Raw genomic sequence first — 55300 nt, forward strand, 5'->3', positions numbered from 1 at the left:
ACTACAACCGCGAGCGTTGCAGTTTGAAATTGAAAAAGCTGAGTCCTGTCGCATACAGAACCCAGCTTACACAGAGCGCCTGAATAATAGGCTTTTATGAGTGTCCAAGATTTGGGGGCCAGTTCAGTTTTCAGACGACCTTTTTGTAGGGGAAGCGAAAGCTTCAGGAGTTATAGTGGATTAACTTTAAACCAGTACGGCGTTGCCTCGCCTTGTCCTGATTTAAATTTAATCCACTATATTTGCCGGCTTACTGTCGGTTGCGTTGTTTTTCGTTGGCATGCCGCTTAAGGGTGGCGCACATGCCGGCGGTGTTGCCGCCTTTCATCAGCATGGCAGGTTCTCCGTTGATGGTGTAGCCTTCGCTGCCGTTGTCGGTAATGACTGTTTTGTTGTCATCCAGTTGCAGACTGTCCGGCGTTTTCTGCCAGCTGCCGTTTTTGACTTCGTTGTTTAAAGCCATGCAATATTTGCCATTGTTCAGTATGCCGATCATCTGCGAATCCATGGTCATGTAAACGCCGGGAGGCGGGGTTTTCGCAAAGACCGGTGCGGACAGCATCAGCGCGGCGGCGGTCAGAAGTCGGAGTGCGATTTTCATTAAAAAACCTTTTATGATTACTCAATGGATTATACGTTGCCGCGTTTCGGGTCGTTCGGGCGCAGTTGGGCGGCGAGTTTGTCGAGGATGCCGTTGACGAATTTGTGTCCGTCAGTACCGCCGAAGGTTTTGGTCACTTCAATGGCTTCGTTAATGATGACGGGGTAGGGGGTTTCGGGCATCGCGCTCAATTCGTGGCATGCCATCAGCAGGACGGCGCGTTCGATGGGGCTGAGGTCTTTTTCGTCGCGGTCGAGCAGGGGGCGGATTTGTTGGATGTATTCGGCGGCGTGGGTGTGCGTGCCGAAGAAGAGTTTGTTGAACAGCTCTTCGTCTGCTTTGGCAAAGTCGGGCTGGTCTTGGATGTTTTTGGCGATTTCGGGGGCAGCGGTGTTGTTGATGCCGGCTTGGTAGAGGGCTTGTACGGCTAACTCGCGGGCGCGGCGGCGTGGGGTTTTCATGGGGATTCCTTCGTTGGCGGCACGGTGGGTGCGGTAATGAATGTTTCAGACGACCTCTGTCGGATGACGGGTCGTCTGAAAACGGTTTGTCCGGCGGATGGAGCGAAACCAAGATGCTGCAAAGCAGAGGATTTCGCGTTCGGGCTTATTCTTCTTCGTCGTCAAACTGCTCTTCAATCAGATGGTTGACGAGGTTGGCGCACTCAACGGCGACTTTGGCGGCGTCGGCGGCTTTTTCTTCAATGCGCGCGACGGCTTGTTCGTCGTTTTCGGTGGTCAGGATGGCGTTGGCGATGGGGATGTTGTAGTCGAGTCCGACACGGGTTACGCCTGAACCGGATTCGTTGGAAACGAGTTCGAAGTGGTAGGTTTCGCCGCGGATGACGACGCCGATGGCAATCAGTGCGTCGTATTGCTCGGAGGCTGCCATGTTTTGCAGGACGAGCGGTACTTCGAGCGCGCCGGGTACGGTGGCGATGGTGATGTTGTTGTCGGCTACGCCCAATTCTTGCAGGGTGCGGCAGCAGACTTTGAGCATTTCGCTGCCGATTTCGTTGGTAAAGCGGGCTTGTACGATGCCGATGCGCAGGTGTGCGCCGTCGAGGTTCGGGGCGATGATGTTCATGGTGTTTCCTTGTGTTTTGAGCGGTAAACGGGTTTTCAGACGACGTTTGGCTTTTCTGAAAATGATATTGGGGGATTTATTCCTGCGGCTGCCAGTCGGCAACGGCTTGAAACTCGCCGTCATCGCCTATTTCCCATGCGTTGCCTTCGGGTTGGGTTATCAGCGCGGCGACGGCGGGGTTGGACTGTGTAATTTCGGAAAGGCTGACGATGCTGAAATTGTCGGGATCGTCGGTGTATTCGTCGGTCTCGTCGCCGCTGAAGAAACGCCAGCCGCTGTCGTTTTCGAAAACGGGGGCTTCGCGGTAGAGGAAGCCGACGGGTTCGCCTTGTTTGGCTACCGTGTTGGTCACGATGCAGCGGTCGAGTGCGGCTGAGAGGGCTTGGGCAAATTTGTTCATTGTGGTGTGTTGCGTGCCGTAAAAATTGTGCGGATTTTATCATGATTAGGGCTGGCTCTGCACCGTGTATCTTTATATTTGCCGCTTAAGGTTTGATGGTACAATGCTGGTCGTCTGAAACGGGCTGAACTGTATTTCAGACGACTATTGCAGCCTTAAAGTGTTTCCGTATTTGCATGAAGTGCCGAAACGCATTCGGGTTGGTTTGGGAGGTTGAATTTTCGCCGCCTCCCGTCCGATACGCCGAAGCAAGAAGAAAGACAAACGTCCTCATGAAAACAGATGTGTTAAAACAGCAGGCGCATGCCGCCATTCAGAATAAACTGGGTTACCATTTCAAAGATACCGCGCTTTTGCAGCAGGCGCTGACCCACCGCAGCTACCATGCGAAAAACAACGAACGTTTCGAGTTTGTCGGCGATTCGATTTTGAACTACACCGTCGCCAAAATGTTGTTTGACGCGTTCCCCAAGCTGACCGAAGGCGAATTGTCGCGTTTGCGCGCGAGCTTGGTCAATGAAGGCGTATTGGCGGAAATCGCTTTGGAAATGAATGTCGGCGACGGGCTTTATTTGGGCGCGGGCGAGTTGAAAAGCGGCGGTTTCAGACGACCCTCCATCCTTGCCGATGCCATGGAAGCGATGTTTGCCGCCGTCAGCTTTGACGCGGATTTCGCCGAAGCGGAGAAAGTGGTGCGACACTTGTTTGCCGAACGCGTCAAACGCGCCGATTTCAAAACGCAGGGCAAAGACAACAAAACCGCCCTGCAAGAAGCCCTCCAAGCCCGCCGCCTTGCCCTGCCCAAATACCGCATCGAAGAACAAATCGGTCATGCCAACGACAGTATGTTCCTGATTTCATGCGACTTGGGCGAACTCGGCTTCATCTGCAAAGCACAAGGCAGCAGCCGCAAAGTTGCCGAGCAGCAAGCCGCCAAAGAAGCGCTGCAATGGCTTGAGCAACACCATCCTTTGAAAAAAGCAAAAAAATAGCCGATTTATTTTTCAGACGACCTAGGGATACGAAAAGGTCGTCTGAAACTTCAAACAGAAAGCCATCATGGACATCGAAACCTTCCTGCAAAACGAATCTAGCCATCCTGCCGACTACCGCTGCGGCTTCGTCGCCATTGTCGGCCGCCCCAACGTCGGCAAATCCACACTGATGAACCACCTTATCGGACAAAAAATCAGCATTACCAGTAAAAAAGCCCAAACCACGCGCAACCGCGTTACCGGCATTTACACCGACGACACCGCCCAATTCGTTTTCGTCGATACGCCTGGCTTCCAAACCAAACACCGCAACGCCCTAAACGACCGCCTCAATCAAAACGTTACCGAAGCGTTGAGCGGCGTCGATGCCGTCGTTTTCGTCGTCGAAGCCATGCGCTTTACCAATGCCGACCGTATCGTGATGAAGCAACTGCCGACAAACACGCCCGTTATCCTTGTTATCAATAAAATCGACAAAAATAAAGCGGGCAATGACGGTTTGCAGGAATTTATCGACCAAATCAGCGCAGAATTCAAATTTGCAGGACATGAAACCGTCAGCGCCAAACACGGATTGGGCATCGCCAATCTGCTCGCGCGCCTCAGACCTTATCTGCCCGAAAGCGTGCCGATGTATCCGGAAGAAATGGTGACCGACCGTTCCAGCCGTTTCCTCGCCACCGAAATCGTGCGCGAAAAACTGTTCCGCTACCTCGGCGAAGAGCTGCCTTACGCCATGAACGTGGAAATCGAACAATTCGAAGAAGAGGAAAACGGCCTTTACCGAATCTACATCGCCGTATTGGTCGATAAAGACAGCCAAAAAGCCATCCTAATCGGCAAAGGCGGGGAAAAACTGAAAAAAATCTCCACCGAAGCCCGCCTCGATATGGAAAAACTGTTTGATACCAAAGTGTTTTTAAAGGTTTGGGTCAAGGTCAAATCAGGCTGGGCGGACGATGTGCGCTTCCTGAGGGAATTGGGTTTGTAGGTCCTTGGATTCGGATTTCAAGTGCAACACTAGGGTACCAGTGGTTGGAACAGATTCAAGAATAAAACACTTGGTGTTTCGTAGCCAAGTGTTTTTCTTGGCCGGTGGTTCAACTCATCTTGAACCCTGCGTATCTCCCGATTGCTGATATTTCGGAAATCGGTTTGCTTGGGGAAATATTGTCGGATGAGTCCGTTGGTGTTCTCATTCAGCCCTTTCTCCCAAGAATGGTAGGGGCGGCAAAAATAGGTTTCCGCCTTTAATGCTTTGGCTATTTTGATGTGCTGGTAGAACTCTTTGCCGTTATCCATGGTGATGGTGTGGACTCTGGCTTTATGTGCCTTTAATACTAATACCCTAATGGCTGCCTGGGCAGTGTCTTCGGCTTTGAGGCTATCCAATTTGCAGATGATGGTGTAGCGGGTAACGCGTTCGACCAAGGTCAGTAATGCGCTTTTCTGTCCTTTGCCGACAATGGTGTCGGCTTCCCAATCACCGATGCGGGTTTTCTGGTCGACGATGGCGGGTCGGTTTTCTATGCCGACGCGGTTGGGCACTTTGCCTCCGGTCCATGTGCTGCCGTAGCGTTTGCGGTAGGGTTTGCTGCATATTTTGAGGTGTTGCCACAAAGTGCCGCTGTTGCTTTTGTCTTGGCGGAGGTAGCGGTAAACGGTGCTGTGATGGAGCGTGATCCCGTGGTGTTTGCGCAGGTAGGCGCATACCTGTTCGGGACTGAGTTAGCGGCGGATAAGGGTGTCGATGTGTTGAATCAGCTGCGAATCGAGCTTATAGGGTTTTCGTTTGCGCTGTTTGGTCAGCCGGCTTTGCCGTTGGGCTTTATCGGCACTGTATTGCTGTCCTTGGTTGCAGTGCCGCTTGATTTCGCGGCTGATGGTGCTTTTGTGGCGGTTAAGCTGTTTGGCGATTTCGGCGATGGTGCAGTAGCGGGACAGGTATTGGATATGGTATCGTTCGTCTTGGGTCAGTTGTGTGTAGCTCATGGCAATCTTTCTTGCAGGAAAGGCCGTATGCTACCGCATACTGACCTTTTTCTGTTATGGAAAGTTGCACTTCAAATCCGAATCCGCCGTCGTCTGAAAATATAGTGGATTAACTTTAAACCAGTACGGCGTTGCCTCGCCTTAGCTCAAAGAGAACGATTCTCTAAGGTGCTGAAGCACCAAGTGAATCGGTTCCGTACTATCTGTACTGTCTGCGGCTTCGTCGTCTTGTCCTGATTTTTGTTAATCCACTATAGTCAGATAAACAAAAGGTCGTCTGAAAACGAGCATGGCAAGTTTTCAGACGACCTTTTTCATGGTCAAGCCATCAGTTTTTCATCGACTGCACCGGCGCGGGAATCCTGCCGCCGCGGTTGACGAACACTTCGCACGAACCTTTTTTGACCGGCATTACAGGCGCGTAGCCCAACAGGCCGCCGAACTCGACGCTGTCGCCGACGGTTTTGCCCGTTACCGGAATGATGCGCACGGCGGTGGTTTTGCTGTTGATCATGCCGATGGCGGCTTCGTCGGCGATGATGCCGGAAATCGTGTGCGCGGGCGTGTCGCCGGGAACGGCAATCATATCCAAACCGACAGAACAAACGGCGGTCATCGCTTCGAGTTTGTCCAGCGTCAGCACGCCTGCTTCGGCGGCGGCAATCATGCCTTCGTCTTCGGAAACGGGGATAAACGCGCCGCTCAAACCGCCGACCGCGCTGGAAGCCATCATGCCGCCTTTTTTCACTGCATCATTCAGCAATGCCAAGGCAGCCGTCGTGCCGTGCGTACCGCAGACGCTCAAGCCCATTTCTTCAAGGATGCGTGCCACCGAGTCGCCGACGGCGGGGGTCGGTGCCAGCGACAAATCGAGAATGCCGAATGGGATGCCCAGTATTTTCGAGGCTTCGCGGCCGATGAGTTCACCCACGCGGGTGATTTTGAAAGCGGTTTTCTTCACGACTTCGGCGACTTCGGTCAGGCTGACCGCGTCCGAATTTTCCAGCGCGGCTTTGACCACGCCCGGCCCCGATACGCCGACATTGATAACGGCGTCCGCTTCACCCGCACCGTGAAACGCGCCCGCCATAAACGGATTGTCTTCCACCGCGTTGCAGAACACGACGATTTTGGCGCAGCCGAAACCTTCGGGTGTGATTTCAGCCGTGCGTTTGATGGTTTCGCCCGCCAGTCTGACCGCATCCATGTTGATACCGGCGCGTGTGCTGCCGATATTGATGGAGCTGCACACGATGTCGGTAGTCTTCATCGCTTCAGGAATGGAGCGGATTAACACCTCGTCTGAAGGCGACATGCCTTTTTGCACCAGCGCGGAAAAGCCGCCGATAAAAGACACGCCGATGGCTTTGGCTGCCTTGTCCAAAGTCTGTGCCACGCTGACGTAAGAATCGGCTTTGGTTGCCGCCGCGATTTGGGCAATCGGCGTGACGGAAATACGCTGATTCACAATCGGCACGCCGTATTTGGCGGAAAGATGTTTCGCCGTAGCGACCAAATCTTTGCCGACGGTGGTGATTTTATTGTAAATGTTTTGGTTCAATACATCGATGTCGGTGCTGATACAGTCGTGCAAATCAATGCCTATGGTAATGGTGCGGACGTCGAAATGCTGGTCGGCAACCATTTTGACGGTTTCAAGTATTTCATTACTGTGGAAATTGTTCATGGGGTTCGGCCTTTCTTGCAGGTCGTCTGAAAAATATTTTCAGACGACCTTCGATTAGACTTTAAGCTTGACATACATATGCTCTTGCGTGCCTTCAGCAGTTTTTCGCATCTCGTAATCAAACACATCAGAATATTTTTTCACTAAATCGGTAAATTTCTTACAACCGTAATTACGTGGGTCAAAATCTACCTGCAAGCGTTTCCAAGTGGCACCGAATGCAGTCATAGCCATCCATTCACTATCCGCATGTTCGAAAATTTTATGTATAGTCTCCAACGGTAGTTTGTTCTCAAGTTGTTCGGCAATTTTCGGTTGAGCTTGAGCATTTTCGGGAGAGACTGTTTGAATCTGTTTTTCTGTTGGTTTCTGTGGTTTATCGGTTACTGTTTCTTTTTGTGCGGGTTCAGGCATCAAGTTTTCTACATAGATAAATTGGCTGCACGCATTACGGAAAGCTTCAGGCGTTTGCTTTTTGCCGAAACCGTAAACTGTTACACCTTGTTCCTTCAACCGGATAGCCAGTGCAGTAAAGTCACTATCACTAGATACCAAACAAAAACCATCAAAACGGCCGGTATAGAGTAAATCCATCGCATCAATAATCATAAAACCGTCAGTGGCATTTTTACCTGTGGTGTAGGCGAATTGCTGCATAGGTTTGATAGCATGCTCATTAATGACAGCTTTCCATTTACCGTTGTCACCAACAAAGTTGCCATAGATGCGTTTTACCATTGCTTCACCGAATTTAGTTGTTTCTTCTAAAATCGCATCAATGGTTTGCGCTGACGCATTATCAGCATCAATTAAAACAGCCAGCCGTGCAGATTTCTCTTCAGCTACATTAAAACTAATTTTATTTTTTGACATAATTTTAGAGTTCCTAAAATCAAATGCGATGCATGGCTTGGAAGATTTCTTCGTTTTGCATACGGATGTCGAGCGCGAGTTTTTTGCTCTCTTCCGCAAACAAATCCAGCATTTCCTGCCGCGATTTGGGGCATTTTGAGGTATCCACCAAGATAATCATGGTGAAGAAATCGTCCATCAGCTGCTGGCTGATATTAAGGATGTTGATTTGGTTTTCTGCGAGAATGCCGGAAACGTCGTACACGATACCGACGCGGTCTTTGCCGATGACGGTGATGACTGAATTATTCATAAGTCAGGGTCCTTGTAGAGGTCGTCTGAAAAATTGATTTGGGAAATTATAGCACCGCTTTAAAATAAGTTCGCTTGGATTGTTGACAATTTTTAGGCTTTGTCGGTTTGGTTGGCTGCTTAATTAAATAGGATGGGCAAAGGATAATCGGCAGGTTTGTAATCTCGAGATTTTTGATGAGCCGATATTAGGTTGTTCAAATGCGTATGCAAACAGACGCACCTAAATGCGGCAATTTGCGTATAATGGCGCAAATTCCGATTAACCGATTCATGTAAATAAGGATTAAACCATGACCTCTATCCACGACCAAATCAAAGAAGTTGTTACCACCCACCGCGTTGTTTTGTTTATGAAGGGTACGAAGCAGTTTCCGCAATGCGGTTTCTCTTCACGCGCCGTACAAATCCTCAGCGCCGCAGGCTGCACTGATTACGTTACCGTGAATGTTTTGGAAAACGATGCCGTCCGCCAAGGTATCAAAGAATACAGCGATTGGCCGACCATTCCGCAACTCTACGTGAACGGCGAGTTTGTCGGCGGTTCCGATATTTTGATGGAAATGTACGAAGCAGGTGAGCTGCAAGAATTGCTGAAAGCTTGATTTGCCCGATGCGGAATCATGAAGAGGTCGTCTGAAATATTTCAGACGACCTCTTTTTCATTTTAACCAAGATTCAAGAGGGGTTTATTCCTCAGGACGTTCGCCATCGGTGTCGTCCAGTTTGCCTTCGGTAATATCAACGTTGATGCCTACGGCAGCGCGGATTTTGGCGTCGATTTCGTTGGCGACTTCCGGATTTTCTTTCAGCCAGACGCGGACGTTGTCTTTACCTTGTCCGATTTTGGCGCCGTTGTAGCTGTACCATGCGCCTGATTTTTCAACGATGTCGTATTTGACGCCGAGGTCGATCAGTTCGCCTTCCCAGCTTACGCCTTCGCCGTACAGGATATCGAATTCGGCTTGGCGGAACGGAGGCGCCACTTTGTTTTTGATGACTTTGACTTTGGTTTCGTTGCCGATCACGTCGTCGCCTTTTTTGATTTGTCCGGTGCGGCGGATGTCGAGGCGGACGGAGGCGTAGAATTTGAGGGCGTTACCGCCGGTGGTGGTTTCGGGGCTGCCGAACATCACGCCGATTTTCATACGGATTTGGTTGATGAAGACGACCAGTGTGTTGGTGCGTTTGATGTGGCCGGTCAGTTTGCGCAGGGCTTGGCTCATCAGGCGGGCTTGCAGGCCGACGTGACTGTCGCCCATTTCGCCTTCGATTTCGGCTTTGGGAACGAGGGCGGCTACGGAGTCGACAACGACCATGTCCACGCCGCCGGAACGTACCAGCGTGTCGCAGATTTCCAAAGCCTGTTCTCCGGTGTCGGGTTGGGAGAGGTAGAGTTCTTCTACTTTAACGCCGAGTTTGCGGGCGTAAACGGGGTCGAAGGCGTGTTCGGCGTCGATAAAGGCGCAGATACCGCCGTTTTTTTGGCATTGGGCGATGGCTTCGAGACAGAGCGTGGTTTTACCGGAGGATTCGGGGCCGAAGATTTCGACGACGCGGCCGCGCGGCAGACCGCCGACGCCGAGCGCCAAGTCCACACCGAGCGATCCGGTGGAGATGACGTCAAGGTTTTCTTCTTGCTGGCTGCCGTCCATTTTCATGATGGAACCTTTGCCGAAGTTTTTTTCAATTTGGGCAAGGGCGGCAGCTAGGGCTTTGCTTTTTTCGTCTGACATAGTGTTGTTCTCGGTTGATGTTAAGGAAGTTAGCTAAGAATTTGTTTAGCTATTATCTCATAAATTAAGAAAAAGTATGGTTTATTTCGCTTTTATTTTGGAATATAGGCGGGTTTGCTGGATATTTTTCAGATAACTATCTGTTTCTAATAAAATTAAATATTTCTAGTTTTTGATAGTATCAGTATTGCGGATTCTTTGGTTACAGAGGTCGTCTGAAAAATCGACTGCGGTTTTCAGACGACCCCTTGCTCAATCCAATCACTTGCACACGGCGGATACTTTGATTTCGACCGCCCATTCCGGTTTGGCGAGTTTGGCTTCGATACAGGCGCGGGCTGGGGCACGGCCGGGGGCTGTCCAAGCATCCCATGCTTCGTTCATGGCGGCGTAGTCGTTCATATCGGTCAGGAAGATGGTGGCTTCGAGGATGTGTGCTTTGTTGGAGTCGCATTCTTCAAGCCAGCGGTCGATTTGTGCCAAAACGTTTTCGGTTTGGGCTTTGGCATCGGCTTCGGGATTTTCGGGAACCATGCCGGAGAGGAAGACGAATCCTCCCGCGCAGACGGCTTCGGAGTAGCGTTCGGTCGTACCGAGGTATCGGATATTCATTTGATATTCCTTGAAGTTGGGGCGCATGGGGTATTTTGTTCCGTCGTCGGATTTCGGTTTTCCGATTGGGTCGGAATAAGATGACGGGTATTGTGCAGGGGCTTATGGTAACATTCAGCTTGATTGTCTGCCACAGCAGGCGGGCTGTTTTTGAAAAGATGCGGAAACTATTTTTACGCGTCATTGTCATATTGAGTTTAGGTCGTCTGAATAATATTGGAACTGCATCATGAGCAAAAATACCGATTATCCGGTTACTTCTGCCGTCCGTTTCCTGCGTACACATAAAATTGATTTTGAGCCTTATATTTATGTTTATGAGGAACACGGCGGGACAGGGCAGTTTGCACAGTTGTTCGGCGTGGACGAGCATCAGGTGATCAAAACCATCGTGCTGCAAAACGAAGCGAAGAAAGGGCTGGTTGTCGTGATGCACGGCGACAAGCAGATTTCCACCCGCAATCTGGCGCGCGATTTGGGCATGAAACACATCGAGCCTGCCGATCCGAAACAGGCAAACAAATGGACAGGCTATCTGGTGGGCGGGACGACGCCTTTCGGTATGAAAACCCAGTTGCCTGTGTATGTTGAAAAAAGTATTTGGGATTTGGAGAAAGTTTATATCAACGGCGGCAAACGCGGATTTATCATCGGTATCAGTCCGCAGGCTTTGCGGGCTTTGAATCCGCAGGATGTACAGGTCGCCGTCTAAAGGGATGCAAAACGGTTTTAAGTCGGGAAACGCAGATTCGGGCAGATTTGAAGGTTTTATAAAAAGAACACAATGCCTGATTTTATATCTGTTTTCATTCTGTCAAACAGCCTGTTGGCGTGATTTCACGGTATCGGGCTTTGGCAAACACAAACCAAAGAGGCACACCCTAATATGGAAAACCGTAATTTTTATGAAATTCTCGGCATTTCGGCGGATGCGGACATTGCAGAAATCAGAAAAGCCTATCGCGATTCGGCAATGAAATACCATCCCGATCGTAATCCCGGAAATCCGGACGCGGAAGAGCGTTTTAAGGAAATCCGTCAGGCTTACGATACGCTGGTCGATCCCGAACGTCGGGCATGGTACGACGAGTCGCTCCGTGAATTCAGCGGTAGAAGCGGGCAGACCGCCAGCCAGCAGACCGGTAGCGAGCATACGGCGGAAGCGCCGCGCCAAGACGGCGACCGGACTTATGTGATGGCGATGTATGCCTTGTTTGCCTTGGCATTTGCGACCTTGGTGATGCCTGTTGCCGGCATCGTTTTGGCGTATGTAAAACGTGGCGATATGGGAGACTCGGTTTATAATAACCACGCAGACTATCTGATTAAAACCTTCTGGGGCGGTCTGGCGGGGTTTGTTTTGAGTAAAATCACCGCGTTTATCGGCATCGACTCTGTGTTGCTGTTTTTGGTATCGGTTTGGTTTGCTTACCGTCTGGCGGCAGGTTTCGTCAGACTGACGGACAACAAGCGTATGTCTTTGGATACTTGGTTCTAAGCGCAACCGCCCGCCTTGTTTTCAGACGACCTTCGCATCCCGGGGTCGTCTGAAATTTTTGTATGGGTCGTTTGCGGGAAACTAAATATCAAAACAGGACACCAAGAAAGTCGTCTGAAAATTTGTCCACGCATCCGACACATTCAATCAAAGGAAAAACATGATTTATTTATTGGCAAGCATACTGTGCAGCGTGTCTGTGTCGGTATTGCTCAAATTGGCGCGTAAGAACAAAATCGACGTCGCGCAGGCGGTGGCGGTGAACTACATCGTCGCAGTGGCGTTGACGGCTTGGGTGTTGAAACCCGATTTGAGCAACCCGAAAGCCTTTTTGCCGACTTGGTGGCTGTTCGGCGCGCTGGGCGTGTTACTGCCTTCGGTGTTTGTGATTATGGGCAAGGCGGTTGATGCGGCAGGTATCGTCAAGTCTGATGCAGCGCAACGTTTGTCTTTGATTTTGCCGATTATTTCCGCGTTCGTCATTTTTGGCGAAGCGTTGACCGAAGGGCGGCTGATAGGTATCGCTTTGGCGTTTGTGGCTTTGTTCTGCCTGTTGTGGAAAGCAGACGGCGGCAAGAAATCAGGCGGATTGGGCATGCAAATCATGTTGCTCGCAGGCGTTTGGGCGGGCTACGGCATCATCGACATCCTCTTCAAACAGCTCGCCAAAAGCGGCACGGCGTTTTCCGGCAATCTTTTGGTCGCCTTCAGTCTCGCCGGTATTTTGATGTTCGGCTACCTTTTCTCCCAATCGACCAAATGGACGAAAGAAGGCGTAATCGGAGGCATTATCTTGGGCGGCTTGAACTTCGCCAACATCGTTACCTACATTACCGCCCACCAAATGATGAAAGACAACCCGACGCTGGTCTTCGCAGGCATGAACATCGGCGTCATCGTCTTGGGAACGCTGGTTGGCGCAATGGCGTTTAAAGAGAAAATCAGCAGCATCAACGCCGCAGGCATCAGTGTCGCCGTCTGCGCCATCGCCTGTTTGTTTTACTGGCCGCAGATACGGGGACTGGTCGGGATGTAAGTATGTAAAAGGTCGTCTGAAAAAGGTTTCAGACGACCTTTTGTCTTGCAGAATGTTTTTTCTATAGTGGATTAACAAAAATCAGGACAAGGCGACGAAGCCACAGACAGTACAGATAGTACGGAACCGATTCACTTGGTGCTTCAGCACCTTAGAGAATCGTCCTCTTTGAGCTAAGGCGAGGCAACGCCGTACTGGTTTAAAGTTAATCCACTATACTTTGATAACAACGGCGCGTTTGCAGCTAGACAACCCATGCAAAACGGTCTAATGTTCCGCCTGCATATGCACATTACTTTATAAACAAACGAATGAGAAGGTAAGAGAAATGACTGTCCGTATCGAACACGATTTGCTGGGCGACCGTGAAATCCCCGCCGAAGCGTATTGGGGCATCCATACTTTGCGCGCGGTGGAAAACTTTAAAATTTCCAATCAAAAAATTTCCGACGTGCCGCAGTTTGTCCGCAGCATGGTGATGGTGAAAAAAGCGACCGCGCAGGCAAACGGCGAACTGGGTGCAGTGAAGCCCGAAATCGCCGCCGCCATCGAAAAGGCTTGCGACGAAGTGTTGCTCAACGGCCGCTGCCTCGACCAATTCCCGTCTGACGTGTATCAGGGCGGCGCGGGAACTTCGGTCAACATGAACACCAACGAAGTGATTGCCAACCTTGCTTTGGAAATATTGGGCTACGAAAAAGGCCGCTACGACATCGTTAACCCGATGGACCATGTGAACGCCAGCCAGTCCACCAACGATGCGTATCCGACCGGCTTCAGGCTGGCGGTGTATTACAGCGTCGGCGAACTGCTGGAAAAACTGGCGTTGTTGAAAGATGCGTTTGCCGCCAAAGCCGATGAATTTAAAGATGTTTTGAAAATGGGGCGCACCCAGCTTCAAGATGCCGTGCCGATGACGGCGGGGCAGGAGTTTCAGTCTTTCCAAGTGTTGCTGGAAGAAGAGATTTTGAATCTGAACCGCACGCGCGCCCTGTTGTTGGAAGTCAACTTGGGCGCAACCGCCATCGGCACGGGCGTGAACACGCCGAAAGGCTACGCGGCTTTGGCGGTGAGAAAATTGTCCGAAGTCAGCGGCTTGGATTGCAAATTGACCGAAAACCTGATTGAAGCGACTTCCGACTGCGGCGCGTATGTGATGGTACACGGCGCATTGAAGCGCACGGCGGTGAAATTATCGAAAATCTGTAACGACTTGCGTCTCTTGTCGTCCGGCCCGCGCGCCGGTTTGAAAGAGATTAACCTGCCGGAAATGCAGGCAGGCTCGTCGATTATGCCCGCCAAAGTCAATCCCGTGATTCCCGAAGTGGTCAACCAAGTCTGCTTCAAAGTCATCGGCAACGACACCACCATTACCTTCGCCGCCGAAGCGGGGCAGTTGCAATTAAACGTGATGGAGCCGGTCATCGCGCAATGTATGTTTGAAACCATCTCCCTCTTGGGCAACGCTGCGGTAAACCTCGCCGAAAAATGCGTCAAAGGCATTACCGTCAACCGCGAAATCTGCGAACGCTATGTGTTCAACTCCATCGGCCTGGTCACTTACCTGAACCCGTATATCGGCCATGAAAACGGCGATTTGGTCGGCAAAATCTGCGCCCAAACCGGCAAAGGCGTGCGCGAAGTCGTACTCGAACGCGGCCTCTTGAGCGAAGCGGAACTCGACCGCATCCTGTCACCCGAAAACCTGATGAACCCGCATTTGTAAGATAGGGCATAAAGAAAAGGTCGTCTGAAAACGGAATTGCCGTTTCAGACGACCTTTTTCTATTTGTTCAAATTCTTATTTCGACATCAAAATCGCAGCCACCGCCGCAGCCGTGAATACTAAGGCGGCAATCAGTTTGGCGGCGGAAGCAAATTTCAAGGCAACGGTTTGCCCCTCGATATACTTGTAGCCGCTGATCATCGGGCGGATCAAATCTTTTTTCTTCAAAAACTTATACGCCAAGACCGTAACGATGTGTAAGCCTGCCAATGCCGCCAGCAGGTTGAAGAAATTGACGTGGATTTTGCGCATCAGGCTGCCCGTGTCCGAGCTGACCAGATGGTTCAGATAGCCGCTGTCGGTAAACGTGTTTTCATCGGCGGCAAACAAGCCCGTCGTCGCTTGCAGCAAAACCGCCGCAATCAGCGCAATGACCATCAGCGCGCCCAAAGGGTTGTGTCCGGGCTGTTCGTTTTCCGTCAGGCTGCCTTGCAGGTAGCGGCGGATGGACGACGGGCCGCGCACGAATTGCGAAAACCGCGCCGTATCGCTGCCCCACAAGCCCCAACACAGGCGGAAGACAATCAGCCCCGCCACCAGCAGCCCGCAGCGCAAGTGCCAAACCAGCATCCCGCCGCCTGCCTGCGCGCTGTACCACATAAATCCGACTGACAAGACCAAGAGCCAGTGAAACAGGCGCGTTGGCAAATCCCAGACTTTGACTTTTTGTTTCATTAAATATTCCTTGTTGTGCGGTTGTAGTGTTCCTATACGGGGCGGTAGAATCGTGAAAACAACAGTCGATAAAAGACATCCTCTTTTCGCCACGCATCCGCTATTTTATCCCAAACTCAGGCAGATTGATGATGAACCCGTCCTATAAGCTCCCCGACACGCCCGATTTTTTTCAGACGACCTCGCAATTTCCCGACGTATTCACCCCGCGCCAAGCGGAGTCGCACAAAGGAACATACGGCACGCTCGCCGTCGTCGGCGGCGCATCGGGCATGAGCGGAGCCGTTGTTCTCGCTTCCACCGCCGCGATTTATCAAGGCAGCGGCAAAGTGTGGGCGGGCTTCAATCAAACCGCCTTGCCCTTCGCCGTCATCCCCGAACGCCCCGAAATCATGCTGGCGACTGCCGAAGACCTGCTGAAACGCAAGGACATCAGCGCATGGGCGGTCGGCTGCGGCATGGGTTTGGACGAAACTGCCGACTCAATCTTAAATACCGTGTTGACGCAAAATCAGGACGCGCCGCTGCTGCTCGATGCCGACGCACTGACTTTGCTGGCAAGGTCGCATCCCGAAACCCGCGAAGCCGCACAAAAACGCAGCAATCTGGTTCTGACCCCACATCCCGCCGAAGCCGCCCGCCTGCTCGGTACATCCACCCAAGCCGTTCAGCAAAATAGAATGTCCGCCATCCAAACCATCAGCGCAACATTCCAAGCCGTAACCGTCTTAAAAGGACACCGCACACTGGTCGCTACGCCCGACGGCACGGTCTATACCAACCCAAGCGGCAACGCCGGACTTGCCACCGCAGGCAGCGGCGACGTTTTAAGTGGCATCATCGGCAGCCTGCTCGCGCAAGGCATCCCGCCGTTCCAAGCCGCATGCGCCGGCGTATGGCTGCACGGCGCGGCGGCGGATGTTATCAAACACTCGACAGGCGTGGAAGCCGGTATGCTGGCAGGCGAAATCGCACCTACCGCCAGATGGTTGAGGAATCGGCTGATGATCGAGAACACAAAAGTTTAAAGAAAGAGGTCGTCTGAAAACGGAGATACAGCTCCTAAGCCGTTTTCAGACGACCCTTTGCAAATGTTCAATATCTGTGTTGGAATCCAAAAGCTTTTTGATGTTTCCTATGCAGATACTCCGGATAGATTGAAAAGGTAAACCATGCAGTCCAAATTTTTTAACCATCAAGGTGCAAGCCTGCACTACCAAATCGGCGGTAAGGAAGCCGCCTCCGTCATGGTCTTGCTTCACGGCGGTTTCGGCTCGATTGCCGACTTTGAACCGTTGCTGCCGTGCCTGTTGCAACACTACCGCGTGATTGCCGTCGATACGCGCGGACACGGACGCTCCACGCTTGGCACTACCGCATTGACCTATGCTCAAGCAGCCGATGATGTGCGCCAAATCCTGCGCAACGAAAGCGTGGAAAATTACAGTCTGTTCGGTTTCAGCGACGGAGGAATAACTGCTTACCGTCTTGGTGCGGAAGATGAAAATGTTGAGAAAATCATCACGGTAGGTGCAGAGTGGCATCAAAAACACTTGAATCGCGTACGGTCGATGTTTGAAGCGCTGAACCTTAATATTGTAAAAGAAAAACTGTCGGAACAGCTTGCCGCTTATCAGGCAGCCAATCCCGAACCCGATGCCGAAAAATGGATTGCGGCATTGAAAGCCATGTGGCTGGATGAAAGCGCAAGCGGTTATCCCAACGAAAGCGTCCGTGAAATCGCAGCTAATGTCTTGGCAATACGCGGAGAAGCCGATTTTCTGCTTGCCTTCGATGATTGGGCAGAACTGAAAACCGAATTGCCCGATGTGCATCTGATGAATGTGCCGTTTGCAGCCCATGAAGCGATTAAAGAGCAGCCCGAAATCATTTGGGCGGCAGTACAGGCGTTTCAGGCATTGTAAAAGTCCGTATTGGATAAAGAGGTCGTCTGAAAACGGCTTTGGCAGGTTCGCCGAAATTGGTTTTCAGACGACCTCCCCATCCGTTTGAAATCCTCCTTCGTCCCGATTAAACTGCCGACTTGCTCTTTTACCATCATCCTTATTTTGTCCATCACACACCATGTCCAAACCGCTTATCATCCGCTGGCTTGCCGTCTGCCTGATACCCTTGGCGACGCTTGCCGTTTTCGCCGTCAATCCGCCCGAAGACGCGGCGCAACACTTAATCAACGGCATCATCCTTGCTTGCGAAGCGACGTTTCTGTTCAAATTCGTCCTTTTCGACACCATCAAGCATCATCTTAAACAAGAGTTTGATTTGAAACGTCAAACCATGCTGCTGTTTATTCCAATCGTTTTGCTGATTGTGTATTTGTTCCACTATTTCGGCGCGTTTTAGTTTTGAAAAGGTCGTTTGAAACCGATTTCAGACGACCTCGAGTCTTTTATGAATACACACGCTTTCCCTGTTTGTTGGATTTTTTGCAACGTTATCGACAATTTCGGCGACATCGGCGTTTCCTTGCGGCTTGCCCGTGTTTTGCACCGTGAACTCGGTTGGCAGGTGCATTTGTGGACGGACGATGTGTCCGCCTTGCGTGCGCTTTGTCCCGATTTGCCCGACGTTCCCTGCGTTCATCAGGATATTCATGTCCGCACTTGGCATTCTGAAGCGGCAGACATTGATACTGCGCCCGTTCCCGATGTCGTCATCGAAACTTTCGCCTGCGATCTGCCCGAAAATGTGTTGCACATCATCCGCCGACACAAGCCGCTTTGGCTGAATTGGGAGTATTTGAGCGCGGAAGACAGCAATGAGAGGCTGCACCTGATGCCTTCGCCGCAGGAGGGCGTTCAAAAATATTTTTGGTTTATGGGTTTCAGCGAAAAAAGCGGCGGGCTGATACGCGAACGCGATTACCGCGATGCCGTCCGTTTCGATACCAAAGCTTTGCGAGAGCGGCTGATGTTGCCCGAAAAAAATGCCCCCGAATGGCTGATTTTCGGCTATTGGAGCGATGTTTGGGCAAAATGGCTGGACATGTGGCAACAGGCAGGCAGCCCGCTGACCTTGCTGCTGGCGGGTACGCAAATCATCGACAGCCTCAAACAAAGCGGCGTCATTCCGCAAAACGCCCTGCAAAACGACGGCGATGTTTTTCAGACGACCTCTGTCCGCCTCGTCAAAATCCCTTTCGTGCCGCAACAGGACTTCGACAAACTGTTGCACCTCGCCGACTGCGCCGTGATACGCGGCGAAGACAGTTTCGTCCGCGCCCAGCTTGCCGGCAAACCCTTCTTTTGGCACATCTACCCGCAAGACGAGCATGTCCATCTCGACAAACTCCACGCCTTTTGGGATAAGGCACACGGTTTCTACACGCCCGAAACCGCCTCGGCACACCGCCGCCTTTCAGACGACCTCAACGGCGGAGGGGCATTATCCGCAACGCATCGCCTAGAATGTTGGCAAATCCTGCAACAACACCAAAACGACTGGCGGCAAGGCGCGGAGGAGTGGAGCCGTCATCTTTTCGAGCAGCCTTCCGCCCCCGAAAAACTCGCCGCCTTTATTTCAAAGCTTAAAAAAATACGCTAAAATAGCGCGTTTATTTACAACCGATTTGATTGGACAATACATGAAAACAGCACAAGAACTGCGCGCCGGCAACGTATTCATGGTCGGCAACGATCCTATGGTCGTTCAAAAAACCGAATACATCAAAGGCGGCCGCTCTTCCGCCAAAGTCAGCATGAAACTGAAAAACCTGCTGACCGGTGCCGCTTCCGAAACCATTTACAAAGCCGACGACAAATTCGACGTCGTCATCCTGTCCCGCAAAAACTGTACTTACAGCTACTTTGCCGACCCTATGTACGTCTTCATGGACGAAGAATTCAACCAATACGAAATCGAAGCCGACAACATCGGCGACGCGTTGAAATTCATCGTTGACGGCATGGAAGACCAATGCGAAGTGACCTTCTACGAAGGCAACCCCATTTCTGTCGAACTGCCTACCATCATCGTACGCGAAGTTGAATACACTGAGCCTGCCGTTAAAGGCGATACTTCCGGCAAAGTGATGAAAACCGCGCGTCTGGTCGGCGGCACTGAAATCCAAGTGATGTCTTACATCGAAAACGGCGACAAAGTCGAAATCGATACCCGTACCGGCGAATTCCGCAAACGCGCTTAAGCATCAGCTGCGGTTCAAGATAAAAGGTCGTCTGAAAATTTTCAGACGACCTTTTGCCATCTCTGCGTGTTAAGTCAAGGTGCGAATCTTAAATAAGATGGGACAATGTTCCCTTTGAATCTGAACGCAGCATCATCGTTGCGAATGCCAAGCCGCCGTGTAATACGAATGATGCAGAGGGTCGTCTGAAAGCGGAAAAGGGGGTATTAAGACTTTTTTCAGACGACCTTTACTTGATGGATGGGGGTTTTACGGCTTCCTTTATCCGTTTCGGAATAAGCAATATAAAAAAGTATTCTTTGTGTTTGCCGTAATTTCACTTAGAATGCTGCCCTTGCACACTTTTTCTTCAGGAGAAGATTATGTTGAAAAAATTCGTACTCGGCGGTATGACCGCATTGGTTTTGGCGGCCTGCGGCGGAGAGGGCGGTAGCGCGTCTTCTTCTGCTCCCGCTCAATCTGCCGGCGCTTCCGGTTCTTTAATCGAGCGCATCAACAATAAAGGGACGATTACCGTCGGTACCGAAGGCACTTACGCGCCGTTTACCTACCACGACAAAGACGGCAAGCTGACCGGTTACGATGTGGAAGTTACTCGCGCAGTTGCGGACAAACTGGGCGTGAAAGTCGAATTTAAAGAAACGCAATGGGATTCGATGATGGCGGGTTTGAAGGCGGGACGTTTCGACGTGGTGGCAAACCAAGTCGGTTTGACCAGTCCCGAACGCCAAGCGACATTCGACAAATCCGAACCTTACAGCTGGAGCGGTGCGGTTTTGGTTGCGCGCAACGACAGCAACATCAAATCTATTGATGACATAAAAGGCGTCAAAACAGCGCAATCCCTGACCAGCAACTACGGCGAAAAAGCCAAAGCTGCGGGTGCGGAGCTTGTGGCAGTGGACGGTTTGGCGCAATCGCTGACCCTGATTGAACAAAAACGCGCCGATGCGACTCTGAACGATGAATTGGCGGTTTTGGACTATCTGAAGAAAAACCCGAATGCGGGCGTGAAAATCGTTTGGTCTGCGCCTGCTGATGAAAAAGTCGGTTCCGGCTTGATTGTCAATAAAGGCAATGACGAAGTCGTGGCGAAATTCAGCACGGCAATCAACGAGCTGAAAGCCGACGGCACGCTGAAAAAACTGGGCGAACAATTCTTCGGAAAAGACATCAGTGTTAAATAATTTTCTTGCTTCGCTGCCGTTTATGACGGAAACACGCGCCGATATGATTGTCAGCGCGTTTTTGCCTATGGTAAAAGCCGGTTTTATGGTCTCGCTGCCGCTGGCAGTGGCGTCGTTCCTGATCGGGATGGTGATTGCCATTGCCGTGGCTTTGGTGCGGATTATGCCTTCGGGCGGCATCGTGCGGAAAATCCTGCTGAAGCTGGTGGAAACTTATATTTCCATCATCAGGGGGACGCCGCTGTTGGTGCAGCTTGTGATTGTGTTTTACGGGCTGCCGTCCGTCGGTATTTTCATCGATCCGATTCCCGCCGCCATCATCGGCTTCTCGCTCAATGTCGGCGCATATGCTTCCGAAACCATCCGTGCGGCGATTTTGTCCGTGCCGAAAGGGCAGTGGGAGGCGGGTTTCTCCATCGGCATGACCTATATGCAGACTTTTCGCCGCATCGTCGCGCCGCAGGCATTCCGAGTTGCCGTGCCGCCTTTGAGCAACGAGTTTATCGGCTTGTTCAAAAACACCTCGCTCGCAGCAGTGGTGACGGTAACGGAATTGTTCCGCGTCGCGCAGGAAACGGCAAACCGTACCTACGACTTCCTACCCGTCTATATCGAAGCCGCTTTGGTTTATTGGTGTTTCTGCAAGGTTCTGTTCCTGATTCAGGTGCGCCTGGAAAAACGCTTCGACCGCTATGTCGCCAAATAAGGGGAAGCCATGATTAAAATCCGCAATATCCGCAAAACCTTCGGCGAAAACACCATTTTGCGCGGCATCGATTTGGATGTGGGCAAAGGGCAGGTGGTAGTCATCCTCGGACCTTCCGGCTCGGGGAAAACGACGTTTCTGCGCTGTTTAAACGCGCTGGAAATGCCTGAAGACGGACAAATCGAGTTTGACAACGAGCAACCGCTGAAAATCGATTTTTCTAAAAAAACGACAAAGCACGACATTTTGGCATTGCGCCGAAAATCCGGCATGGTGTTCCAACAATACAACCTCTTTCCGCACAAAACCGCGTTGGAAAACGTGATGGAAGGTCCGGTTGCCGTACAGGGCAAACCTGCCGCACAAGCACGCGAAGAAGCTTTGAAATTGCTGGAAAAAGTCGGCTTGGGCGATAAGGTTGACCTTTATCCCTACCAGCTTTCCGGCGGTCAGCAACAACGCGTCGGCATCGCCCGCGCATTAGCAATTCAGCCCGAGCTGATGTTATTCGACGAACCCACTTCCGCGCTGGATCCCGAATTGGTGCAAGACGTATTGAACGCCATGAAAGAATTGGCGCAGGAAGGTTGGACGATGGTCGTCGTTACCCACGAAATCAAGTTTGCGCTGGAGGTCGCTACTACCGTCGTCGTCATGGACGGCGGCGTCATTGTAGAGCAGGGCAGTCCGAAAGAATTGTTCGAACACCCCAAACATGAACGGACGCGGAAATTCCTGCGGCAAATCCGTAAAGATTCGGCAGATTATCAAAATTAAACCGTTTCATTCGATCAAAAGGTCGTCTGAAAACGAGTACAGCGGGTTTCGCTAAAGCTTCTGCCGTTTTCAGACGACCTTTTTCCATCATGGATTCACGTTGAAATGCAACGGCACCAACGAACGGCGACATAATGCTGTTTTCACTATAAAATACCGCCTTTCCCATTTTTCCGCCCATCCCTTACCATCATGATTGAAATCAAGAACCTCACCCTGCAACGCGGTTTGAAAGTCCTGCTCGACAAAGCCAACGCCACCGTCAATCCCGGTCAGCGCGTCGGTTTGATCGGCAAAAACGGGACAGGAAAATCCAGCCTGTTTGCCTTAATCAAGGGTGAAATCACTCAGGATGGCGGCAATATCTCGATTCCGAAAAATTGGCGGATGGCTTCCGTTTCCCAAGAAACGCCGGACTTGGACATCTCCGCGTTGGACTACGTTTTGCAGGGCGATGCCGAGTTGCAGGCTTTTCAGACGACCTTGGCGCAGGCGGAAGCGCAAAATGACGGCATGAAACAGGCGGAATATCATGCCAAATTAGAAGAAATCGACGCGTATACCGCGCCGGCCCGCGCGGCGAAATTGTTGAACGGGCTGGGTTTTTCGCAAGAAGAACACAGCCTTCCTGTCAAATCCTTTTCCGGCGGCTGGCGTATGCGCCTGAATCTTGCGCAAGCCTTGATTTGCCGCGCCGATTTGCTCTTACTTGACGAACCTACCAACCACTTGGATTTGGAAACCGTATTGTGGCTGGAAAACCACCTCGCCTCTTTACCCTGCACGCAAATCATCATTTCCCACGACCGTGATTTCCTCAATGCGGCCACCACCCAAACCATCGAATTGTCCCAGCAAAAGCTCACGCAATACGGCGGCAATTACGATTTTTACCAAAACGAACGCGCGCAACGTTTGGCGCAACAACAAGCCGCCTATGTCAAACAGCATGCGCAAATCAAACATCTGCAATCCTTTATCGACCGCTTCAAAGCCAAAGCCACCAAAGCCGTTCAAGCGCAAAGCCGTATGAAGGCATTGGCGAAGCTCGAGCGCATCGCTCCCGCGCATCTGGACAGCGAGTTTTCCTTTGAGTTTTACAATCCCGACCATCTGCCCAATCCTTTGCTGAATCTGGAACACGCTGATTTGGGTTACGAAGGCAAAACCGTCTTGCACGACATTACCCTGTCGCTGGAAAGCGGCGCACGTTATGGGCTATTGGGTGTCAACGGCAGCGGTAAATCTACGTTTATCAAAGCCTTGGCGGGCAAAATCGATTTACTCTCCGGCAGCATCGTTCGTTCCGAAAAACTCAATATCGGCTATTTTGCCCAGCACCAGCTCGACACCATCCGCGCCGACCAAAGCCCTGTTTGGCACATTCAGCAGCTTTCTCCCGAAGTGCGCGAACAAGAAATCCGAAATTTCCTCGGCGGCTTCAACTTTGTCGGCGACATGGCGTTGCAGAAAACCGAACCTTTTTCCGGCGGAGAAAAAGCCCGTCTCGCCCTCGCAATGATTATCTGGCAAAAACCGAATTTGCTGCTGCTTGACGAGCCGACCAACCATTTGGACTTGGATATGCGCCACGCCCTGACGCTCGCGCTGCAAAGTTTCCAAGGTGCCTTAATCGTCGTATCGCACGACCGCAGCCTGCTTGAAGCCACTACCGACAGCTTCCTCCTGATTGACAAAGGTCGTCTGAAAAACTTTGACGGCGATTTAAACGATTATCGTCAATGGCGGTTGGCTCAGGAAAACGCCACAACCGCGCCTGCTGTTTCCGCACAAAGCCAAAACCGCAAAGACACCAAGCGTATCGAAGCACAAATCCGTCAAGAAAAAGCCCGACGCGGCAAGCCGGTACAGCAGAAAATCGATAAAGCCGAAAAAGAAATGGCGCAGCTTTCCGAAATTCAAACGGCATGTGAAACATTTTTGGCACAAGAGGAAGCCTATTCGGACGAAAATAAAACAAAATTACAACAAACCCTCGCACAATTAACAGAAATTAAAGTAAAATTAACACAAATAGAAGAAAACTGGCTTTTGTGGCAGGAAGAGCTAGAGCAAATCCTGACGGAAATCGACGCAGAATTTACACAACTATAAATACTTCGCAGCGAGGGTTTCCGTACTTGCCTTCAGAAGCCGCCAAAAATACAGTTCGGCATGGTCATTTCAGACTGTCGGACTGTATATAGTGGATTAAATTTAAATCAGGACAAGGCGACGAAGCCGCAGACAGTACAGATAGTACGGAACCGATTCACTTGGTGCTTCAGCACCTTAGAGAAACGTTCTCTTTGAGCTAAGGTGAGGCAACGCCGTACTGGTTTAAAGTTAATCCACTATAAAAACAAAAATAGGTCGTCTGAAAACTCAAACTACGGAAAACACATGCGTTCACGAATCAAGCAAGGAGCACTTATCGTCGCATCCTCCCTCATTTTGGGCTTATCCCTCCACACCGCAGCAGCCGTCTTCAGTTGCCATTCCGGTAGCAGCAAAACCTACACATCCGAACCATCGGGAAACTGCACAGGTGCAGACCTGCCCAAAATCAGCAGCCACCAAGGTGGCGCATACCGTCTGAAAATCAACAAATTAAGCAGCGATAGCGAAGAAAAGGCAGCCAAGCCCAAGAAAGCGCGTTCAAAAGAAAAATCGCGGGAAAAAGCGCAAGAGCAAGAGACAAAGAGCAAAAACTCCAAATCACGCGCCAAAAAATCGGATAAATCCGCAAAAACGTCGTCTGAAAACGAGTGAAGCAGTTTTCGCTATAACGAATAAGACGGTTTGCACAGTTTGAAATTTAAAAGCCAGCCGTCCTATTTGAGAGAATATGCTAGGATTGTTATACTATTACAGTTGAATGCAATATCTATCGAACAATTACTTATTTCACATTACGACCTTACCATGAAACAATCATTTAACGCATTGGCAGCTTCATTGCTGATGTTTGCCGCCGCATCAGGCGCACAAGCTTCCTCTAAAATCTATACCTGCACAGTCAACGGCGAAGTTGTCTATACTTCTCGCCCATCCGGAAACTGCCATTCGGCAGATTTACCGACCATCGGCAAATACAGCAGCACGCGCTACGATGCTCCCGCTTTGGAAATGCCCGAGCCTGCTGCCGAAGCTCCGTCAAAACGAGCCGGCAACGCAAAACCTGCACCTAAAAATACCGCTAAGGCCAACTCCGCGCCCGCACCCATCCGTCCGGCTCCTGAAGTCGCAGCAACGCCTGCGCCCAAATCTTCCGGCAGTGCTAGCCGCCGTTCGATTTTGGAAACAGAGTTGAGCAACGAGCGTAAAGCGCTGGGCGAAGCGCAAAAATCTCTGGCGCAAGCCCGTGTAGCCAAAGGCGGTCATGTCAACCAACAGGAAATCAACAGCCTGCAAGGCGCGGTACTCGACCGCCAGCAAAATATCCAAGCCCTGCAAAGGGAGTTGAGTCGGATGTAGGCTGTTCCTGCCTTCTTTACCTGCCTTTCTTGGTTTTACATTACGTTAAATATTTCTAAAATATAAAGTTTTACAATTACCCTTTAAAACATTTAGAAATAGGTACGTATATGGCTTCCTATTTATCCGCTTTTATACTGGCTGCACCTATGGTGCTTGCCGCCCCGTATGTTGCCGCTGCGCATCCGGCGCAAGAGCAAATGCAGCAAAATATCGATACTGTTTTGAAAATTGCGCGCAATACTTCCTTGAGTGAGCCGCAGCGTGTCAAACAAATACAGCAGTATGCCGACCGTTATTTGGATTATGAACGCATTTCCGCTTTAGCAGTCGGCGCGCCTTGGCGCAATTTCTCAGCACAGCAGAAAACAGATTTTATTCAGGCATTCAAAGAGATGGTGGTTTCAATGTATTCCCATTCTGCTTTGGTGGGCGCTGCCGATGCGAAGGTTAAATTGCTGCCTAAAATGACTGAAAACGGCAATAAGTTTGATGTGTTCTCGGAGATTCAAACGAAAAGCGGTAAGAAATACGAAGTGGCGTATCAGCTTTATCGGGTAGGTTCTGCTTATAAAATCTACAATTTCCGTTTGGATGGCACAAGCTTGGTAACGGTGTACCGCAATCAATTCAATGAGTTGATTAAGCAAAAAGGTATCGACGGTACAATTGCCACCGTTAAAGCCAAGGGTTTGAAAAAGCAATAATTTGATTAATATTTTCCTGTTTTCTCAAGAAAAGGATTGGGATAGTTTTTCCATTTGAGGATAGGAGATATTGAAAAACCAACAGGTTAAAAATGAACGATCTCGCATTCATTTGAAACTTATGGGATTTGATAAACAAAAAGGTCGTCTGAAAACTTTTAAAGTTCAGACGACCTTTTGTTTATTTTGAATCATGGTTGTAGTGGAGTTGGTTTACTTCCTGCTACTTTATAGTGGATTAACTTTAAACCAGTACGGCGTTGCCTCGCCTTGCCGTACTATCTGTACTGTCTGTGGCTTCGTCGCCTTGTCCTGATTTAAATTTAATCCACTATACTTTGTTATTGTAACTTGGTCCAAAGGCAATGATTTTTGAAAATAGTAAAGCACAGAATGGATGAATTCCGTGCTATTTCTATGGCTTGTGACATTCAGATTGCGACCAGATTACAACGTCACATCCTGATCTATTTGCGCCACGCTTATCAAACCATCAAGTGTTTGCTCATTTGCGGAACGCTGTTGTCCTCAAATTTAATCAGGCTGGCTTTTGCGTGATAACCTAATACTTTGGCAACCAGTCCGCTCATGGTTTTTCTCAACATGCGGTTGTAGCGTTCTGCAGATCGATTGTAGGCGCGTCGCGCAGATACAACATCGGTTTCGGCGGCATCCAGCATTTCAAGCTGACTTTTCAGACCTTGATCGGGACGTTGTTTCAGGCTTTTTTCTAAAACTTCTTGCAGGGCGCGGAGTGAATTGTTCAAGCTTGCTTCCGCGTTGCACAAGCGAGAAAGAGATTCCGGTGAAAATGATTTGGATGCTTGGGTCAATACGGCTTCGGCATCGCCACATGAGGACAATAAATTGCTGTCGACATTGTCGTCTTCACGTCCAAGGTAAATTTTTGAAGCATCCAAAACATGTCTGACTGCTTGATGGCGGCACGCTAGGGCGATACGGAGTGCGACAAAAGATTCTTGATAATCTTTTTTGCAGCGGTCTAATTTTTGTTTGAAGTTGAGCAGTAAAACGGTCAGTATTACGGCGATGAAGATAAGACTGATGATTCCCATAGTGTGCATCCTTATTGTTTGTTGCAGTAATGTGTTGTTTGATATATGCGGATTTTGCTGTTTGTGAGTAGATACAGTTAGCCGCTGTTTTTAATTTAGTTGCGTGTAATTATACCCCAAATAAATTATTTTGCCCATTAGTCATAAAAGATTATTGGGGAAGACAATAGGAGGATAGGCTATGGCGGTTCAGTTCGATAGGAAAATGAAATATCAAGTTGGTAAAAAGGTCGTCTGAAAATTTTCAGACGACCTTTTGATTACGCTAGTTCAAACTTATTTTGCCAATTCGGCACGCAGTTTGTGGGTAACGTTCATCATCACTTGGAGTTGTTCCAGAGTTTCTTTCCAACCGCGTGTTTTCAGACCGCAGTCCGGGTTCACCCACAGGCGTTCAACCGGTACGACTTCGATGGCTTTGCGCAACAGGTGTTCCACTTCGGCTTCTGTCGGTACGCGCGGGCTGTGGATGTCGTAAACGCCCGGGCCGATGTCGTTCGGGTATTTGAATTCGCCGAACGCGGTCAAGAGTTCCATGTCGGAACGTGAAGTCTCGATAGTGATGACGTCGGCGTCCATAGCTGCGATGGCGGGCAGGATGTCGTTGAACTCGGAGTAGCACATATGGGTGTGGATTTGTGTGCTGTCTTCGCAACCGCTGGAGGACAGGCGGAAAGATTCGCCGGCCCAGTTCAGGTAGGCATCCCAATCGGCGCGTTTCAAAGGCAGGCCTTCACGGATGGCAGGTTCGTCGATTTGGATGACTTTGATGCCTGCTTTTTCCAGATCCAATACTTCGTCGTTCAGAGCCAGTGCGATTTGTTTGCACACGGTAGAGCGTGGAATGTCATTGCGGACGAAAGACCATTGCAGAATGGTTACGGGGCCGGTCAACATGCCTTTCATCGGGCGTTTGGTCAGGCTTTGTGCGTAAGTAGACCAAGCGACAGTCATGGCTTCTGGGCGGCTTACATCACCGAAGATAATCGGTGGTTTCACGCAGCGTGAACCGTAGCTTTGTACCCAGCCGTATTGGGTGAACGCGAAACCGCTCAACAATTCGCCGAAGTATTCGACCATGTCGTTACGCTCGGCTTCGCCGTGTACCAGTACGTCCAAGTCCAGTTTTTCTTGCTCTTCAACCACCAAGGCGATTTCTTTTTTCATCGCGGCTTCGTAATCGGCGGCAGACAGTTCGCCTTTTTTGAAGGCTGCGCGTGCTTGGCGGATTTCGGTGGTTTGAGGGAAAGAACCGATGTTGGTCGTCGGCAGCAGGGGCAGGTTCAACCATGCTTGTTGCGCTTTGATGCGGTCGGCAAACGGTGATTTGCGTTGGTTTGCGTTGGCAGGCAGGTCGGCAAGGCGTTTGGCGACGTCTGCGCGGTGGATTTCGCTGCTGTTGGCGCGCGAATCGGCGGCAGCTTGGCTGGCGGCGAGTTCTTCGGCAACGGAATCGCGACCTTCGTTCAATGCGGCTTTCAGAACGCGCAATTCTTGGGTTTTTTGCAGGGTAAATGCCAACCAAGAGTACAGGTCGGGTTTGTTGGCTTTCAGTTTTTCTTCAACTGACAAGTCAAATGGGGTGTGCAACAGCGAGCAAGAGCTGGAAATCCACAAACGCTCGCCCAGTTTGGCTTTCAGAGGCTCGACAGTTTCCAAAACTTTGTTCAGGTTGGCGCGCCAGATGTTGCGGCCGTCGATAACGCCGGCAGATAGGACTTTGTCGTAGTCGGCAAATGCGTCCAGTTGTTCGGGAGCGCGTACCAAGTCGATGTGCAGGCCGTCAACGGGCAGGGCTTTCAACAATGCGGCGTGTTCGGCAACAGAACCGAAGTAAGTGCTCAACAGGATTTTGGCGTTTACTTTGCTTAAAGTGGCGTAAACGTCTTTGTAGGCTTCCACCCATTCTTTAGGCAGGTCAACAGCCAAAGCAGGCTCGTCGATTTGAATCCATTCGGCACCGGCTTCAACCAAAGCGTTCAGGATTTCAACGTAAACGGGCAGCAGTTTTTGTAACAGGCTCAGGCGGTTGAATTCGACTGCGCCTTTTTCTTTACCGACCCACAGGAAGGTCAGCGGGCCGACGATGGTCGGTTTGGCTTTCAGACCGAGAGCTTGGGCTTCTTTCAGTTGTTGAACGTAGTGTTTGGCGTTTGCTTTGAATTCGGTATCGGCATGGAATTCAGGCACCAAGTAGTGATAGTTGGTGTCGAACCATTTGGTCATTTCGATGGCGAATTGGTCTTTGTTGCCGCGCGCCAGTTGGAAGAATTGTTCCAAAGACAGGTTTTGGCTGTCGAAGCCGAAACGGGCGGGAATCGCGCCGGTAGCGACTTGCAGGTCGAGGATGTGGTCGTAGAAAGTGAAATCGCCTACGGCAACGAAATCGGCGTTGGCGGCGGCTTGGTGTTTCCAGTTTTTTTCGCGCAGGTCTTCGGCGACGTCGAGCAGCTCTTGTTCGCTGATTTCTTTGCGCCAGTATTTTTCTTGGGCGAATTTCAATTCACGGAAGGCGCCGACACGCGGGAAGCCTGAGAAATGTAATGTTGTCATGTTGAACTCTCCAGTTGGATTTTGTAAGGACCGGTTCAATCCGAATCGGTCGGTATTGTAAATCAGAATAGAGCGGATGGGGCGGCGTTTTGTTTTTCAGACGACCCCTGAGGTCGTCTGAAACCGTTTTCGGCTTTAAGGACGCACGCCTAAAATATGGCAGATGGCGTAAGTCAGCTCGCTGCGGTTGAGCGTGTAGAAGTGGAAATCTTTCACGCCTTCGCGGGACAGGACTTTGACCATGTCGATGGCGATACTTGCCGCCACCAGATTGCGCGTTGCTTGGTCGTTGTCCAAACCTTCATACATTTGCGACAGCCATTTCGGGATTTTGACGTTGGTTACTTGTGCCATTTTGCCGAGTTGCTTGAAGTTGGTGACAGGCAGGATGCCGGGAACGATTTCGACGTCGATGCCCAGCATTACGCAGCGGTCGCGGAAGCGCAGGTAGCGTTCTACATCAAAGAAGAATTGGGTGATGACGTGGTTTGCGCCCGCATCGATTTTGCGCTTCAGATTGATCAGGTCGGCTTGTGCGGATTTCGCTTCGGGATGCACTTCAGGGTATGCCGCTACGGAGATGTCGAAGTCGGCGACGGAGCGCAGGAGTTTGACCAGGTCTTCGGCGTAAAACGGTTTTTTCTCATAGCCGGGCGGCTCGTCGCCGCGCAGGGCGACAATACGGCGGATGCCGCTGTCCCAATAGTCTTTGGCGATTTGGCGCAATTCGTCGGGAGAGGCGTCGATGCCGGTCAGGTGCGGCGCGGCTTCCAAGCCGGTTTCCTGTTGGATGCGTTTGACGATGCTGTGCGTACGGTCGCGTTCGCCGGAGTTTGCGCCGTAGGTTACGGAGACGAATTTGGGATGCAGGGTTTGCAGGCGATGGATGGAGTCCCACAGCATGGTTTCCATTTGTTCGTTTTTCGGCGGGAAAAATTCGAACGAAACGTTGATGTCGCCTTTCAAGTCGGAAAGGCTGTTGTTTAACGCATTGATTTCTTTTGCGTAACTCATTGGCTGTGTACCTCGGTTGTCTTTTTTAAACGTTTTCAGGCTTGTATGATAAATTTGCCTTGTGTATGAGTCAAATTCAAAATTTTCAGAAAGTTTATGAATTATTTTAATATGGTTGCCATTATGTTTGCCTCTATTCATATGAGGGCAAGCCGGGGAGAAAATACATATTCTGATGTGTGGGAATACTTTGAAATTAAATGGATTTCAATGGCTTGTATTCTTGTTGGTAAAGCAAAAGCAATAGATGTTTTGTGCTTGAGTTGGCTATCAACCCATTCAAACGTCGTCTGAAAAATTTTCAGACGACGTCTTGGTTTTTAGCTTGCAAATGATGTTGCCTCACTCAGCCTCTTCAATCCATGCCTGTTGTACGGCTTCGAGGATGCGTTCGCCGCAGCGTGCGGGATCGTCGTCGAAGTCGGGCAGCGCCATAATCAGGTCGCGCAGTTGGGTGAAGCGAACGGTTTTCGGGTCGATGCTGTCGCCGTGCAGGTCGTAGAGTTCCTCAGCGATGCGTTGGGTGTCTGTCCATTTCATGATGTCGTTCCTTTTGGAGTGTCCGAATGGGTTGATTCGGGATGGCTTGTTTAGGTTTTAATGCTTTGGGGAAAATTCGTGTCGGCAATGATTAATGCGTCTGAAATCGCATATGGTATTTTCCTATGTAATATTTTCAAGGCGTACGTTAATACATTTTTCTGACTTTCACTAAGGAAAATTTACACTTTGTCATGCAACCAAATCATTTGGAATGGTTCTTAAAGAAATCCATTATAGTATGAATAACAGGAAAATCGATGAACAACGCACTCAATGCCAAATTATCCAAACTTATTTACGCGCTCGCCTCCGATGATCCTAATTATCTTGCCAAAGCGGGGGTGTTCGACCGCCTGCTGCTGCTTATCCGCGAGCTTTATCAGATGTTGGATGATAGCGAAGGGCTGAAGCGTCTTTCCTTGCGCCTCCGTTATGGCAAGCGTTACGGCATGATTGCTTTGGATGCTGCCGCTCCGGACGAAGATGCGGGCGCTTTGCGTTTGAAACGCTGGATGGTGTATTCGCGTATTGCGGAACGCATTGTCGGCTGCGGAAACGACGTGTCTGTGGCGCTTGACGATATGGCGGTGGAGAACGAAGAAGCAAAACAGCGTTATATGGATGCCGCAAACGAAATCATCAAACGCTTCGGCTTGGCGGGATATGTCCCCGAGCCGCCAAAATCCGTCACAACCGCAACAAAAAACGAACCGGCACCGAAGCCCGAACCTAAGAGTATCATTACCCGTCATGGCAGCAGCCTCAGTATGCTGAACGCTAAAGGCAGAGTGGAAAATTACCCTGTTGCGCAAACCGTCGCTTCGATGAAAGTATCCCGCTTAAGGTTTGTCGTTCCACGTTCCAAATAAACGATTTGGCAGCGATTTGAAGGAAGGTCGTCTGAAAACGGTCGGTAAGGCAGTTTCAGACGACTTTTTGTTTGCTCAAAATTTGGCAGGGGTCGTCTGAACATTGCTGTATCCGTTTCAGACGACCTCTTTGCATCAATGATCTTCGCGCGCGTGGTTGATGGTGTATTTGGGGATTTCCACCACCAAGTCTTCGTCGGCAACCACCGCCTGACAGCTCAGGCGCGAGTCGGCTTCCAAGCCCCATGCCTGGTCGAGCAGGTCTTCTTCCAGCTCGCTCGGCTCTTCCAAGCTGTCGAAGCCTTTGCGGATGATGACGTGGCAAGTAGTGCAGGCGCAAGATTTTTCACAGGCGTGATCGACTTCGATGTCGTGGTCGAGCAGTACGTCAAGGACGGTTTTGCCTTCGGGCGCGTCTTCAATGACTGCGCCTTCGGGACATAATACGGCGTGTGGGAGTACGGTGATTTTGGGCATTTTTATTGTCTCTTGTAATGAGTGGTTTGATAATGGTGGGGTTTAACAATAGTCTGTGTTCTATGTCCATTCGAATGTAAATAATGCAATCCGGCTGACGGGTTCGTAGAGCAGAATTACGTCATCTGCTCCGTTGGAGTATCCATATCCTGAGCATGAGGCAATATGGTAGAAAGGATTACCCTGGTGTTCTATGAATACGTTCCAATCCTTGTCTTCTTTTAGAGTGAAGGCGGGAGGAATGGGACTAGTATCTACCCAATTTCCACCTTTAATCACTCCGCCTAATCTATCAAGATATAGACCAGAATAGGCATTGTCGTAAGGCTCGTCGCCGTACAGTCCCTCTCGTTTTTCAAAATCTGATTTGTTCTTTTGATAGATTTGAACAGATTCATCGAAATACTTCAGTGCTTCTTGATAAAACTCTTCTTTACGCTTTTCCAGAATGTCTTTGTTTTCAAAAGCATTGGGATCGAAATCGGCGCAAAGTATTTGTTTTAAGTTCTCTCTGTATTGAGGACTGCGGGTGAAATAGCCTTCTTCTCCCAAAAATTCATATTTGTTATCGTCTGTCAAACGGAAAGCCAACCAGTTTTCACCAATAAATTCATTGTGGTAAGCAGGTGTGAAGCCACCTATATAGTATTCATAAGGTTCGATTGGGTTGATAAGATGGACGATTGTGCCACTCCATTCTGTTTTAAATTCTCCCAAATCTATACTCATCATGGGTAGGAAATGATTTTTTAGCCATGGCTGTTTTTCACAGAATACAGTTTCCGGTTCTGCAAAAGCAATGAGATTTTCATTGAGTTCGTTGATTTTTTCCTTGAACGGGAGATTTGTAAGTTTGTTCATGGTTTGCTCGTGCTGGGTTGGTCATTATAGTGGATTAAATTTAAATCAGGACAAGGCGACGAAGCCGCAGACAGTACAAATAGTAAGGAACCGATTCACTTGGTGCTTCAGCACCTTAGAGAATCGTTCTCTTTGAGCTAAGGCGAGGCAACGCCGTACTGGTTTAAAGTTAATCTACTATATTTCAGACGACCTTTTGTGATGAAAGGGTCGTCTGAAACCGTTTATAACACGATGCCTTTGTTTTTTAAATTTTCCAGACATTCGTCCAGATAAGCATCATCGTGTTCGGGGTAAATCGGCGAATCGGCGGCTTCGATATCGTGTGCGGGATAAGGGGCAACCGCTCAACCGCTTTGCCGCGGTACAGCGGGTCTTTCCACAACGGATCGAGTTTGTAGCCGCGTTTTTCCATTTCTTCCATAATCAGCGCGTGATACAGATAGAGTTTGTCAGACGAATGGGTGAAAACGTAGTTTACCGTCGCGTGCGGCCTGCCCCAGCCTGCTCCGCGTAAGGCGGCGCATTCGCGGTGTTGCCCTAAAAGCTGGGCGCGGGGGAGCAGGGGGATGAGGGTTTGGTGCCAGAGTCTCATGTTCGGTAGCCTGAAGGTCGTCTGAAATTGTATCTTGGTTTTCAGACGACCTTTTGTTTAGTCGGGTGGTTCAAATATCTTGATGACTGTTTGTCGGTCAAGAAGGTGTGCGGCATTGAGTATGGTCAGTCTTTATGTTGTGCCACCATTCTTGCTTTCTTGGCTGCTGCCTGAATTTTTCTACGGCGTCGCCACGGGTAGTAAAGTAGCGGTACTAAAGTCAGAAGAAGGGTGAAGATGCCGGCTAGTAGTCCTGTTTCACATCTGCGTGAGGATGAGTCTAAGGTAAAAGACAAGGGTTCTACACGACCTTCAGTTATACGGTAATGACTGGTTCTTTCCTCTGTGAAGAAGGGGTCAGTATAAATGAGTTCGTATTCTTCAGTACTGATGCGTTTTACATTGCAAGTGATTTTCGAATTTACGTAGCAATCATTTTGATCAGGGAGGTACGTACACACTTTATCCCGCTCGGCATTGAACTCATTCCATGGTTTCACTGCACAACTACTGTCATCAGTTGGGTGAACGGCGATTTGAAACAAGGCGTTTATTTTGCTGCCTTGAGTGTAAGTTTCGTGTTCGGGTGGTAAAAAATGAGATACGGTCTTTCCGACCGAAATAGAGACGGTCAGCCGCCAAACAAGGGCCCAAATGAATTTCAGTATTGTCGGTATGATTAATTGAAATCGATCGGACATTTTTCTTTTCTTTTTTCAGACGACCTATGGTTTAGTGGCGTGGTTCGAGTATCTCGATGACGTTTTGCCAGTCCATAAGGCGGGCAAAGTCTAGGGCGGTTAGTCCTTCTTGCGTGGTGGCGGCCGGGTCTGCACCCAATTCGAGCATGGCTTTGACCAGGGGCGCGTTGCCTGCGATGGCTTCGTGATGGAGCGGTGTGTAGCCGTCTTCGTCTTGCTCGCGCAGGTAATCCGGGTTTTGTGCCAGCTGTTGGCGGAAGTCGTCCAGACAGTTTCGGCACATCGGATGTTCGTCCAGATTTTCGGGGTGTTCTTTTTCTTCGTAAACCAGCAAGACTTCTTCGGGATCGCCAAAGTCGATTCCCCATGCAGCATCGTGTTCTGCGCGCTCTTGCGGCGTCATTTGGATGCGGACTGCCTGTACGGTGAAGCCGCCGTAGGGGATGCCGTTACACAGGAACATCCAGTCGCTGATATCGTCAACCGGAACGCAAACGCTTTCGCCTTGTTCTACATTGGTCAGGTCGTTGGGTTCGTTGACCAGCGTGCCGAAAATGTGGAGGCCGTCGAAGTAGATGTCGTTTATCCACATATGTTCGCAAATTTCGCCGTCTTCGCTGTCTTGGAAAAAAGGTACTTTGACCATGGCAAAATCCAAGGCGGGTATGATGCGGCGGTTTTCCCAATACAGCTCGCGCCAGAAATATTTGAATGTGGAACGTGCCTGTTCGAAGGCGCGGTTCATGAGTTCATTTTCCTGATCGATACCGTAAACAATGGATTCGCTCATGGGATTCTCCTAAGGTCAAAGTGGATGCGGGTCGTCTGAACGGGGCTGCCGGTGTGTTTTCAGACGACCTGATGCTTTATTGGACTAATATGCTGCCCCAGCCGTCGTAGTCGCCGTTGTTTTCTTGGGCGATATCGATCAACTCCCATGTGTCGTTGTCGATGTCGGTGAGCGGGGCGTTTTTGGAAAGTTGCAGACGGTAGCTCGGGTGGTCTTCTTCCTGCTCGATGCGGCCGCTGTCGCTGACGGTATAGCCTAATGTGCCGACTTTGGCGGCTGCTGCATTCAGGTCTGCTTCTGTGTGGAAAAACAGCCAGTGGTCGATGGGGCGGGGCTTATCGAGGCGGTCGCCGTCTTGTCGGAAACGGCGTAAAACCTGCTCGTTGCGGATAGCTTGCAACTCGTAGCTGTCCGGATACAGGAATTCTTGATAAAACGACCATTCGGCATCTTCGCTGATTGTGATGTCGCAAACGCGGTCGTTTTGTGTCAGCAAGGTACGGCAGGCTTGGGCGAAGGTTTCGGCATCGCGGCTGTAAAAATGCCAATTTGCCGCGCCGTTTGTGGTGACTATGCCTGCGGGAATGTTGTCGTTGCCCGCCAGTCGGTCGATTTGGTCTTCGAGGTCGTAAACCGCTTCGCTTTCTTCGGGCGTCGGGAAGCCGTGTTCGTTGGTTTGTTCCAATTTCATACTGACGCGCACATGCTGCGGATACTCTGCCAGCGGCGCGACTTCGATTAAGGCAAGGTTGATGCGTAAGGCGGCGGGTGCGTCGCCAATGCGGCTGAAATAAACGTTCCAGTCTTGGGGGATGGAAGGGTTTTGCATAGGATGGGGTCGTCTGAAAAATAGTGTTTGAATTTTTTCAGACGACCTTTGTGTCTTTCGAGGTCGTCTGAAACTGTTTGCCATCAAATATCGTCCACACTTTGCCCTGTCAGCGCACGTTGGATGTTGCGGTTCATGCGTTTGGCGGCGAAGTTGTCGGTGCTGCGGCTGAGGTTGGCGACGGCGGCGCGGATGTCTTCGGCGTTGCCGTTTTTCAGACGACCTTGCAAATCGGCGATGTCTTGTTGGATTTGTGTAAGCTCTTCGGCATCCAGCAAATCGCTATCCAACTCAAGGGCGGCGTTGACGGCGTCGGTCAGGCTTTCGGCTTCGACTACGGCTTCGGCGCGGGCGCGTGCCGCCATGTCTTCGGCGGCGTTGCTCATGCTGTCTTTGAGCATTTGGGTGATGGTGTCGTCGTCCAAGCCGTAGGAAGGTTTGACTTCGATTTGCGCCTGTACGCCGGTGCTTTGTTCTTGGGCGGAAACGGACAGCAAGCCATCGGCGTCAACTTGGAAGGTAACGCGGATACGCGCCGCGCCTGCGGTCATGGGCGGAATGCCGCGCAGGGTGAATTTGGCAAGGCTGCGGCAGTCGGAAACGAGTTCGCGCTCGCCTTGTACGACGTGTATCGTCATGGCGGTTTGACCGTCTTTGAAGGTGGTGAAGTCCTGCGCGCGCGCGGTGGGGATGGTGGAGTTGCGCGGGATGATTTTTTCGGCGAGTCCGCCGTAGGTTTCCAAACCGAGCGACAAGGGGGTAACGTCCAGCAGCAGCCATTCGCCGTCGGTTTTGTTGCCGGCAAGGACGTTCGCCTGTATGGCGGCGCCGAGTGCGACGACTTCGTCGGGGTTGAGGTTGTTCAGCGGGGTTTGTCCAAAGAAGGTGGCGACCGCTTGTTGGACGTGCAGCATACGGGTGGAACCGCCGACCATAATCACGCCTTTAATGTCGGCTTTGGTCACGCCCGCGTCTTTCAGGGCTTGTTTCACCGGCTCTATGGTTTTTTGTACCAGATTTTGCGTCAGGTGGTGAAATTCTTGGCGGGTAATGACGGTATGGATTTTGCGGCCGTCTGAAAGCGTGGCTTCGACGACGGCTTCGGTTTGGCCGGTCAGTTGTTCTTTGGCGGCGCGGACAAGGGAAAGCAGAAGCTGGCTGTCGCGCTCGTTGAGTTTGGAGAGGTCGTTTTGTTCGAGCAGGTAGCAGAATAAACGATGGTCGAAGTCATCGCCGCCCAATGCGCTGTTGCCGCCGGTGGCTTTGACTTCAAACAGCCCTTTGGTCAGTTGCAATACGGATACGTCGAATGTACCGCCGCCCAAGTCGTAAACGACAAACGTGCCTTCCGAGGCGTTGTCCAGACCGTAGGCAATCGCGGCGGCGGTCGGCTCGTTGAGCAGACGCAATACGTTCAAGCCCGCCAAACGCGCGGCATCTTTGGTGGCTTGGCGTTGGGCATCGTCGAAATAGGCGGGAACGGTAATGACGGCGCCGACCAAATCGCCGCCTAAAGTTTCTTCGGCGCGCAATTTGAGGGCTTTGAGGATTTCAGACGACACTTCGATAGGCGTTTTGGCACCTTGACGGGTGTTCAACTCAACCACGCGCTCGTTGGGTGTAAACCGGTAGGGCAGGTATTGCGCCTCATGCGCGAGGTCGGTAAGTGTGCGGCCAATCAGGCGTTTGGCGGAACTGACGGTGTTCAGCGGGTCGGTTTTTTGGGCGGAAAGGGCGGTTTTGCCGACTTCGACAGCGTCGCCTTCGCAGTAGCGGACGACGGAGGGCAGGGTGGTGCGCCCGTCAATATCGGTCAGACAAACCGGGCTGCCGCTGCGGACGGTGGCAACCAGGCTGTTGGTCGTACCCAAGTCGATGCCGACGGCGAGGCGGTGTTGATGCGGAGCGGCGGACATGCCGGGTTCGGAAATCTGCAAAAGAGCCATGATTGTGTGCCTTTTGATGCTGTATTTATTAGGATAGTTCGGTATTTTAACAGATTTCGGGCGGATAGTTGAGTGGTTTGGTAGGGAATTGACTGTGGTTTGAATATTTGCATTTTTAGATAAAAACAAAGCCGACCGGATTGCTTTTTCAGGTCAGCTTTGTGTTTAAACATGGGCGCTGTCGATTTCGGCGTACCGTTTTGATTTTTCTTCCTCGCTTAAGAATGAGGCTTTGAACGAGTTTTTGCACAAGGCGCGGATGTCTGCTTCATTCAAATCCAATGCGTCGGCAAGTTCGATGAAATTTTGGTTGAGGTAGCCGCCGAAATAGGCGGGGTCGTCTGAATTGACGGTAACCAATACGCCGCGCTCAAGCATACGGCGCAGGTTGTGTCGGGACAGGTCGCCGACGACTTTGAGTTTGAGGTTGCTCAATGGGCAGACGGTCAGGGGCATTTGTTCGGCAATCAGACGCTGCATAAGGGTTTCGTCTTCTTCGGAGCGCACGCCGTGGTCGATGCGGACGACTTTCAACAAATCCAACGCTTCCCAAACGTATTCGGGCGGGCCTTCTTCGCCGGCATGGGCGACGGCGGGAAAACCTTGCGCGCGGGCTTGGGCGAAGACGCGCTCGAATTTCGAGGGCGGGTTGCCGAGTTCGCCCGAATCCAGTCCGATGCTGTCGATATGTCGTCTGAAAGGCTGCGCTTGGGCAAGCGTTTCAAACGCGGATTCTTCGCTCAAATGCCGCAGGAAACACATAATCAGCCTGCTGAAATACCCCATTTTTCCTGCGCTTCCAAGCGGGCGCGGGTAATGCCGTTGATGACGGTTTCAAACGCCACACCACGCGCGGTATGGGTTTGCGGGTCGAAGAAGATTTCGGTGTGGACGACGTTGTCCTCGCGGCAGCGGGTGAAATAGGCGGTGGTCAGGTCGTAAAAATCCTGCTCGTGAAGCAAGACCGCCGCCGCTGCGTAGTAAATATCGAGGAAGGATTGCAGGTTGTGAAAATCGTAAGCGCGGCGCACGGCTTCCACATCCGCATATGGAATGGAAACGCCGTTGCGCTCGGCGATGGCGAACATCAATTCCGGCTCGAACGTGCCTTCGATATGGACGTGTAATTCGGCTTTAGGCAGGGCGCGGATTAAGGTGTGTACGGTCATGGGCAGCACCCGCTCGGTCAATAGTGGCGGCGGCGGAAGTAGAACATTCCTTCGCTGTCGAGTTCGAGGATGTAGCGGCCGTTTTGAACGGCGGCATAGCCGCTTTTGCCTGCCTGATAGGGTTGCAGGGCAGCATGGGAGAGGAGGTAGCCGGTCAGTTTGCCGCCGTCTTCGGCGATGTTGCCGACCAGTTTGGCAAACAAGGCATGGCATTTGCCGTTTTCAGTCCAGCCCAAAGGCTCACCTTTGTCGCCGGTTTCCATACATTTTCCGCTGATGACTTCCAAATCGTTGGGGTGGTTGCCGATCAGTTGGATGACGTTTTGTTCGGACAAGCCGTTAATCGGATAGCTGATTTGTTTTTTGCCGTCGTTGGTTTTACTTTCACTGCTTTGACCTAAATCCAAGCCTGTGATGGCGTTGTTGTCGATGTATTTGACTTTAAACGAGGGTTTTGGCGCGGCTTCGACGGCATTTTGGGCGGGCTCGGCCGGGGCTTCGGATTTGCCGCAGGCGGCAAGCAGGAGGGCGGATAAGAGAATCGGAAAGGCTTTCATCGGATATTCCTTGTTTTAGACAGGAAAAGGTCGTCTGAAATATAAGCGGACTGCTTTTTCAGACGACCTTTTGAGATTTACTTCAATGGGCGGATGCCGACGGCGTCGCGTACTTTGTCCAGCAGTTCGCGCGCTTCTTTGCGCGCTTTGGCGGCGCCCGCCTGCAGGATGTCTTCGATTTGCGAAGGATTGGCGGTCAGCGCGTTGTAGCGTTCGCGCGGTTCTGCCAGCTCGGCGTTGATTTTGGCGGCCAAGAGTTTTTTGGCTTCACCCCATGCCAGGCCTTCGGTAAGCATTTGTGTGAACGCTGCGGTTTCAGACGATGTGGAGAAGGCTTTGTAGATTTCAAACAAAGGGCTTTCGTCGGGCTGTTTCGGCTCGCCCGGCTCTTTCATGTTGGTGATGATTTTGTTGACCGATTTTTGGGTTTTCTTGTCGTTTTCCCAAAGCGGAATGGTGTTGCCGTAGGATTTGGACATTTTTCGCCCGTCCAAGCCGACCAAGAGTTCGACGTTTTCGTCGATTTTCACTTCGGGCAGGGTGAAAACTTCTTTGAAGCGGTGGTTGAAGCGGCCGGCGATGTCGCGCGCCATTTCGACGTGTTGGATTTGGTCGCGACCGACGGGGACTTCGTTGGCGTTGAACATGAGAATGTCAGCGGTCATCAGGATGGGGTAGCTGTACAGACCCATTTCTACACCGTGATCGGGGTCTTCCTGATTGTTTTCGACATTTGCCTGCACGGCGGCTTTATAGGCGTGGGCGCGGTTCATCAGGCCTTTGGCGGTGATGCAGGTCAGAATCCAGTTCAATTCCATCACTTCGGGAATGTCGCTTTGGCGGTAGAAGGTGGTGCGCTCGGGGTCGAGTCCGCAGGCAAGCCAAGTGGCGGCAATGGCTTGGGTGGATTGGTGAATCATCTCCGGCTCGTGGCATTTGATGATGCCGTGGTAGTCGGCGAGGAAGAGGAAGGATTCGGTATCGGGGTTTTGCGCCGCGCGGACGGCAGGGCGGATGGCGCCGACGTAGTTGCCCAGATGCGGGATGCCGGTGGTAGTTACGCCTGTGAGGACGCGTTTCTTGCTCATGGGGATATCCTTAAATGGCTCAAGGTCGTCTGAAAATGAAATAGGGATGGATTATACCTGATTCTGATGCGTTTCAACTTTACGGAAATCGGCGGATTCAGGCAGGAGTCTCAACACAACGGACGGATAAAACCGTCAAGTCAGTTGCGTGAAATAATAAAAACGGATGATTTGTTTTTGGCGGGGGTCAAATATATCCGTTCTGCTGTACATCGCAGTTGAAACTGAATTTACAAAACCCTACCAGCTGTCGCGTTTCATGCGGTCGAGTTGGCGGCGGTCGCGTTTGGTCGGCCTGCCGTCGGGATACGCCGCGCTGATGCGGCTTGCTTGGTCGAGCTGTTTTTGCGCTTCGCGTTCGGCGGCGGTTTTCATGTCTTCTTCGTAAAGCTGACGCGCTTCGGGTGCGGGGCGGCGCTGGTGGTTGAGTGCCAATACTTTGATTTTGTAAGGCAGTGAATTGAGCGTCAGGTCGATGATGTCGCCTGCGCTGATATTTTTGCTGTTTTTGACTTTGGCACCGTTGACCTGAACCCTGCCCAATTCGATATGTTTTTGAGCCAGTGCGCGGGTTTTGAAAAAGCGCGCAGCCCAAAGCCATTTGTCGAGCCGCATCGCCGTATTGTCGTGTTCGTTTTTCATAGCCTGTTTGAAATGATTGAACTGAATGGAAGTTTATCATAAGATACGGCACTTCATTTGTTTAGTGCAGATATACTATATCATCCGCAAAAGGTCGTCTGAAAAGGCATCCGCCCGATTATCTGCCGTTTTGCACGGCATATCCTCCATGAGAAATGCTGCCAAATATGCCTGATTGGCGTATGATAGCGGCAGCGTCCCTACCGAGAGCTTCACCCTATGAAACCAGTTTTTTTGGATTTTGAACAACCCATCGCCGAATTAACCAATAAAATCGAAGAGTTGCGCTTTGTGCAGGGCGAGTCCGCCGTCGATATTTCCGATGAAATCGCCAGATTGCAGAAGAAAAGCAACGACTTGACCAAATCGATTTTCAACAAGCTGACGCCCGCTCAGATTTCGCAGGTTTCACGCCATCCCCAACGTCCTTACACCTTAGATTACATCCAAGCCATTTTCACCGATTTTGAAGAGTTGCACGGCGACCGCCATTATTCAGACGACCATGCCATCGTCGGCGGTTTGGCCCGCTTCAACGGACAAAGTGTGATGGTTATCGGCCATCAAAAAGGTCGAGATACCAAAGAAAAAATCCGCCGCAATTTCGGTATGCCGCGCCCTGAAGGCTACCGTAAAGCACTGCGTCTGATGCAGACCGCCGAGAAATTCAATATTCCCGTGATGACTTTTGTCGATACGCCGGGCGCGTATCCGGGCATCGGCGCAGAAGAGCGCGGTCAGTCTGAAGCCATCGGACGCAACCTGTACGAACTGACCCGCCTGCGTGTACCGGTTTTGTGTACCATCATCGGCGAGGGCGGCTCCGGCGGCGCGCTGGCGATTGCAGTCGGCGATTACGTCAATATGCTGCAGTATTCGACTTACTCGGTTATTTCTCCGGAAGGCTGCGCGTCTATTCTGTGGAAAACTGCTGAAAAAGCAGCAGATGCCGCTCAAGCCTTGGGTATTACCGCCAAACGCCTGCAAGAATTGGATTTAATCGATAGCGTGATCAGCGAGCCTTTGGGCGGCGCGCACCGCGATTTTGAAACGACCATGAAAAACGTCAAAACGGTGCTGGAAACCCAGTTGCACGAAGCGCAAAATATGCCGATGGCGGACTTGCTGTCCCGCCGTTTCGACCGGATCATGGCCTACGGCAAGTTTACGGATAAGTAAACAGTTAATGTGTAGAAAAGCAGGCAGAAGCCCCCCTGCCTGCTTTTTCATTTCTAAGAATTTGCCTTGCCGACACAATATAGATTACACCATATGAACCCGACGTCGTCTGAAAACCTTCCGCCTCAATGCCGCAGTTTGTTGGAAACTCTGCGTCTTTCGGCGCGTTCGCTTCCGGATGGTTGCATGGTAACGGTTGGACTAAGCGGCGGTTTGGATTCGGTAGTGTTGCTGCATATGCTCGCGTGTTTGCGGGAAGAGCTTGGATTGGACGTACACGCTTTACATGTTCATCATGGATTGAGCCGCAATGCGGATGACTGGCTGGTGTTTTCCACACGTTTATGCCAAGAATGGAATGTGCCGTTCAGAAGCGCAAAAGTTGAAGTCAAAAAAGACGGGTCGGGGATTGAGGCTGCCGCACGGAAAGCGCGTTATCAGACGTTTTCAGACGACCCCTCTAGTGTCATCGCGTTGGCGCACCATCAGGATGACCAGATTGAAACGTTTATGCTCGCGGCGGTTCGCGGCGGCGGTATCAAAGCACTTGCTGCCATGCCACAATGGCGCAAATTGAACGAGGAAACGCAAATTTGGCGGCCGCTGTTGACGTTTTCCCGAAAAGAATTGGAAAACTACGCCGCTGCCTGCAACCTGCCGAATATCGAAGACGAAAGTAACGCGGATACAGCCTTTTTAAGGAATTGGATGCGTTACGAGGCGTTGCCGGTTTGGCGGGAGCGCATTCCGAATTTTGACCGTCATGTTTGTGCGAACATCCGTTCTTTGCAAACCGATTTGGCGATTTTGGATGAAGTTGTCGATGCAGATTATCAAATGGTTTGTGAGAGCGGACGCTTCCAAGTCAGCCGTTGGCAAACATTCAGCGAAGCACGCCGCAGCCGGATGCTTTGGCGGTTTTTTAAGGAGAATGGGATTGTGGAAAGTTCTCCGAGAAAGCTGGCGGATTTCGCGCGGATACTGTTGGAAGCGGAAACTGCACAATGGCAGTTCGGCGAAACATCGGTATGTTTATACCGGGATTTTTTATTTATATTGAAACAAAGCCAGTTTGCAGACGCAGATTGGATAAAGGGAAAAGAAGTCAGAGGTCGTCTGAAAGATATTCTCCAAGAAAACGGCTTTTTTCTGGTGCCACACCGCAATGGATTGCCGGAATCGGTCTTGGAAGAAGAAGGAATCATTCGGACGGCGGGCAGCGATGATATGATGAATGTAGGGTTTTTGTTCAAAAATGTTAAGAAAGTGTTGCAAGAAAACCATATCGTACCGTTCGTTAGAAAATGCTGGCCGATTATCACAAATACTGACGGAAACTGCATTGCTATTGTTAACCTTACGGTAAGCCACGATTTTCAAGGGTTTGACGGCTTTTTACCGGTTTACGGAAAATTTTTGAGATATAAATGGAACTAAATACGGCGGCAGCTGTCTTTAACTGGCACAGCACGCTTTACTACTTTATAGCTTATAATGCAGTTATTACAAAAGGTAAGATATGAATGATCGCCAGATTGATCAGGCCTTGGTAGAGCGCGCACAGAAGGGCGAACAAAAAGCATTCGAGATGCTGATGTCCAAATATCAGCGTCGGCTCATCAGATTGATTTCCCGTTTTGTCAAAGACGAACACGAAGTCAACGATGTGGCGCAAGAGGCAATGATTAGGGCTTATCGGGCCTTGCCGAACTTCCGAGGCGAGAGCGCTTTTTATACTTGGTTGTATCGGATTGCCATCAATACCGCCAAGAACTTCTTAGTAACATCAGGAAAGCAGCCGTTCGTCAGTGCAGAGGCTGCTAATGAAGACGGGGATATTCTGGATTTATCGGATCAGATTGCGGATTACCATACGCCGGAAGCTGAAATGATCAATCGGGAAATCCTGCAAACAGTCGAATCAACGATTTCGCATTTGCCCGAAGACTTACGCAAAGCCATTACCCTGCGGGAAATGGACGGTTTGTCTTACGAGGAAATAGCCAAAATTATGGATTGTCCGATAGGAACGGTCCGCTCCCGTATTTTCAGGGCGCGGGAAGTGATAGCAAAAGATTTGAGGCCGCTGCTGGAAACCTCTGAAAATCAAAGGTGGTAAAAAATGGTAACAACTATGGATACAACAAGAGAATATGTTTCCATGCTGATGGATGGAGACCAAGTAAGCGAAGAGATGCTTGACCGTCTTTTGTCCGACGATGCCGCTGCCGAAGCGTGGTATGAGTACCATCTGTTAGGCGATTGCATGCGCTATAAAGCAGGTACGGGGCGTGATGCGGATTTCATGCAAAGCGCGGCATTTACCGCTACGCTTGCGGAAATCAGCGAAGAACACAAGCAACGTCATGAAGCCGAAGTTGCTGCCGCGATGCCTGTTAAGGAAGCGCAAGCTGCAAACAACTCTTTCTTCAAATCTTTCGCCGTTGCCGCCAGCGTGGCTGCGGTTGCCGTCGCCGTATGGCAATTCGGTCCGCAAGTGAAGGGCGACTCTTCAGGCATGGTTGCGGAAAAAGCTGTTGAAACCAAAAACCAGCAGGAAAATATCGTACCCGTAGCCGCCAATCCGACAGCAAAAAATGCTTCGGACGCTGTGGTAATGCCTGAATCTGCAAAGAATGATAAAGGTGTGAGTCAGACTACGGTTCGAACCGAAATGCAGGTTCAACAGGACTCCGCCGTTCATTAAACTGCATAGAGATACAGATTTCCATCAAGTAGAGAAATCCCTTCCCGAGCTATTCGGGCAGGGATTTTATTTTTGATGGTATAATAGTGGATTAACTTTAAACCAGTACGGCGTTGCCTCGCCTTAGCTCAAAGAGAACGATTCTCTAAGGTGCTGAAGCACCAAGTGAATCGGTTCCGTACTATCTGTACTGTCTGCGGCTTCGTCGCCTTGTCCTGATTTAAATTTAATCCACTATATGCGTCAAGAGGTCGTCTGAAAAAGCGGTTTGAACAAAGTCGGACGGTATCGTGCGGCTGCCTTTCTGTATCCTTTTTATTTGAATCCGCTATATAATGCGGCACATGAAATCAATTACCTCCGCGCAAAACGGGCAGCTCAAGCATTTGTCCAAGCTGCTGACACAATCTAAAGCACGCCGGGAATATGGGCAAACCGTGTTGGAAGGCGTGCATCTTTTGCAGGTCTATTTAGAGGCGGGGTACACGCCCAAACAAGTGTATTTGCCCGAAAGTAAAAACACGCATCCTGAAATCCTAAATTTAATCAGTAAATTAGACGAAGATTGTATTACTTGGGTCGGAAACGAAGCCTTGTCTAAAATCACCAGTCTGAATGACGCCGATGATGTGATGACTTGGATAGAGATTCCGCCACAAGGTGATTTGCCTTTAAGCGGCGACTGCGTGGTGTTGGATAGGGTGCAAGACCCCGGTAATGTCGGTACGGTTTTACGCAGCGCGGCAGCTTCGGGCGTCAGGCAGATTGTGTTGAGTAATGACTGCGTCGATATTTGGTCGCCCAAGGTATTGCGGGCGGGTATGGGGGCGCATTTTCTGCTGAATATATACAGCCGCGTTTCGCTATTGCAGTGGCTGGATGCTTATCAGGACAAAATATGGGCGACCGCTTTGGACGGGCGCAATCCTTCCGACTTGTACCAACTGGATTTAAACGCCCCTTGCGCTTGGGTTTTCGGTAATGAAGGCAGCGGCGTGAGTCGGGAAATTTTGGAAAAAGTCGACGGCAGCGTCAGAATCCCAATGCTGGGGCAGACCGAGTCGTTAAACGTTGCCATGGCGGCAACGGTATGCCTTTTCGAGCAAATGCACCAACGTATCGGCTAAACCGTTTTCAGACGACTCCTTAGAGAAGATAGTGGATTAACTTTAAATCAGGACAAGGCGACAAAGCCGCAGACAGTACAGATAGTACGGAACCGATTCACTTGGTGCATCAGCACCTTAGAGAATCGTTCTCTTTGAGCTAAGGCGAGGCAACGCCGTACTGGTTTAAAGTTAATCCACTATAAACATACCATTTAAAATTAAGGAATAACCATGCAATTGCAAGCATTTGACGAAGCGTCGCGCGTACGCCTGATGGAGCTGCTCGATGCCAAATCGGAACACCACAACACCATGCGCTGCGATGAGGTACAGGCGTTTATGATGGCTTTGTTGAGCGGTCCGGATGCGCTGAACCCGAATGACTGGCTGCCTGAAGTTTTGGGCGACGAATCGTTGTTTGATGCCAAAGAGCGCACTGAAATCGAGCGTTTGGTTATCGGTTTGGCGGCGGATTTGCGCATCAAACTCAGTAAAAAGATGCTGCCCGATTTGTGGTTATACGAAGATGCCGCCTCCAATCCTGATATTTATACTTGGTGTAACGCGTATCTCTATGCTTTGGATATCGTTCCGACCGATTGGTTTGAAGCGGTTGATCAGGAAGAATTTGAAGATTTGTTCTATCCGATTATGGCTTTGGGCGGGATTTACGATGAAGAACGAAACGGTGAAGTCATCCTGCACCTGACCGAAAAAGAACTCGCCCAGCTCGAATCCGAGCTGCCGCATGTGTTGCTGGATATTTACTGGTACTGGCAGGCAATCATCAACAAACCGCAAACCGTACGCCGTGAAGGCGATAAAACCGGACGCAACGATCCTTGTCCTTGCGGTAGCGGTAAGAAATACAAAGCCTGTTGTAACAAATAAGCGTTCAAAAACCAAAGGTCGTCTGAATTTCAGACGACCTTTGGTTTTGAAGGGATGGCTTAGAAAAACGAACCCAGCCACACAAATAGGACAGTCAGCGCAATGGTCAGCGCGCAGCCGATTTTGGCAACCGTGCCGATAATAAAGCCGATAAACGTACCGATGCCGACTTTGCCTGCCTGCCAAGTGTCTTTACCGGCAATAAATTCGCCGATGGCAGCGCCAATCAAAGGGCCTAACAGCAAGCCGGGAATGGCGAAGAATGCGCCCACGATACCGCCGATAAACGCTCCCCAGATGGCTGTTTTACTTGCCCCCGTATATTTCGCCCCCAGCGCGCCCGCGACATAATCCATTGCCGTGCCGATAATGGCGACAACGGCAAGGAAGATGAGCGTGCCGGAACCGAAAATCTGATAATCGCCGGCATGGCCCAACAGCCATGCGCCGGCAAACATCAAGCCCAATCCCGGCAGGGCAGGGTAAATCGTGCCAAAAATGCCGACCGCTATGGCAATCAGACCGAGGATAATCAGGAGAGTAGTCATCGCTTTCTTTCAAATGTGGAGTGGTGTAACGGCTGTATTATGGGGATGTTTCGGCTGATTTCGATAAGGCCGGATGCAAGAAAATGAAAATTTATAGTGGATTAACTTTAAACCAGTACGGCGTTGCCTCGCCTTAGCTCAAAGAGAACGATTCTCTAAGGTGCTGAAGCACCAAGTGAATCGGTTCCGTACTATCTGTACTGTCTGCGGCTTCGTCGCCTTGTCCTGATTTAAATTTAATCCACTATATATCGGGATGTTGTAGCTTGAGATAGGGAATTGAGCATTGCAGGATATTTCATTGAAAGGCGGTTTAAGAGAAATTAAATAGATTTTTGTATGAACATAAAGCCTTGTCTGCAAAACAAGCTAGGCATTCTCGTGTTGCACAGATTCTCTTGAAAAAGGTCGTCTGAAAAATGAGTTTCGGCGTTTTCAGGCGACCTTTGGTGTCTTAATTTCAGTAAAACATTGTTAATAACGAGTGCTTACTCTATAATCACGCCCGATTTAATCGGATAAAGTGTTGGTATTTAAAATAAAAACAAAAATATGGATATCAGATGTAATGCAACAGCAGCTTCCGCCGATATCCGCTTTAATCCGTTTCCTCTTCAAGATTTTTTTACAAACAATGGAGTGTTCATGTCCACAATGTTTTTTATCCAGTTCGCCATCGTACTGGTGTGTATCTTAATCGGCGCGCAGGTCGGCGGTATCGGCTTGGGCGTGCTCGGCGGTGTCGGGCTGGCGGTTTTGGCCTTTGGTTTCCATCTTGAGCCGACCAGTCCGCCGATTGACGTGATGCTGATGATTATGGCGGTTGTTTCCGCCGCCGCATCGATGCAGGCAAGCGGCGGTTTGGACTACATGATTAAAATCGCCACCCGCGTTTTACACCGCAATCCGAAATACATCACCTTCATCGCGCCTGCGGTTACTTATCTGTTTACCGTATTGGCAGGCACGGGACACGTCGCTTATTCGGTATTACCCGTTATTGCCGAAGTCAGTCGCCGCAACGGCATCCGTCCTTCCCGCCCGTTGACGATGGCGGTTATCGCGTCGCAATTTGCCATCGTTGCCAGCCCGATTGCGGCCGCGGTCGTTGCCTGCGTTACCTACCTTGAGCCGCAACATATCACGATGGCCGATGTGCTGAAAGTAACGGTTCCTTCAACTATTTTAGGTATCGGCCTTGCCTGCGTATTCGTCAACAAGCTCGGCAAAGAGTTGAAGGATGACCCGCATTATCAGGCGTTGCTGAAAGACCCGGAATATGTAGAAGCCAACGAAAAAGATTCGACTGAAGTCTCCAATGCGCCCGTCAGCAAAGAGGCGAAACTTTCGGTCGGGATTTTCCTCGCCGCCGCATTGTTGGTGGTCGTAATGGGTGCCGTCCCCGAGTTGCGCCCGACCTTCCAAACGGAAGAAGGCCCGAAACTGATGGGCATGGCGCACGCCATCGAAATCGTCATGCTTTCTGCCGCCGCGCTGATTATCCTGTTGTGTAAACCGGATGGTAACGCGATTACCAAAGGCTCGGTGTTCCACGCGGGGATGCGTGCCGTTATCGCCGTATTCGGCGTGGCATGGCTGGGCGATACGCTGATGCACGGTCATCTGGCAGAAGTCAAAGAAACCGTATCGCATCTGGTCGAAACCGCGCCGTGGACTTTTGCATTTGCCTTGTTCGTTTTGTCCGTCTTGGTCAACAGCCAAGGGGCGACCGTCGCAACGCTGTTTCCCATCGGTATTTCGCTGGGTATTCCCGCTCCGATTATCATCGGCACGTTTGTCGCGGTGAACGGCTATTTTTTCATTCCGAACTACGGTCCGATTATCGCGGCGATTGATTTTGACAGCACGGGTTCGACCAAAATCGGCAAATTCATTTTCAACCACAGCTTCATGATCCCCGGCCTCTTGAGCATGGCGTTCAGCTTGGCATTCGGTTTGCTGCTGGCGAATTACTTCTTTTAAGGTCGTCTGAAAAAAGGTCGTCTGAAAACTAAAATGCGTTTTCAGACGACCTTTGTTATAGTGGATTAACTTTCAACCAGTACGGCGTTGCCTCACCTTAGCTCAAAGAGAACGATTCTCTAAGGTGCTGAAGCACCAAGTGAATCGGTTCCGTACTATCTGTACTGTCTGCGGCTTCGTCGCCTTGTCCTGATTCAAATTTAATCCACTATACATCTTTCCGGCAAAAATCTTATTCGCAATGAAGCGAGCGCGTTTTTTCGGCGAACGAATCCATAGCGATTTTACACATGGTTTCGCGCTGCGATAAATCGGCGGCAGGCAGGGCTTGGAACAGGAATTTTGTATTGTTGCGCTGAAAATCGGATTTGGCTCCCGCCTTTTTGTAACAGGTTTCCGCGCGCGTGAAGTATTGTTGGCAGATTTTGGGCAGCTCTTCCAAGGTCAGCGGCTTATGTTTATGCATGCCGTGAGCAGACGCTGAGAATGCCGATGCCGTTAAAACAAGGGCGGTTAAGAATTTTAGAGGTGTTTGCATGATGCACTCCGGTTAAAAAATGGGGCAAAACAGGCTGGGGCAAGGTCAGCCCGCCTGCTTTGACAGATTGGTTTCAGCTATCGCTGTTGTTTAAAAATATGCGCTTCGTATTTCATGTTTGTTGTATTTTTGCCTATGCACTGTGCCGGTATTGAGGAAACAATGCCATCCGTTGTTTCAACTTTGGCGGTTCGCACCAGCCAATTTGATGATAAAGGTCGTCTGAAATACTTGTTTTCAGACGACCTTTAGGTTTGTTTTAACGAGGCATGCCGCGTTCCCATGCGCGGCGGGCGCGTTTGCAAGCAAGCTGTTCTTTCCAATTCATGTAGCGTGCTTTAAAGCGGGCTTTCATGAAGTCGTCGAACTTGCGCTGTACGGTCAGGTTCCACAGGCTATGCGCCTTAACCGTCCAGCTTTCATCCCATGCACGCAGGGAGATGGAGAATGAGCCGTCAAGGTATTTCATCCAATGCCACCAGCCGGTCGGCATGAACAGGGTATCGCCGTATTCGAGGAAACATTCGATGCCTTCGATGCCTTCAAGCTCGGGGAAACGTTCCGTATCGGGGTTGTCGACGTGGTAGTCTTCCAGCGCGTAAGTGGCGAAAGGAATGCGGAACAGGCGCTCTTTCCATTTGTAATCGAACAAGATGATGTGTTTCTTGCCGAAATGCGTATGGAAGATGTGCGCCATATCGATGTCGTAGTGCAGGAAAGTTTCCGAACCTGCACCGCCGAAAAACAGGGTAGGGTAACGGTCTAAGAATCCACCCATCAGCTCTTTGGGGAAAACGTAGTCGTTCAGCAAGGCGGGAGCGTGTTTGATGGGGTCAAATAAGAAAATCCGCAAATCCGTCGGCTCGCGTTTGATCAAATCGATATAGTCGCTGAAGCGCATTTCCGTACTGGCGGCGTTAATCGGCGCGGAAGGGTCGGCTTTGGCGCTGTCGTACAAGGGAACGACGATATCGCCGACGGTTTCTTTCATATAGTCCAGTGACCATTTGTCGCGGGCGGGCCAGTTGCGGGTCAGTCCTTTGATCACGACAGGACGGCGGGGCTTGAGATAGTTTTGATAAAAATCTTCGCGGCTGATGTTTTCTACAACATCAATCGGAGTAAGTTTGAAACCCATAAGCAAATCTCTTTTTGGAATGTAAGACTGATTTTAAGTGAATATTTCGGAAGGTGGCAAGCGATGTTTCAGACGACCTGATGCGAATCAAAAATCGTGGTTGTGATATTATGGCGATATAAATATTCCGTCCGAAACGCTTATGAACGATGCAGACGATTATTTGGGCAAGATGCCTTTTTTTATTGTATTCCTCGACCCGCTGCACACGGATTTCCACAGCAGCGGCAAGCCTCTGAACGAATACATCGCCCGCCATCCGCTGATGCACGACAAGCTGCACCGCCCCGCTTTTGCCGCCAAAGTGTTGGAAATGGCGGCAAACAGCTGCAATATGCGTGTTTTTGTCCGCAAAGCGGATGCGCTGATCAAGCATCCGCTGCATTATATTGTCCGTAACGGCGTTTTCCGAACCGAAGAGCAGATGTGGGCGTTCATCAATTCGCCCGAAAACATCGCCGCCGTCAAACAACCCTAAAAGGCCGTACCCCCATGCTTTTGTTCATTGATAATTATGACAGTTTCACTTACAACATCGTCCAATATTTCGCCGAACTCGGTCAGGAAGTCGTCGTCCGCCGCAACGACGATATTACGCTCGAAGAAATCGAAGCTTTGAAACCGCAATATCTCGTTATCGGGCCGGGCCCTTGTTCGCCGAAAGAGGCGGGCATTTCGGTTGCCGCCATGCGCCATTTTGCCGGCAAGCTGCCGATTATGGGCGTGTGCCTCGGGCATCAGACGATAGGCGAAGCGTTCGGCGGGGATGTGGTGCGGGCAAAAACGCTGATGCACGGCAAAGTTTCGCCCGTGTTCCATTTGAACAAAGGCATGTTTAAAGATTTGCCCGATCCCGTTACCTGCACGCGTTATCACAGCCTTGTCATCGCCCGCGATACGCTGCCCGATTGTTTGGAAGTCACCGCATGGACGGAAGATCAGGAAATCATGGGCGTGCGGCACAAGGAATACGCTGTCGAAGGCGTGCAGTTCCACCCCGAAGCCCTTTTGACCGAACACGGACACGATATGTTGAAAAATTTTTTGGAAGAATTTAAAGCTTTCCAAGCGTCCGCCGCTTAAACCAAACGTCGTCTGAAAACTTTCAGACGACGTTTGGCGTAAAAATACCCGAAAAAGGATTGAACCATGATTACACCGCAACAAGCCATCGAACGATTAATCAGCAACAACGAATTGTTTTACGACGAAATGACCGACCTGATGCGTCAGATTATGAGCGGGCAGGTGCCGCCCGAACAAATCGCCGCCATCTTGACCGGATTGCGGATTAAAGTCGAAACCGTATCGGAAATCACCGCCGCAGCCGCCGTCATGCGCGAATTTGCCGCCAAAGTGCCGCTGGAAAATTCAGACGACCTCGTCGATATTGTCGGCACGGGCGGGGACGGTGCAAAAACCTTCAATATTTCCACGACTTCGATGTTTGTCGCTGCTGCGGCAGGTGCGAAAGTCGCCAAACACGGCGGGCGTTCCGTTTCCTCGTCCAGCGGCGCGGCGGACGTGATGGAGCAGATGGGCGCGGTGTTGAACATTACGCCGGAGCAAGTTGCCGAAAGCATCCGTCAAACAGGCTTGGGCTTTATGTTTGCCCAAAACCACCACAGCGCGATGCGCCATGTCGCGCCCGTGCGCCGTTCGCTCGGGTTTAGAAGTATTTTCAATATCTTGGGCCCGCTGACCAACCCCGCCGGCGCGCCGAACCAGCTCTTGGGCGTGTTCCACATCGACTTATGCGGCATCCTGTCGCGCGTATTGAAACAGCTTGGTTCCAAACACGTTTTGGTCGTGTGCGGCGAAGGCGGTTTGGATGAAATCACGCTGACCGGCAAAACCCGCGTTGCCGAGCTGAAAGACGGAGAAATCCGCGAATACGACATCAGCCCCGCCGATTTCGGCATTGAAATCCGCCGCGATTTGGACGAAATCAAAGTCGCCAACGCGCAAGAATCGTTGGAGAAAATGGATGAAGTGTTGAGCGGCAAACATGGCGCGGCACGCGACATCGTCCTGCTCAACGCCGCCGCCGCGCTTTATGCAGGCAATGTCGTGCCTTCGTTGGCGGACGGTGTCAAAGCCGCGGAAGCAGCCATCGATTCGGGCAAGGCAAAAGCGAAAAAAGAAGAATTTGTCCGCTTTACACAGCAATTTGCCAAAGAGTAAGCGAAGGTCGTCTGAAAACGGAAATTCGATGCTGATTATCGGGAATGGGCTGAAACGCTGCGAAACCGTTCGATAGGCAGTTGAGGCGGATTGACCGTCTTCAAGAGAAAATATAGTGGATTAACTTTAAACCAGTACGGCGTTGCCTTGCCTTAGCTCAAAGAGAACGATTCTCTAAGGTGCTGAAGCACCAAGTGAATCGGTTCCGTACTGTCTGTACTGTCTGCGGCTTCGTCACCTTGTCCTGATTTAAATTTAATCCACTATAATCCGACATAGCAAAAGGTCGTCTGAAAATTTTCAGACGACCTTTTTGATTAATCTGCCATTTGTATCAAGCTGTCGGCGAGGCGGTCAGCGGCTTGGCGGTAGCCTTTGCCTGAGAAGTGGACGCCGTCTTTGGCGGCGAGGCCTTGGTTCATCCAGCTTTTCATACTGCATTCGCCGCCCATCGCGTTTTGCCACGACCAATACATGACTTTTTCATCGCGGGCGACGCGCTGCTGCATTTGTTGGATGCTGCTTAAGGTGGTGGGGCGTGTGCCGCAGCTTCCTGAGGTGCTTTTAAGGGATTCGGGCGCGCCGAGAATCAGGATGCCTGCGTCGGGCAGGCTTTGTTTGATTTGGCGGATGTAGCTGCGCCAGCTTTGTTCGGTGGCTGTGATGTCCAAATCGCGGGCGAAGGCTTCGTTGGTGCCGTAGGCGATGATAACGAGGTCGGCGCGGGTTTGGGCAAGGTCATCCTGCCAAGAGGGACGCCATTTGGACCAGTGGGTCAGTTGCGCGCCGTTGATGCCGAGCGCGGAAACGGTTACGCCGCGTCCGGGATTCTCGATATTGATGTAGCCGATGTCCCAAGGCATGGAGCTGCTGAGGGTCAGGGGCAGGCGGCCGTTGCTGCGGATGATTTGCCAGCCGCTGTTTCCGGCGGGAACTTCGCGTCCGTTGAATGAAAGGGTTTGTTCGGGCAGGACGGGTTTGGCGAAGACGGAAATCTGCTTCTCGCCGCTGCTTCCGTCTTTGGCA

Annotated in this window: 59 protein-coding genes and 3 pseudogenes (1 of these 62 cut by a window edge); 32 read left to right on the forward strand and 30 right to left on the reverse strand. The window is 50.7% G+C overall.

The window, feature by feature from the left end:
* On the forward strand, window positions 1-83 hold an 83-nt coding region (locus tag AAG834_RS13775; protein WP_440363771.1), incomplete at its 5' end, for an IS3 family transposase.
* 167 nt (window positions 84-250) lie between these two features.
* Here AAG834_RS13775 and AAG834_RS03825 read toward each other — a convergent pair.
* The 4 genes from AAG834_RS03825 to AAG834_RS03840 all read right to left on the reverse strand — a co-directional run bounded on the left by AAG834_RS03825 (window position 251) and on the right by AAG834_RS03840 (window position 2087).
* Window positions 251-601: a hypothetical protein gene (locus AAG834_RS03825; RefSeq protein ID WP_342031310.1), complete on the reverse strand. Its 351-nt coding sequence runs from the start codon at window positions 599-601 to the stop codon at window positions 251-253.
* A gap of 29 nt (window positions 602-630) precedes the next feature.
* Window positions 631-1062 (reverse strand): transcription antitermination factor NusB, encoded by a 432-nt coding sequence (gene nusB, locus AAG834_RS03830; protein ID WP_003744263.1) that lies wholly within the window; start codon window positions 1060-1062, stop codon window positions 631-633.
* A 145-nt stretch (window positions 1063-1207) separates the two neighbouring features.
* A complete protein-coding gene (gene ribH / locus AAG834_RS03835; protein ID WP_070515029.1) occupies window positions 1208-1687 on the reverse strand; it encodes a 6,7-dimethyl-8-ribityllumazine synthase in 480 nt (159 codons plus the stop codon).
* A 76-nt stretch (window positions 1688-1763) separates the two neighbouring features.
* Window positions 1764-2087 (reverse strand): DUF2185 domain-containing protein, encoded by a 324-nt coding sequence (locus tag AAG834_RS03840; RefSeq protein WP_107825616.1) that lies wholly within the window; start codon window positions 2085-2087, stop codon window positions 1764-1766.
* 272 nt (window positions 2088-2359) lie between these two features.
* Between AAG834_RS03840 and rnc the strand changes: the two genes are divergently transcribed.
* Window positions 2360-3079, forward strand: coding sequence for a ribonuclease III (gene rnc, locus AAG834_RS03845; RefSeq protein ID WP_003758637.1), 720 nt, complete (start codon window positions 2360-2362; stop codon window positions 3077-3079).
* Between the two features lie 67 nt (window positions 3080-3146).
* Window positions 3147-4073: a GTPase Era gene (era, locus tag AAG834_RS03850; RefSeq protein ID WP_342031311.1), complete on the forward strand. Its 927-nt coding sequence runs from the start codon at window positions 3147-3149 to the stop codon at window positions 4071-4073.
* A gap of 29 nt (window positions 4074-4102) precedes the next feature.
* On the opposite strand, the pseudogene AAG834_RS03855 reads toward era, so the two are convergent.
* The 4 genes and pseudogenes from AAG834_RS03855 to AAG834_RS03870 form a co-directional block, all read right to left on the reverse strand.
* A pseudogene (locus AAG834_RS03855) lies at window positions 4103-5074 on the reverse strand (IS30 family transposase).
* A 328-nt stretch (window positions 5075-5402) separates the two neighbouring features.
* Window positions 5403-6761 (reverse strand): PFL family protein, encoded by a 1359-nt coding sequence (locus tag AAG834_RS03860; protein WP_342031312.1) that lies wholly within the window; start codon window positions 6759-6761, stop codon window positions 5403-5405.
* A gap of 54 nt (window positions 6762-6815) precedes the next feature.
* A complete protein-coding gene (locus AAG834_RS03865) occupies window positions 6816-7634 on the reverse strand; it encodes an NYN domain-containing protein (RefSeq protein WP_049229202.1) in 819 nt (272 codons plus the stop codon).
* 19 nt (window positions 7635-7653) lie between these two features.
* Window positions 7654-7926 carry an ACT domain-containing protein gene (locus AAG834_RS03870; protein ID WP_019270481.1) on the reverse strand — a complete coding sequence of 91 codons (273 nt, stop codon included), beginning with the start codon at window positions 7924-7926 and terminating at the stop codon, window positions 7654-7656.
* Between the two features lie 292 nt (window positions 7927-8218).
* On the opposite strand from AAG834_RS03870, the gene grxD reads away from it, so the two are divergent.
* Window positions 8219-8530: a Grx4 family monothiol glutaredoxin gene (gene grxD, locus AAG834_RS03875; RefSeq protein WP_003758621.1), complete on the forward strand. Its 312-nt coding sequence runs from the start codon at window positions 8219-8221 to the stop codon at window positions 8528-8530.
* 84 nt (window positions 8531-8614) lie between these two features.
* On the opposite strand, the gene recA is transcribed toward grxD, so the two are convergent.
* Together recA and AAG834_RS03885 are read right to left on the reverse strand one after the other, a co-directional pair.
* A complete protein-coding gene (gene recA / locus AAG834_RS03880) occupies window positions 8615-9661 on the reverse strand; it encodes a recombinase RecA (protein WP_049227722.1) in 1047 nt (348 codons plus the stop codon).
* A 261-nt stretch (window positions 9662-9922) separates the two neighbouring features.
* Entirely contained in the window at window positions 9923-10273 is a 351-nt protein-coding gene (locus tag AAG834_RS03885) for a RidA family protein (RefSeq protein WP_342031313.1), read from the reverse strand.
* A gap of 229 nt (window positions 10274-10502) precedes the next feature.
* Between AAG834_RS03885 and ybaK the strand changes: the two genes are divergently transcribed.
* The 4 genes from ybaK (at window position 10503) to aspA (ending at window position 14533) form a co-directional block, all read left to right on the forward strand.
* Window positions 10503-10985, forward strand: a complete 483-nt coding sequence (gene ybaK / locus AAG834_RS03890; protein ID WP_342031314.1) for a Cys-tRNA(Pro) deacylase — start codon at window positions 10503-10505, stop codon at window positions 10983-10985.
* Between the two features lie 174 nt (window positions 10986-11159).
* On the forward strand, window positions 11160-11771 hold the full coding sequence (locus AAG834_RS03895) for a DUF4870 family protein (RefSeq protein ID WP_342031315.1): 612 nt from the start codon (window positions 11160-11162) through the stop codon (window positions 11769-11771).
* Between the two features lie 160 nt (window positions 11772-11931).
* Complete coding sequence (locus tag AAG834_RS03900; RefSeq protein ID WP_342031316.1) at window positions 11932-12807, forward strand: DMT family transporter; 876 nt, start codon at window positions 11932-11934, stop codon at window positions 12805-12807.
* A gap of 328 nt (window positions 12808-13135) precedes the next feature.
* On the forward strand, window positions 13136-14533 hold the full coding sequence (aspA, locus tag AAG834_RS03905; protein WP_342031317.1) for an aspartate ammonia-lyase: 1398 nt from the start codon (window positions 13136-13138) through the stop codon (window positions 14531-14533).
* A 75-nt stretch (window positions 14534-14608) separates the two neighbouring features.
* Here the strand turns inward: aspA and AAG834_RS03910 are convergent, their stop codons facing one another.
* A complete protein-coding gene (locus AAG834_RS03910) occupies window positions 14609-15268 on the reverse strand; it encodes a cytochrome b/b6 domain-containing protein (RefSeq protein ID WP_342031318.1) in 660 nt (219 codons plus the stop codon).
* A 128-nt stretch (window positions 15269-15396) separates the two neighbouring features.
* Here AAG834_RS03910 and AAG834_RS03915 point away from each other — a divergent pair, with 128 nt between their 5' ends.
* The 12 genes from AAG834_RS03915 (at window position 15397) to AAG834_RS03970 (ending at window position 26287) form a co-directional block, all read left to right on the forward strand.
* The gene (locus tag AAG834_RS03915; protein ID WP_342031319.1) at window positions 15397-16296 is read left to right on the forward strand and encodes an NAD(P)H-hydrate dehydratase; all 900 of its coding nucleotides are present in this window, start codon (window positions 15397-15399) and stop codon (window positions 16294-16296) included.
* Between the two features lie 144 nt (window positions 16297-16440).
* Entirely contained in the window at window positions 16441-17193 is a 753-nt protein-coding gene (locus tag AAG834_RS03920) for an alpha/beta fold hydrolase (RefSeq protein ID WP_342031320.1), read from the forward strand.
* 160 nt (window positions 17194-17353) lie between these two features.
* Window positions 17354-17632, forward strand: a complete 279-nt coding sequence (locus tag AAG834_RS03925) for a hypothetical protein (protein ID WP_003758590.1) — start codon at window positions 17354-17356, stop codon at window positions 17630-17632.
* Between the two features lie 48 nt (window positions 17633-17680).
* Window positions 17681-18832: an elongation factor P maturation arginine rhamnosyltransferase EarP gene (gene earP, locus AAG834_RS03930; RefSeq protein WP_342031321.1), complete on the forward strand. Its 1152-nt coding sequence runs from the start codon at window positions 17681-17683 to the stop codon at window positions 18830-18832.
* 40 nt (window positions 18833-18872) lie between these two features.
* Window positions 18873-19433 carry an elongation factor P gene (gene efp, locus AAG834_RS03935; RefSeq protein ID WP_002219406.1) on the forward strand — a complete coding sequence of 187 codons (561 nt, stop codon included), beginning with the start codon at window positions 18873-18875 and terminating at the stop codon, window positions 19431-19433.
* Window positions 19434-19795: 362 nt separating this feature from the next.
* Window positions 19796-20620, forward strand: a complete 825-nt coding sequence (locus tag AAG834_RS03940; protein ID WP_342031322.1) for an amino acid ABC transporter substrate-binding protein — start codon at window positions 19796-19798, stop codon at window positions 20618-20620.
* Window positions 20610-21326, forward strand: a complete 717-nt coding sequence (locus AAG834_RS03945; RefSeq protein ID WP_342031323.1) for an amino acid ABC transporter permease — start codon at window positions 20610-20612, stop codon at window positions 21324-21326. Before AAG834_RS03940 ends, AAG834_RS03945 begins: the two co-directional genes overlap by 11 nt.
* A gap of 9 nt (window positions 21327-21335) precedes the next feature.
* Window positions 21336-22103, forward strand: a complete 768-nt coding sequence (locus AAG834_RS03950; protein ID WP_342031324.1) for an amino acid ABC transporter ATP-binding protein — start codon at window positions 21336-21338, stop codon at window positions 22101-22103.
* A gap of 192 nt (window positions 22104-22295) precedes the next feature.
* Window positions 22296-24218, forward strand: coding sequence for an ATP-binding cassette domain-containing protein (locus AAG834_RS03955; RefSeq protein WP_342031325.1), 1923 nt, complete (start codon window positions 22296-22298; stop codon window positions 24216-24218).
* A 288-nt stretch (window positions 24219-24506) separates the two neighbouring features.
* On the forward strand, window positions 24507-24875 hold the full coding sequence (locus AAG834_RS03960; RefSeq protein ID WP_342031326.1) for a nucleolar protein: 369 nt from the start codon (window positions 24507-24509) through the stop codon (window positions 24873-24875).
* 153 nt (window positions 24876-25028) lie between these two features.
* The gene (locus tag AAG834_RS03965; protein ID WP_342031327.1) at window positions 25029-25580 is read left to right on the forward strand and encodes a hypothetical protein; all 552 of its coding nucleotides are present in this window, start codon (window positions 25029-25031) and stop codon (window positions 25578-25580) included.
* A 110-nt stretch (window positions 25581-25690) separates the two neighbouring features.
* Window positions 25691-26287, forward strand: coding sequence for an MlaC/ttg2D family ABC transporter substrate-binding protein (locus AAG834_RS03970; protein WP_342031328.1), 597 nt, complete (start codon window positions 25691-25693; stop codon window positions 26285-26287).
* Between the two features lie 485 nt (window positions 26288-26772).
* Here the strand turns inward: AAG834_RS03970 and AAG834_RS03980 are convergent, their stop codons facing one another.
* The 3 genes from AAG834_RS03980 to metF form a co-directional block, all read right to left on the reverse strand.
* Window positions 26773-27372, reverse strand: coding sequence for a LemA family protein (locus tag AAG834_RS03980; RefSeq protein WP_070515068.1), 600 nt, complete (start codon window positions 27370-27372; stop codon window positions 26773-26775).
* A gap of 267 nt (window positions 27373-27639) precedes the next feature.
* A complete protein-coding gene (gene metE, locus AAG834_RS03985) occupies window positions 27640-29916 on the reverse strand; it encodes a 5-methyltetrahydropteroyltriglutamate--homocysteine S-methyltransferase (RefSeq protein ID WP_342031329.1) in 2277 nt (758 codons plus the stop codon).
* A gap of 135 nt (window positions 29917-30051) precedes the next feature.
* Window positions 30052-30930 (reverse strand): methylenetetrahydrofolate reductase, encoded by an 879-nt coding sequence (gene metF, locus AAG834_RS03990; RefSeq protein WP_070515064.1) that lies wholly within the window; start codon window positions 30928-30930, stop codon window positions 30052-30054.
* 96 nt (window positions 30931-31026) lie between these two features.
* Between metF and AAG834_RS03995 the strand changes: the two genes are divergently transcribed.
* On the forward strand, window positions 31027-31224 hold the full coding sequence (locus AAG834_RS03995; RefSeq protein WP_003764482.1) for a hypothetical protein: 198 nt from the start codon (window positions 31027-31029) through the stop codon (window positions 31222-31224).
* A gap of 48 nt (window positions 31225-31272) precedes the next feature.
* Here the strand turns inward: AAG834_RS03995 and iscX are convergent, their stop codons facing one another.
* A complete protein-coding gene (gene iscX / locus AAG834_RS04000) occupies window positions 31273-31470 on the reverse strand; it encodes a Fe-S cluster assembly protein IscX (protein ID WP_003742471.1) in 198 nt (65 codons plus the stop codon).
* 260 nt (window positions 31471-31730) lie between these two features.
* On the opposite strand from iscX, the gene AAG834_RS04005 reads away from it, so the two are divergent.
* Window positions 31731-32342 (forward strand): hypothetical protein, encoded by a 612-nt coding sequence (locus AAG834_RS04005; RefSeq protein WP_342031330.1) that lies wholly within the window; start codon window positions 31731-31733, stop codon window positions 32340-32342.
* A gap of 135 nt (window positions 32343-32477) precedes the next feature.
* On the opposite strand, the gene fdx is transcribed toward AAG834_RS04005, so the two are convergent.
* From fdx to AAG834_RS04060, 11 genes and pseudogenes are all read right to left on the reverse strand, one after another.
* On the reverse strand, window positions 32478-32819 hold the full coding sequence (fdx, locus tag AAG834_RS04010) for an ISC system 2Fe-2S type ferredoxin (protein ID WP_003764447.1): 342 nt from the start codon (window positions 32817-32819) through the stop codon (window positions 32478-32480).
* Window positions 32820-32879: 60 nt separating this feature from the next.
* On the reverse strand, window positions 32880-33680 hold the full coding sequence (locus AAG834_RS04015) for a hypothetical protein (protein WP_342031331.1): 801 nt from the start codon (window positions 33678-33680) through the stop codon (window positions 32880-32882).
* Between the two features lie 224 nt (window positions 33681-33904).
* Window positions 33905-34275: pseudogene (locus AAG834_RS04020) on the reverse strand (TIGR02328 family protein).
* A gap of 125 nt (window positions 34276-34400) precedes the next feature.
* On the reverse strand, window positions 34401-34976 hold the full coding sequence (locus AAG834_RS04025; RefSeq protein ID WP_342031332.1) for a hypothetical protein: 576 nt from the start codon (window positions 34974-34976) through the stop codon (window positions 34401-34403).
* A 31-nt stretch (window positions 34977-35007) separates the two neighbouring features.
* Window positions 35008-35766: a DUF2314 domain-containing protein gene (locus tag AAG834_RS04030; RefSeq protein ID WP_107812833.1), complete on the reverse strand. Its 759-nt coding sequence runs from the start codon at window positions 35764-35766 to the stop codon at window positions 35008-35010.
* A 76-nt stretch (window positions 35767-35842) separates the two neighbouring features.
* Entirely contained in the window at window positions 35843-36679 is an 837-nt protein-coding gene (locus AAG834_RS04035) for a DUF695 domain-containing protein (protein WP_342031333.1), read from the reverse strand.
* Window positions 36679-38541, reverse strand: coding sequence for a Fe-S protein assembly chaperone HscA (hscA, locus tag AAG834_RS04040; protein ID WP_342031334.1), 1863 nt, complete (start codon window positions 38539-38541; stop codon window positions 36679-36681). Before hscA ends, AAG834_RS04035 begins: the two co-directional genes overlap by 1 nt.
* Before the next feature lie 165 nt (window positions 38542-38706).
* Window positions 38707-39710, reverse strand: a pseudogene (locus tag AAG834_RS04045) (adenosine deaminase).
* Window positions 39711-39727: 17 nt separating this feature from the next.
* Window positions 39728-40267 carry a hypothetical protein gene (locus tag AAG834_RS04050; protein WP_342031335.1) on the reverse strand — a complete coding sequence of 180 codons (540 nt, stop codon included), beginning with the start codon at window positions 40265-40267 and terminating at the stop codon, window positions 39728-39730.
* Between the two features lie 77 nt (window positions 40268-40344).
* Window positions 40345-41355: a tryptophan--tRNA ligase gene (trpS, locus tag AAG834_RS04055; RefSeq protein ID WP_342031336.1), complete on the reverse strand. Its 1011-nt coding sequence runs from the start codon at window positions 41353-41355 to the stop codon at window positions 40345-40347.
* 240 nt (window positions 41356-41595) lie between these two features.
* Window positions 41596-41997: an RNA-binding S4 domain-containing protein gene (locus tag AAG834_RS04060; protein WP_003758524.1), complete on the reverse strand. Its 402-nt coding sequence runs from the start codon at window positions 41995-41997 to the stop codon at window positions 41596-41598.
* Between the two features lie 219 nt (window positions 41998-42216).
* On the opposite strand from AAG834_RS04060, the gene AAG834_RS04065 reads away from it, so the two are divergent.
* From AAG834_RS04065 to AAG834_RS04090, 6 genes are all read left to right on the forward strand, one after another.
* On the forward strand, window positions 42217-43176 hold the full coding sequence (locus tag AAG834_RS04065) for an acetyl-CoA carboxylase carboxyltransferase subunit alpha (protein WP_003742332.1): 960 nt from the start codon (window positions 42217-42219) through the stop codon (window positions 43174-43176).
* 93 nt (window positions 43177-43269) lie between these two features.
* Window positions 43270-44613 (forward strand): tRNA lysidine(34) synthetase TilS, encoded by a 1344-nt coding sequence (gene tilS, locus AAG834_RS04070; RefSeq protein ID WP_446740446.1) that lies wholly within the window; start codon window positions 43270-43272, stop codon window positions 44611-44613.
* A gap of 82 nt (window positions 44614-44695) precedes the next feature.
* A complete protein-coding gene (gene rpoE, locus AAG834_RS04075) occupies window positions 44696-45295 on the forward strand; it encodes an RNA polymerase sigma factor RpoE (protein ID WP_049229611.1) in 600 nt (199 codons plus the stop codon).
* 15 nt (window positions 45296-45310) lie between these two features.
* Complete coding sequence (locus AAG834_RS04080) at window positions 45311-45883, forward strand: sigma-E factor negative regulatory protein (protein ID WP_342031338.1); 573 nt, start codon at window positions 45311-45313, stop codon at window positions 45881-45883.
* Between the two features lie 344 nt (window positions 45884-46227).
* Window positions 46228-47010, forward strand: coding sequence for a TrmH family RNA methyltransferase (locus AAG834_RS04085; RefSeq protein ID WP_342031339.1), 783 nt, complete (start codon window positions 46228-46230; stop codon window positions 47008-47010).
* Window positions 47011-47223: 213 nt separating this feature from the next.
* Window positions 47224-47883, forward strand: coding sequence for a UPF0149 family protein (locus AAG834_RS04090; protein WP_049231316.1), 660 nt, complete (start codon window positions 47224-47226; stop codon window positions 47881-47883).
* A gap of 59 nt (window positions 47884-47942) precedes the next feature.
* Here AAG834_RS04090 and AAG834_RS04095 read toward each other — a convergent pair whose 3' ends face one another.
* The gene (locus AAG834_RS04095; RefSeq protein WP_342031340.1) at window positions 47943-48431 is read right to left on the reverse strand and encodes a DUF456 domain-containing protein; all 489 of its coding nucleotides are present in this window, start codon (window positions 48429-48431) and stop codon (window positions 47943-47945) included.
* 654 nt (window positions 48432-49085) lie between these two features.
* Here AAG834_RS04095 and AAG834_RS04100 point away from each other — a divergent pair.
* Window positions 49086-50414, forward strand: coding sequence for an anaerobic C4-dicarboxylate transporter (locus AAG834_RS04100; RefSeq protein WP_342031373.1), 1329 nt, complete (start codon window positions 49086-49088; stop codon window positions 50412-50414).
* Window positions 50415-50646: 232 nt separating this feature from the next.
* On the opposite strand, the gene AAG834_RS04110 is transcribed toward AAG834_RS04100, so the two are convergent.
* Together AAG834_RS04110 and AAG834_RS04115 are read right to left on the reverse strand one after the other, a co-directional pair.
* The gene (locus AAG834_RS04110; RefSeq protein ID WP_342031341.1) at window positions 50647-50952 is read right to left on the reverse strand and encodes a hypothetical protein; all 306 of its coding nucleotides are present in this window, start codon (window positions 50950-50952) and stop codon (window positions 50647-50649) included.
* 259 nt (window positions 50953-51211) lie between these two features.
* On the reverse strand, window positions 51212-52090 hold the full coding sequence (locus AAG834_RS04115) for a cupin-like domain-containing protein (protein ID WP_342031342.1): 879 nt from the start codon (window positions 52088-52090) through the stop codon (window positions 51212-51214).
* Between the two features lie 142 nt (window positions 52091-52232).
* Between AAG834_RS04115 and AAG834_RS04120 the strand changes: the two genes are divergently transcribed.
* From AAG834_RS04120 to trpD, 3 genes are all read left to right on the forward strand, one after another.
* Window positions 52233-52568 (forward strand): hypothetical protein, encoded by a 336-nt coding sequence (locus AAG834_RS04120; RefSeq protein WP_016686410.1) that lies wholly within the window; start codon window positions 52233-52235, stop codon window positions 52566-52568.
* 14 nt (window positions 52569-52582) lie between these two features.
* Window positions 52583-53173 (forward strand): aminodeoxychorismate/anthranilate synthase component II, encoded by a 591-nt coding sequence (locus tag AAG834_RS04125; RefSeq protein WP_342031343.1) that lies wholly within the window; start codon window positions 52583-52585, stop codon window positions 53171-53173.
* 66 nt (window positions 53174-53239) lie between these two features.
* Window positions 53240-54274, forward strand: coding sequence for an anthranilate phosphoribosyltransferase (gene trpD, locus AAG834_RS04130; protein WP_039405010.1), 1035 nt, complete (start codon window positions 53240-53242; stop codon window positions 54272-54274).
* Window positions 54275-54591: 317 nt separating this feature from the next.
* Here trpD and AAG834_RS04135 read toward each other — a convergent pair whose 3' ends face one another.
* Window positions 54592-55300: the 3' portion of an SGNH/GDSL hydrolase family protein gene (locus AAG834_RS04135; protein ID WP_342031344.1), read on the reverse strand. It continues 401 nt past the right edge of the window; 709 of the gene's 1110 nt are visible here — the last part of the coding sequence; the start codon falls outside the window, past its right edge; its stop codon occupies window positions 54592-54594.

The organism is Neisseria sp. Marseille-Q2251 (assembly GCF_940793045.1).
Classification (GTDB): Bacteria; Pseudomonadota; Gammaproteobacteria; order Burkholderiales; family Neisseriaceae; genus Neisseria.

Bases quoted from the DNA above. Each gene is read 5' to 3' on its own strand.
- AAG834_RS03825 (WP_342031310.1), bottom strand. From the start codon at position 601: ATGAAAATCGCACTCCGACTTCTGACCGCCGCCGCGCTGATGCTGTCC.
- nusB (WP_003744263.1), bottom strand. From the start codon at position 1,062: ATGAAAACCCCACGCCGCCGCGCCCGCGAGTTAGCCGTACAAGCCCTC.
- ribH (WP_070515029.1), bottom strand. From the start codon at position 1,687: ATGAACATCATCGCCCCGAACCTCGACGGCGCACACCTGCGCATCGGC.
- AAG834_RS03840 (WP_107825616.1), bottom strand. From the start codon at position 2,087: ATGAACAAATTTGCCCAAGCCCTCTCAGCCGCACTCGACCGCTGCATC.
- rnc (WP_003758637.1), top strand. From the start codon at position 2,360: ATGAAAACAGATGTGTTAAAACAGCAGGCGCATGCCGCCATTCAGAAT.
- era (WP_342031311.1), top strand. From the start codon at position 3,147: ATGGACATCGAAACCTTCCTGCAAAACGAATCTAGCCATCCTGCCGAC.
- AAG834_RS03860 (WP_342031312.1), bottom strand. From the start codon at position 6,761: ATGAACAATTTCCACAGTAATGAAATACTTGAAACCGTCAAAATGGTT.
- AAG834_RS03865 (WP_049229202.1), bottom strand. From the start codon at position 7,634: ATGTCAAAAAATAAAATTAGTTTTAATGTAGCTGAAGAGAAATCTGCA.
- AAG834_RS03870 (WP_019270481.1), bottom strand. From the start codon at position 7,926: ATGAATAATTCAGTCATCACCGTCATCGGCAAAGACCGCGTCGGTATC.
- grxD (WP_003758621.1), top strand. From the start codon at position 8,219: ATGACCTCTATCCACGACCAAATCAAAGAAGTTGTTACCACCCACCGC.
- recA (WP_049227722.1), bottom strand. From the start codon at position 9,661: ATGTCAGACGAAAAAAGCAAAGCCCTAGCTGCCGCCCTTGCCCAAATT.
- AAG834_RS03885 (WP_342031313.1), bottom strand. From the start codon at position 10,273: ATGAATATCCGATACCTCGGTACGACCGAACGCTACTCCGAAGCCGTC.
- ybaK (WP_342031314.1), top strand. From the start codon at position 10,503: ATGAGCAAAAATACCGATTATCCGGTTACTTCTGCCGTCCGTTTCCTG.
- AAG834_RS03895 (WP_342031315.1), top strand. From the start codon at position 11,160: ATGGAAAACCGTAATTTTTATGAAATTCTCGGCATTTCGGCGGATGCG.
- AAG834_RS03900 (WP_342031316.1), top strand. From the start codon at position 11,932: ATGATTTATTTATTGGCAAGCATACTGTGCAGCGTGTCTGTGTCGGTA.
- aspA (WP_342031317.1), top strand. From the start codon at position 13,136: ATGACTGTCCGTATCGAACACGATTTGCTGGGCGACCGTGAAATCCCC.
- AAG834_RS03910 (WP_342031318.1), bottom strand. From the start codon at position 15,268: ATGAAACAAAAAGTCAAAGTCTGGGATTTGCCAACGCGCCTGTTTCAC.
- AAG834_RS03915 (WP_342031319.1), top strand. From the start codon at position 15,397: ATGATGAACCCGTCCTATAAGCTCCCCGACACGCCCGATTTTTTTCAG.
- AAG834_RS03920 (WP_342031320.1), top strand. From the start codon at position 16,441: ATGCAGTCCAAATTTTTTAACCATCAAGGTGCAAGCCTGCACTACCAA.
- AAG834_RS03925 (WP_003758590.1), top strand. From the start codon at position 17,354: ATGTCCAAACCGCTTATCATCCGCTGGCTTGCCGTCTGCCTGATACCC.
- earP (WP_342031321.1), top strand. From the start codon at position 17,681: ATGAATACACACGCTTTCCCTGTTTGTTGGATTTTTTGCAACGTTATC.
- efp (WP_002219406.1), top strand. From the start codon at position 18,873: ATGAAAACAGCACAAGAACTGCGCGCCGGCAACGTATTCATGGTCGGC.
- AAG834_RS03940 (WP_342031322.1), top strand. From the start codon at position 19,796: ATGTTGAAAAAATTCGTACTCGGCGGTATGACCGCATTGGTTTTGGCG.
- AAG834_RS03950 (WP_342031324.1), top strand. From the start codon at position 21,336: ATGATTAAAATCCGCAATATCCGCAAAACCTTCGGCGAAAACACCATT.
- AAG834_RS03955 (WP_342031325.1), top strand. From the start codon at position 22,296: ATGATTGAAATCAAGAACCTCACCCTGCAACGCGGTTTGAAAGTCCTG.
- AAG834_RS03960 (WP_342031326.1), top strand. From the start codon at position 24,507: ATGCGTTCACGAATCAAGCAAGGAGCACTTATCGTCGCATCCTCCCTC.
- AAG834_RS03965 (WP_342031327.1), top strand. From the start codon at position 25,029: ATGAAACAATCATTTAACGCATTGGCAGCTTCATTGCTGATGTTTGCC.
- AAG834_RS03970 (WP_342031328.1), top strand. From the start codon at position 25,691: ATGGCTTCCTATTTATCCGCTTTTATACTGGCTGCACCTATGGTGCTT.
- AAG834_RS03980 (WP_070515068.1), bottom strand. From the start codon at position 27,372: ATGCACACTATGGGAATCATCAGTCTTATCTTCATCGCCGTAATACTG.
- metE (WP_342031329.1), bottom strand. From the start codon at position 29,916: ATGACAACATTACATTTCTCAGGCTTCCCGCGTGTCGGCGCCTTCCGT.
- metF (WP_070515064.1), bottom strand. From the start codon at position 30,930: ATGAGTTACGCAAAAGAAATCAATGCGTTAAACAACAGCCTTTCCGAC.
- AAG834_RS03995 (WP_003764482.1), top strand. From the start codon at position 31,027: ATGAATTATTTTAATATGGTTGCCATTATGTTTGCCTCTATTCATATG.
- iscX (WP_003742471.1), bottom strand. From the start codon at position 31,470: ATGAAATGGACAGACACCCAACGCATCGCTGAGGAACTCTACGACCTG.
- AAG834_RS04005 (WP_342031330.1), top strand. From the start codon at position 31,731: ATGAACAACGCACTCAATGCCAAATTATCCAAACTTATTTACGCGCTC.
- fdx (WP_003764447.1), bottom strand. From the start codon at position 32,819: ATGCCCAAAATCACCGTACTCCCACACGCCGTATTATGTCCCGAAGGC.
- AAG834_RS04015 (WP_342031331.1), bottom strand. From the start codon at position 33,680: ATGAACAAACTTACAAATCTCCCGTTCAAGGAAAAAATCAACGAACTC.
- AAG834_RS04025 (WP_342031332.1), bottom strand. From the start codon at position 34,976: ATGTCCGATCGATTTCAATTAATCATACCGACAATACTGAAATTCATT.
- AAG834_RS04030 (WP_107812833.1), bottom strand. From the start codon at position 35,766: ATGAGCGAATCCATTGTTTACGGTATCGATCAGGAAAATGAACTCATG.
- AAG834_RS04035 (WP_342031333.1), bottom strand. From the start codon at position 36,679: ATGGCAAACAGTTTCAGACGACCTCGAAAGACACAAAGGTCGTCTGAA.
- hscA (WP_342031334.1), bottom strand. From the start codon at position 38,541: ATGGCTCTTTTGCAGATTTCCGAACCCGGCATGTCCGCCGCTCCGCAT.
- AAG834_RS04050 (WP_342031335.1), bottom strand. From the start codon at position 40,267: ATGAAAGCCTTTCCGATTCTCTTATCCGCCCTCCTGCTTGCCGCCTGC.
- trpS (WP_342031336.1), bottom strand. From the start codon at position 41,355: ATGAGCAAGAAACGCGTCCTCACAGGCGTAACTACCACCGGCATCCCG.
- AAG834_RS04060 (WP_003758524.1), bottom strand. From the start codon at position 41,997: ATGAAAAACGAACACGACAATACGGCGATGCGGCTCGACAAATGGCTT.
- AAG834_RS04065 (WP_003742332.1), top strand. From the start codon at position 42,217: ATGAAACCAGTTTTTTTGGATTTTGAACAACCCATCGCCGAATTAACC.
- tilS (WP_446740446.1), top strand. From the start codon at position 43,270: ATGAACCCGACGTCGTCTGAAAACCTTCCGCCTCAATGCCGCAGTTTG.
- rpoE (WP_049229611.1), top strand. From the start codon at position 44,696: ATGAATGATCGCCAGATTGATCAGGCCTTGGTAGAGCGCGCACAGAAG.
- AAG834_RS04080 (WP_342031338.1), top strand. From the start codon at position 45,311: ATGGATACAACAAGAGAATATGTTTCCATGCTGATGGATGGAGACCAA.
- AAG834_RS04085 (WP_342031339.1), top strand. From the start codon at position 46,228: ATGAAATCAATTACCTCCGCGCAAAACGGGCAGCTCAAGCATTTGTCC.
- AAG834_RS04090 (WP_049231316.1), top strand. From the start codon at position 47,224: ATGCAATTGCAAGCATTTGACGAAGCGTCGCGCGTACGCCTGATGGAG.
- AAG834_RS04095 (WP_342031340.1), bottom strand. From the start codon at position 48,431: ATGACTACTCTCCTGATTATCCTCGGTCTGATTGCCATAGCGGTCGGC.
- AAG834_RS04100 (WP_342031373.1), top strand. From the start codon at position 49,086: ATGTTTTTTATCCAGTTCGCCATCGTACTGGTGTGTATCTTAATCGGC.
- AAG834_RS04110 (WP_342031341.1), bottom strand. From the start codon at position 50,952: ATGCAAACACCTCTAAAATTCTTAACCGCCCTTGTTTTAACGGCATCG.
- AAG834_RS04115 (WP_342031342.1), bottom strand. From the start codon at position 52,090: ATGGGTTTCAAACTTACTCCGATTGATGTTGTAGAAAACATCAGCCGC.
- AAG834_RS04120 (WP_016686410.1), top strand. From the start codon at position 52,233: ATGAACGATGCAGACGATTATTTGGGCAAGATGCCTTTTTTTATTGTA.
- AAG834_RS04125 (WP_342031343.1), top strand. From the start codon at position 52,583: ATGCTTTTGTTCATTGATAATTATGACAGTTTCACTTACAACATCGTC.
- trpD (WP_039405010.1), top strand. From the start codon at position 53,240: ATGATTACACCGCAACAAGCCATCGAACGATTAATCAGCAACAACGAA.